Genomic DNA, 57,671 nt, shown 5'->3' on the forward strand with positions numbered 1-57,671 from the left:
TTGGAATTGAAATATCTTTAAGAGTTTCTAATTTATATTTGGGGCTTATAGATAGAATTTGAAATAACATTTTGTTTAGATAAATTATGTTGTTGATTTTATCAAGTACCATAATTCCTTCATTAATAGATGCAAAAATACCATCATATATTTCTATTTTTTTATAAATATCTTGTATGAATTTAAGTTTTTGGTCACTTGATAATTTATTTAATTTAGTCAATGTTTTTTTTAAAAATTTGCTCATTAATCCTCATAATGTAACATTAGATTTTCGATTATTAATTTTTTATTTTGATTGTAAGGATTATATTTCAGTATGTATTTTAAATATTCTAATCTTTGTAAGTATGTGTTTATATCTAAATTTTGGTTTAAAAATTCATTTCTAAGTTGGCTTATAAGTTCTTCTAAAAAGAGACCGAATATGTTGTCGTCTTTTATGAAATTAATTGAACTTAGATTAAATATACTTTGTTTTTCTTGTATGATATTTAAAATTTTTTTAACTTCTTCTTGTAATTTTGTGTGTTCTTCGCTATTAAATGATTTAAAGTATTCTTCTATTGTAAGCTTGTCATTTTTTTTAAAAGTTTCCTGAAAGAGATTAATTTCAAATTCTCTGTTTTCTTTTTTGAATGTGTATATTCTAAGTCTTGATAAAATTGTTTTTGGAATTTTGTTTTTATTTCTTGTAGTTAAAATGAAATAGATCTTTGAAGGTGGTTCTTCTAGTATTTTTAATAATGCATTATAGACATTAAAATTAAGGTTTTCAATTTTATTAATGTAAATTACCTTTATCTTGTTTTTTTCAGATAATACCCAATGTTTAATTGTTCTAACATCCTTAATTGTAATGTTAAAATTTATCTCTTTAATTATTTCTTCAATTTTATTAATAAGTTCTTTTTTTGTTGTGTCATTGTATTGATTGTTATAGTAGACATTATTAATAAAATTGATATTTGTTTCTATTTTTTTTAAATTTTTGTCACTACTAAAGTTGTATTTTGCAAAGATAATATTTTTAACATATTCTAGATATCGATTTATAACTTCGTTTGATGTTGAGCTGAGATAAGCTTTTGCTTCCACTATATTAAGATCTGAGAGAATAATTAAATTAGGATTTGTTAAATTTTTTATGTTTAGAATTTCTTTTGCGAGTGCAATTGCAGTTGTCTTTTTAAAAGAAAATCTTTCTCCCCAAAAAAGCATTGCATTTGGTAAATTTTCTTTTTTGTATTCATTAATTATTGTTTTAGCTATTTCAGGTAATATTTTCATATTTTTACTTCTCTTTGCTATGTTTTTGATATTTTAAATAGGTAATTTATTCCAGGATTGAGATATTCAAGAAAGTTACTTCCTTCTAAGAAATAGCTAGGATTAAATATTTGTTGAGCATGAATTATATATACTACAATTGCTATTATTCCAAAAGCTTCAAGTAAACCAAGTACAAGACCAAGTATTCTGTTGAAAAATAGTAATTTAAGATGACTTATTATTGATTCAATTAATGCTTGTAAAATCAAAAATCCTATGTGTATTACTAGGAAAAATACTAATAGTGCTTGAACATATGATAAATCAAGGATTGGCGATATTAATATCTTGAAATCATTAGTTTTATTGTAAAGTAAAAATATTAAAGTAAAAATTTCGACAAATCCAGTAATTTCTTTAATAAAACCTCGTAAAAATCCTCTGAGTCCTAATGATGTAAAAATTATTATTATTAATATGTCAACTATGCCTGTTATTTTAAAAGGATTGTTTAGCATTTATGTCCTCAAATTCCTTTAATAATAGATTGGCTATTATATTTGATGAATCTTGATTGTGAAATTTTTTTATATTCTGTTTTATTATATTAAATTTTTCTTTATTATCTAAAATTTCTTTTATCAAGTTTATGATTTTAATTTCATTTAAGTCATCCTCATCTATTTTTAAACATGCATTTTGATTTACTAATAAATTTGCATTTTTAACTTGATCTCCTCGTGAGCCCTTTATAAATGGAACAAGTATTGCGCATGCACCAGCATTTGCAAATTCCTTAATGGCCCCAGCTCCGGCTCTGCTTATTATTATATCTGAAAATTTTATTATACTTGCCATTTCTTCTGCATTAAAAAATTGTCTTCTTAGATAATTGTCTTCTCTAGTTGGATCTACATTTTTGCCACATTGGTGAATAAAATAGACATCAATCTTGTTTTTTATATTTATAACTAATTTGTTTAAAATTTCTGCTCCAAGGGAACCCCCAATTATGCTAATTATGGGTTTTTGTGTATTTTGAGTTAAATTCTTGATTATATCTGATTTTGGATTTAGAAATTCTTTTCTTATTGGTGATCCTGTATATAAGACATTTTTATTTTTAAAATATTTTGTGCTTTCTTGAAAGCTTATATGTATTTTGTGTGCAAATTTTGAGTTAATTTTTGTTGCAAGTCCAGGATCAAGATCCATTTCGTGAGTTATACTTTTTACTCCAAGTAAGCTTGCTGCAATAATAGGAGGACTTGATACAAAACCACCAGTTGCATATATGATTTGTGGTTTATATTTTTGTATGATGAGAAAGCTTTTTATTATTCCAAATATTACTTTGAAAAAATCAGTGAAATTTTGTAAAGAGAAATATCTTCTGAGTTTCCCTGATGGAATTGCAATAAATTTGATGTATTCGTATTCTTGAATAAGTTTTTCTTCTATTGAATTTTTTTTCCCCAGCCAAAAAAATTCAATATTTGTATCGTATTCTTTTAATTTGGAAATTATTGCTATTCCTGGAAAGATATGTCCTCCTGTGCCCCCTCCTGTAAAAAAAATCCTTTTCTTAGTGTTTATATACTCTTGCATCTATTGTTTAAATCCCTACATTTTTTATTTTAATTTAATAACATATTTTAATGCAAATATTGTATCTTTTATTTTAGAGAATCGATCATTTATTATACTAAAATAAATAGTTTTTATTATTGCAATATGTTAAAAACTGTTTTTTAAAAAAAATTCAATTTGAATGTCTTTTTTTTTCGAATTATTGTTTAGAGTAGAATGTTTTATTATTGAATGAGTAACTTTAGTTGCTTGTTTTAATGCATATTCTATTTCATATGTTTCAAGATATCCTATTAGCAAGCTTGTAAATAGGTCTCCTGTTCCACTAAAATTTTGTTCTAATTTTTCTAAAAAAAATTCTGAATATTCCTTTGTTTTTGTATTGTAAGCAGCAGTTCCTATGAAATTGTCTTTTTCTATGCTTGTAACTATAATTGTTCCTTTTATTTCAAGCTTTGATGTTGCTTTTATTATTTCATCTTTATTTCTAATTTTTTCAGTTTTTGCTAACATTTTTAGCTCTGTAATATTTGGTGTTATTATATCTGCATGTTTTATTATTTCTCTAAAACCACTTACTATTTTGTAATCAAAAGTAGGATAGAGCATGTTATTGTCTGCAAAAACAGGATCGATTATTATTTTTTCAAATTCAAATAGTTTGAGAGTTTGTTCTATTATTTTATGTTGTTTGTTGTTTCCAAGAAATCCACTATAAAATATATCAAAATTTTCATTTTGATTTTTCCAGGATAATATAAACTTTGTTAATTTATTTGTTAAATCTATTATTTCGAATTCTTTGTAATTTGTTGTTGCAGAGAGAACAGAAGTTACTAGTGGACAAACTTGAATATTAAATGATGATATTACTGGTATGCATATTGTAAGTGATGCTTTACCTATGGTTGAAATATCATGCATGGCTAATACGCGTTTCATAATTTTACTCCTTTTTTATATTTATAATTTTCTATTCTGGAGTTTGCATTAGTTTCAATGGGACTTGCTCCATATTTTAAATACATAAGATATCCAATTCCTGCAATCATTGCTCCGTTGTCTGTACAAAGGTCAATTGGGGGATAGTATGTTTCTATTTCAAGGTTTTTAATTTTTTCTCTTAAATAAAGATTGCTTGCGACTCCTCCAGATATTATTAATTTTTTTATGTTAGTATCCTTTATTGCTCTTTTTATTGGAATTATTAAATTTTCAAAAGCTGCTCTTTGAAAACTGGCAGCAATATTGTTATTTGTTGTTTTGGCATTGTCATTTTTAAATTTTTCAAGTTGATGTATGCATGCTGTTTTGAGTCCCGAATATGAGAAGTCGTATCTATTTTCTTTTTTGTCAAAAATTGTAATTGGAAAATTAAATGCATATTGGTTGCCGTCTATAGCCAATTTTTCTATATTTGGGCCACCAGGAAATCCCATGTTATAATGTTTTGCTATTTTGTCAAATGCTTCTCCACAAGCATCATCAAGTGTCCTTCCAAGTATTGCAATATCATCAAAATTATTTTGTTTGGCAAGTATTGTATGCCCTCCACTTAATACTAATGATAGAAATGGATATTCTATTGTGTGATTTAGCAAAGGTGCATAAAGATGTCCTAAAATATGATCAATACAAATTAGAGGTTTTTTTAAGGCAATGGATAGTCCTTTGGCAAAGTTTACACCAACAATTAAAGAGCCAATAAGCCCAGGTTTAGATGTAACTGCTATTAAATCTATTTCAGATATATTTATTTGAGCACTTGTTATGGCTTGTTGGCAAACATACATAATGAATTCTGTATGTAGTCTTGAGGCAATTTCTGGTACTATTCCGTAATATTTTTTGTGTTCTTTTTGACTAAGTTTAATGTTGCTTAAAATTGTTTTGCCATTTTCTACTATAGCTGCACAACAATCATCACATGAGCTTTCTATTCCAAGTACCTTCATTGTTTTCCTCTCTTTGATAAAGGTTTATTAAATTTTTAAATACAAATTCTTTCTTTAACTCTTCTGATTCTTGTTGAAGTATTTTAAGGGTGTTTTTCGACCAAATATGTCCTATTACCTTGACAATTCCTTTTGTTCTAGCTATTTGTTTTGCTCGCTCAAGTGCTTTAATTACAGATTTTTCATTATCTCTATTATCAAGGAATATATCTCTTTGTTCTACTAAAATCCCAATGTTTTTACCAGTTTGTACAGATATGCTGTCTTTAGTAGTGAGACTGTCAAAGAAATATTTATTTTTTTCTTTAAGTTTTATTAACATGATTTTCATAATATTTTCATTTGAGGTAATGAGACTTCCCATATGATTATTCATTATCTTTGCATTTGGATATGCATTGAATGTTGTTTCAATTTTTGTTCGTATAGTAATTTCATCATCATTTATATTGATATGAAATTTTTCTATTGAATTTTTATGCTTTGATTGCATTGGGAAATGAATCATTATAATTTTGTTTTTATTTTGTAGCTTGTTATAAAATTCCATTGATTTTGGTAAAAAGGGAATAATTGAAAAATTAATGTTTAGATTAATTTTTATAAATTCGTCTAACATAAATTCGTCATATCCAACGTCATCAATTATAAGATAAAATTCTGGTTTTGAATTGTTGAGTTTTAATTTTTGTTTTGTTTTTGTTAAATTTTGTCTTTTAAGTTTTGCCAATTTATCTTTTAACTTTAAATTAATGTTATTGTTATTGGATTTTAGATATGCAAAACTAGAAAACAATATACTTATTGACGCAAAAGATGTAATTATGATAAACAATACTTTAATTTTTAACTTATGTTTTTTAATAAAAACATAAATAGTTTGAATATTCATTCTCAGAAATTCTTATTATATATAAATATGTGACTAAGTCAATATTTATTGATAAAGTTCTTCTCTGAGTTTTTTTAGTACTCTTTTTTCGATCTGTCTTACAGTTTCTGAAGATATTCCAAGTTCCGTAGAAATATCTTTTAATGTGCTTTTTTTATCACTATTGTCCAAATTGTATCTTTTCTTGATTATATATCTTTCTTTTTCATTTAGTTTGGTTTCTAGTATGTAGTTTAGATGCTTTAATGTTGAATTTTGTTCAAGAGTACTCTCAGGATTAAAAGAATTATCTTCATAAAGATTTAGTAGCGTGGAGTTTTCTGAGCCTTCAATCTTTTTATCAAGAGAATATTCTTTTTCAAGATAAGGAATAATCTTTACATATTGAGCAGTTGTCAAGTTAAATCTTTCCATTATGTCTTCTTTTTTGGGTGATTTTTCTTCTTCCATTAGATATTTATTTATTTGAAGTATTAAATTTTCTTTTCTGTATGGCACCTTTACGAGTCTTGTTTTTGTATTTAATGCTCTTTGAAGAGATTGTTTAATCCAAAATGAAGCATAAGTTGAAAATTTGGTGTTTTTACTTGGATCATATTTTTCTGCAGCTCTAATTAAACCTAAATTTCCTTCTTGGATTAGATCTTCTATTTTTAATCCTTTGCCCGCATATCTTTTAATTATCTTGAGAACTAAACGTAAGTTGGCATTTATCATTTGGTTTTTTGCTTTTAGACTTCCTAGTTTTATCTGTTTTGCAAGTTCGATTTCTTCTTCGTGAGTTATAAGTCTATGTTCTCTTACAGATTTTAGATATATATTTAAATCTTCATTGCTAAATATATTCACACTACTTCTCCCATCTTTTAAATTTTGTGTATCAACATCCTTCTCCCTTTTTGATGTGATGCAAAAATCATGCCAACTTAGAAAATAATTGATATTTTTATTAAATATTAATTATTTTCTAAGATTATTTGTTGTTTTAATTTGATTGTAGATTACATCAGCAAGTCTAAAACTTTTGGATTTGGCTATTTGTTTTGCTCTTTCTGAATAAATCATGTCTTCAAAAATTTCTTCTGTTTGTCCTCCATTAATTAAATTATTTTCTTTATTTAAAGAATTTTTCATACTCTTGAGCATTTGATTTACAAATATTGCTTCAAATTCTAGAGCAGCTTCATAAAGTTTATTGTCATTTTTGTTTTGATTTATTTCCTCTACTTTTTCTTTTAATATTTTTATTTGATTTTGTGTCTTTATATATTGTGAATTGATTTTATTTATCATATTTATTCCTCTAAAATTAATTCTCCGTATAGTTTATAAATTTTATTTGCTCTTTTAATTATTTGTATTAATTCTTTGTTATTAAACTTAGTTGAATTATTTGATATAAATTCATTTAATTTCATCTTTTGTATTTCTATTTTTATCTTTTTATTTGTTTTGTTACTAAATAAGTCTTCTTCATTTTTTTCAATTGAGAATACGAGGGGTCCTATTTCTGCATTTGTGCTTGCCATAATTATTTTATTTTGTTCATTGATTAAAACTTTAGGCATAGTTTCTATTTCTATTTTCTCAATTTTACTTAGTAGTCCAATGTCATCAACTTCAATTTCTATAATATTTCCTGATTTTATATTGTTTTTTATGTTATTTTTTGTTAGATTTTGACTTATTAAATTTATTAGAGAATAATCTTTATTTTTTAAAATTATATTGTAAGTTGTATAGGTCTGATTCTCATGTATTGTTGCTCCATTTAATATGTACCCTGTACCTTTTGATTTATCATTGATTATTATTGGTCCTGATGCAGTTGCTAATAACTTTCCTTGTTTGTCTTTAAATTCTGTTTTTAAAAGTATGCCGTTTGTTAAATCTTTTGAATCTAGCATAGATGCTATGTAAACATTATGATTTGCACCTTTAATCATATTTCCATTTATTTTGATTGCTACACTGACTAATGCGATGTTTTTGATTCCTGTTTTGGTTAGATCTATTTCGTTAATACCAATTTTGTTTAAAATTTGATTTAAAATTTCTTTTTCTTTAATTGAATCTCCTTTATCAGTAAGTCCTGCTACTATTCCAATTCCTGTTAATATTTGTGAATTAGCAGGTTGTATTTCAGAAATATTTTTTATTTTTGTTTGTTCATTTATTTGTTTGTCAGCATTATTTTGATTAGAAAAATTTTTAATTTGATTTTCTTGTGCAAATGAGCTTAAATTTAATATAATTAACATTATCAGTTTTTTCATGATTTTGTTCCTTTGTATGGCAATATAGTTTACCTTTATTTTAATATTATTTCAATTGTTTAATCTTAGGTGTTTTATTTGGTTTTCTTTGTTTATATAAAGTGAAATGAAAATGATACTTTTTATATAAGTATATTATTGTTGCTTTTGTATTTGATTTAGCTTAATTTCTTCATTTTTCATTATATTTTGTAAAACAATATATTTATTTTGATTTAATGAATTTAAACTTAAGGTTTCGTTGTTGCTTGTTGTGTTTATTTGGTATTTAAAGTAAACATTATGTTCGTTTAAATTTTGTCCCGTCTTTAAAGTTGTTTTTGCAAATACAATTGGTTCTATGATGTCTATGTACATATTTATTTTGTTATATTTTTTATAGTCTTCAAATTGTTTTGCATAGTAAATTATGATTTTTTGTATAGGTATATTTTTATATGTTGTTTGGTTTGTTATTTTAAATTTTATATTGATTGCTGATTGATTGTGGATATTGATTTCTGATTCATCAAAACTGAATTGTAATATGTAGATATTTTTATTTTTAAGAGTTTTAGTGATATGACTAATCATAGAATATATTATTTGTTTTTTTTTGAAATGTGGACTTACATAAATTTGTGATAAATTATTTCCATTGCATATTTTTGAATATTCCCTTGAAAAAAAATATACTTTGCTGGGAGACATTTTAAAGCAGGTATCATAAGCTTTTATATATAATAAATTTATTGTGAGTAAGTAAAATATAAACTTACTTTTGAGTGTCGTCACTGTCTCTTTAAGTTGTTAGCGATTCCTAGCATATTGTCTGAAGTATGGATTGCTTTTGAGTTTATTTCATAAGCCCTTTGTGCAACTATCATTGTTACCATCTCTTCTGCGATTGCTACATTTGACATTTCAAGCATTCCTTGTTTAAGTTTACCCATTCCATTGCTTCCTGGAATTCCGGATATTTCCTCTCCCGATCCTATTGTTTCTTTGAATATGTTGTTACCAATTGCATTGAGTCCTGAAGGATTTACAAATCTTGTGATTTCTATTTGTCCAAGCTCAATTGGTTCAAGACCTTCGTTAACTTTTACAGATATGATTCCTTCTTGAGAGATTGCAATAGAGTTTTTGATGTATTCTTCAGGAAATGATATTTCTGGTAACAATATGTATCCTTGGCTTGTTACTAAATTTCCATTTGCATCTATTTTAAATGAACCATCTCTGGTATATCCATAAGTGCCATCTGATAAGAGAACCTTATAAAATCCATCACCTTCAATTGCGACATCAGTATTTAAATTGGTAACTTGTAGATTGCCTTGTTCAAATAATCTGTGTGTTGCTGATACTTTTGTTCCATGTCCAACTTGATTTCCCAGAGGGGTTACTGTGTCTTCAGTTGCAGGTGTTCCTGCTCTTCTTTGTGTTTGGTATATTAAATCTTCAAATTCAGCTCTTATTTTTTTAAATCCGATAGTGTTTACGTTTGAGAGATTATTAGCAATTGTGTCTACATTATATTGTTGTGCTTTCATTCCGCTAGCTGATGTCCAGAGTGCTCTCATCATATATTTACTCCTTTAGAACTTTCCAATTTCGTTGATTAATTTGCCAAGAAGTGCATCTTCAGTTTGTATTGTTTTTTGATTTGCTTCATAAACTCTGTTAACCGTAATCATTGAAACCATTTCATTAATTGCATTTACATTTGAACATTCTAAAACCCCTGATTCAATTTTAGGTCTTAAATTTATAGGAATATTTTTAGCTTTTCCAGATATTTCTGTGCTATACCATAGTGAACTTCCTTGTTTTTTTAAAAATCTTGTTTTTTCAAAATTGACAATTTTTAAATTGTCTAGTAGTTCATAATTTTCCCATGAATTTTCACTTTCACTTACAAGCCTTTTGGGATTGCTTTCGAATGTTGCATTGTGAAATATCTGCCCTTGGTCTGTTATTTTGAAATTATTATCTTTTATGTGTATGTGTCCTTTTTCTCCAATAACAGGGTATCCATCTTTTGTAATAAGTATGCCTTCTCGTCCAAGTGTAAAAGAGCCATTTCTTGTATATCTTTCTCCTTCAGGTGTTTGTACAACAAAAAAGCCTTCTTCGGTTAATGCTAAGTCAAGAGGATTGCCAGTTATCTTTAGTGGTCCTTGTTCAAAGGATGTGTATATTTCGTTTTCTTCAACTCCTGTTCCAAGCTTTCCAACAATAGGTGCTGTTTCTAGATATCCTTTAGGAAATTTATAAAGGCCATCATCATTAGTCCGTCTAATTAGCATTTCAGGAAAAGCTTTTTGAACAGATAAATCTTTTTTATATCCTGTAAGGTCAATATTTGCTAAGTTGTTGGCTATAACTTCTAATCTATGTCTTTGTGCTATCATTCCACTAGCAGCTGTATAAATTCCTCTTACCATATAAATCCTTATTACTTCTTTTTATAATTATAAATATGTTATCATAAAAGTCAATATTTTTAATTTCAAGAATATTTTCTTTTATGATATCTGTTTGTTTTTATTTGGGTATGACCCAAATAAATTGAAATATTAATTTGTTGTTAAATGATTGAGTTTGTATAATTATGTATATAAGGTATCTTTTGCAAAAGATATAAAATAAATGTATAATTCTTTTTTATTATGAGGTGTTTAAAGTATTTTTTTGATGTTAATTTTAGGAGTTTGTATGAGTAGAAATATATTAAAAATTGTTTTTTTATTCTGGTTTGTGTTTTTTTTATTTGCAGAATCTGAGAATAAAGAAAAGGATGGTAGTGAGGTTTTGGGATATTGGGTTGGCTATGATGATAAGACCAATGTTAAAAATTCTGTGATTTATGTTTATAAGTATAATGATAAGGTTTATGGTAGGATTTTAAATGTAATTAAAGATGGCAAAATACATGATATTAATAACCCTTCTGGGTATAAGGTTGTAGGTTTTGAACATTTAAGTACTGAAGGACTTGATTTTATGTGGGGTCTTCAGTATTTTAAATCTTCTGAAAAATGGGATAAGGGTAAAATTATTGATCCTAATAATGGCAAAATTTATAGTTCTGAGATGAGAGTAGATCCAAAAACTGGAAATCTTATTACTAAGGGTAAAGTGTGGATTTTTGGTAGAAGTAAAGTTTGGACACGAGCTAAAGAAGATGAAATTCCTAATTTGGATGTAGATGGGATAGTGCCAAATCCTCCTGTTGTAGAAGAATAAATATTTGATATTAATGGAAAATTTGATGATAGATAAAATGGGATATTATGATAAATTTATCATGAAAGTGCCTAACTTTCCAAAAGAGGGTATACTTTTTTATGATATTACAAATGTTTTGCTTCAAACAGAAGCTTATAAGTCTTTAATGGAAGATGCACATGCCTTTTATTCGTCAAAAAAAATTGATTGCATTGCTGCTATTGAATCAAGAGGGTATTTAATAGGTGCTCCTTTGGCTTTAAAGATGAATTTGCCTCTTTTGTTGATTCGTAAAGGAGGGAAGCTTCCACGTCAAGTCTTACGAGAGGAGTATGAACTTGAGTATGGATTTGGCAGTATTGAAATACATAAGGATGATGTTAAACAACACACAAATATTTTGTTGGTTGATGATATTTTAGCTACTGGAGGTACTCTAAGAGCAGCTGCTGGATTGCTTGAGAGAGCGGGTGGAGTGATATCGGATATATTTTGTTTTATTGAGCTTGTATCAATAAGAGGGAGAGATATTTTGGGAGAGTATAATGTAAATTCTCTTGTTAGATATCCCTAGCAATTTATTTAATAAATAATTTGTATTATTCATGAAATAAATATGAAGTATTAATGAATATGATTTAAATTTAAATAATTGACTTTAAATTTAATTAAAATTATAATGTTTAGCTGAATATTGAGAGGTGATTGTAATGTATGCGTTAGTAGAGATAAAAGGTAAACAATACAAAGCTGTGAAGGGAGAAATGTTAAGAGTAGATAGAATTGTAGCAAATAGTGGTGATAAATTGGACTTCAATAGTGTAATGCTTGTAAAGAAAGATGAAGATGTAAAAATAGGCAAGCCTTATGTTTTAGGTTCTTGTGTAAAATGTACTTATTTAGAAGATAAGAAAGATAAAAAAGTTGTTTCTTATAGATATAGAAGAAGAAAGGAAAGCGAACGAAAGGTTGGGCATCGTCAATCTTATTCTTATATTTTAGTTGATGATATAATTTGTTAATTAGTGATTAATGTTTTGATAAGAACCCATAATGATATAATTATTTATATTTTAGCTAATGGACATGCTAGGAGTAATGGTTATATTAATATAGTTTGTTCCTCTTTTTCTTTTATTTTAAGAACTTTTTTGAGTATTCTTGATTATGAGAGAGAGGATTTTGCTGTGGATCATTCTTTAAAAGGTTATTTAGAATTTCGAGCTTCTTTTGAAGCTTTGAATAAGGAGAGTCTTTTTTATCATAGTAAATTTTTGATACACGGTATAAAGGATTTGTGTTTTGAATATCCTTATGATATTAAATTAATTTTGGAGGAAATTAGTGGCAACAAGTAAAAGTGGTGGTAGTTCTAAGAATGGAAGAGATTCTATATCTAAAAGGCTTGGCGTTAAGAGAAGTGGTGGACAATTTGTAAGAGCGGGGGAAATAATTATAAGGCAAAGAGGTACAAAATTTCATAAAGGTAAGAATTCTGGGATTGGTAGAGATCATACAATATTTGCTTTAAAGGATGGTATAGTAGAATTTAAAACTTCTAAAGGTCGAAAATATATAAATATTATTTAATATCATTACTTATTTAATTTTATTACAATTGAGGTTGATTTGCATCTATTTAAAGATTCTTTAAATGTGACTGTCTCTTCAGGGAATGGGGGTGCAGGATGTGTCTCTTTTTTGCGTGAAAAATTTAAGGCTAAAGGAGGTCCTGATGGAGGTGATGGAGGAAGGGGTGGAGATGTAATTTTTAAAGTTAAGTCAAACCTTAAAACTTTGTCTCTTTATAGAAATGGCCAAAAACTTAGTGCTAGTAATGGAAAATCTGGAATGGGTTTAAAGAAAAGTGGAGCTGCTGGGTCAGATTTGATTATTTTTGTTCCTCCAAATACTTGCATTTATGATACTGATGCTAATTATATGTTATTTGAGCTTAAAAATTTTGATGATGAAGTTGTTGTTTTGAAAGGTGGAAGAGGTGGTCTTGGAAATGCAAATTTTAAAAGTTCTACAAAACGAACACCAAGATTTGCTCAACCAGGAGAGTCTGGGCTTACTTTAAATTTACGCCTTGAATTGTCATTAATAGCTGATATTGGACTTGTTGGGCTTCCTAATGCAGGTAAATCTTCTCTTATCTCTAAAGTAACTGCTTCACGATCAAAAGTTGCAAATTATCCTTTTACAACTAAAATTCCACATTTTGGTGTTTTGAGAGTTTCTTATAATGATTTGATTATTGCTGATGTACCTGGAATAATTGAGGGTGCAAGTCAAGGTATAGGTCTTGGTTTTGAATTTTTAAGACATATTTCTAAGACTCAAATTTTAGTTTTTTTGATAGATGTTTCTAGTAATGATTTTATGAATGCTTATGATATTCTTATTAATGAACTTAGAGCATATGATATTGAACTTTTAAGGAAAAAGCGCATAATTGTTGCTAGTAAACTTGATTTAGAGGGTGCAACTGAAAATTTTAATCAGTTGAAAAGGGTTTTGGATGAAGAGAGGGTGTTAGGAATTTCTATTTATAATAATATCGGAATAGATGAACTTATTAGTGAATTTTTTGCTTTAGCAGAAATTTGAAGGTATTTATCTTGTCTTTTTTATAAAATATAGATCAGTATTATGCAGATTTTAGTTTCTTTGATTGATGAATTAAATTTATAATAGGGGAGATTGATGAGAATAGCAATATTGGGTGGTACTTATAATCCTGTTCATATTGGACATATGTTTTTGGCAAAAGAAATAGAACATTTTTTAAATGTTGATAAAATCTTATTTATTCCTACTCATAAACCTGTTCATAAATGTGTTGAGGATATTAGTGTTCAAGATAGAGTAACAATGCTTAAATTGGCAGTACAATATGAAGATAATATGTTTGTTGATGAATGTGATGTGATACATGGTGGGGTAACTTATACTATTGATACTATTGCTTGTATTAGAAATAAATATGCTAATGATGATATATATTTGATCATTGGAGATGATCTTTTTGAAACTTTTGATTCATGGAAAAATCCGGAAAAAATAATTGAATCTGTTAATCTTGTGGTTGTTCATAGAATTTATAGCAAGAGATTGAGTAGTCGATTTAGACATATTTATGTTGATAATAGGGTATTTCCTATTTCGTCTTCAGAGATTAGAAATAGAATTGAACGAGGATTACCTGTGGATTATTTGCTTCCTTTTGATGTTTTGAGATATATTAAAAGTAATAATTTGTATGTTAAAGGTAGATAGTTGAGGAGAGAATTATTTTTTTTAGTTCTAATCATTTTGATAATTCTTGGTATTGTAATTTTCTTTGTTGATATTTCTAAAAGAGAGCAAATATATTTTGAACTAAATACCAAAAGCAATATTAGCTTTTTATTCCTTGTAGAAGATGATAATGAAAATCTTTTAAGTATGCAAGAAGTTTTTATTAATATAAAGACAGGAAATGTTGGATTTTTGGATATTCCTATTTATACAGGTTATGAAGATTTTAAAGGAAATATTTCGTGGTTTGAGGCTTTGTATAAAAAAAATAATTTTACTGAATTTTTATTTAAAGTATCTAAACAATTGAATCATGAACCTGATTATTATATTCGTTTTAAAAAGGATAATTTTGTGAGGTTTGTTGATTATCTTGGTGGAGTTCGATTTCTTGTTAAAAATCCTGTTAAGGTATATAACTTGGTACACTCTATATTAATACCTTCTGGTAATTCTGTTTTTGATGGTGATAAAGTTTATGATTATTTAAGCTATTTCAGAGATATTGCTTCTTATGATGAACGATTTGAATTTTATAAAGAATTTTTTAAAAAAATTTTAATACAATTTTCTGATTTTCAAAAAGAATATGATTATTTTTCTAAAATGTATGTTATGTTAGATACTAATCTTTCTGAAACTGTATTTAAGTATATTCTTGCCAATTATAAAATAAATGATGAGAAGCTTATTTTTGTTAATATTAAGGGTCAAGAAGAAACATTTAAAGATGATGATGATAATTTAATAAAAGTTATTTTTCCTTATTATGGGGGAGCAGTTCTTAAGGAATCAATAGAAAATTTGAATAGGATTTTAATAGATGGAACTAAAACCGAGGATGTAATTAAAATTATTATTTTAAATGGCACGCAAACTGCTGGACTTGCAAGGAATGTAGCAGATATTTTTAAATCTTTAAAATTTAAGGTTATAAGATTTGGGAATGCAGATAAGCATAATTATTCTCATACTGTGATTATAAATAATTCTGATAATTTGGAGATTGCTATTAAGGCTGGAGATGTTATTAGGGCAAGAAATATCAAGCCAATCTCTGAGTTTAATATGGATATTTTGGGGCTTGATATCTCTGATATGAGTCCTGATGTTGTGATAATTTTGGGAGATGATTTTGATGGAAGATATGTTAAGAGTCGATGATATTAAGAAGTTATGTAAAATTATATCTGATTTTGGTGGTATTGACGTTTTAGGTATTAATGTTAGTTCTGTTTGCAATTGGGCTGATTTTTTTATTATTGTTTCATTTTCATCATTTAAACATATGGAAGTTTTGTATACTGAAAAATTAATAACTTTTTTTAATGAGAGAAATTTAAATTGTTGTCTTCAAGGTAAAGGTTTCCTTTTTGATTGGACGGTTATTTCTTGTGGGGGTCTAGTTATACATTTAATGAGTAAAAATTCTAGAGAATATTATGAACTTGAAAAAATATGGGATAAGGGAGAAGTTATTTATTCTTAAGAGTTATTAATTAAAAAAAATAAAAATATCACAAGAATTATTTACAAAAAATTAAAAATATTCTAGATTTAAAACATGTATTTTAGGGAGGCCTAGAAGTGAATATTACAAATGTAAGAATTAGGAGAGTTGATAATAAAGATTCCAGTTCGAAGCTATTAGCATATGTTACAGTTACTTTTGATGATTGCTTAGTTTTACATAATATCAGAGTTATTAGGGGGCAAAAAGGCGTGTTTATTGTTATGCCTAATAGGAGAACTAAAGTTGGAGAGTATAAAGATATTGTGCATCCTATTAATCAAAGTTTTAGAGAGATTTTGCAAAGTGCTATTTTTAAAGAATATGTCAAAGAAAACCCTGCAAATTTTGAACTTGAATTAGTCTAGATAATATTATTGACAAAGTTTATTGTATTTTGTATCCTTTTGACTTGTGGATAATTAGTTGTTAAGTATTTGGGACGTGGACAAGTGGTAAGTCACCTGGTTTTGGTCCAGGCATTCGAGGGTTCGAATCCTTCCGTCCCAGTATTTATATTAGGAGTTTTGTTGTGTATAGTAGTAGGATTTTAAGGTATGAGGGTCGCTCTAGGTTTGGTTCATCATGTGCTCGTATTTTACGAGCAAAGTCCGAAATACCAGCTGTTGTTTATGGTAAAGAAAGTGATGTTTTGCATATAAAGATCAATAGTAATGAATTTGATAAAAAATTTGCTAAATTTACAGATAATACTGTTTTGCTTTTAAATGATGGTATGGTTGAAAAATGTGTTTTCATTAAAGATGTTAGTGAAAATCTTACAAAGAAATTTATTTATCATATTGATTTTTATGAAGTTGATAGAACTAAGGAAATTGAAAGGGATATATCAATTAAATTTGTAGGAGCTTCTGTTGGTGTTAAGGAAGGTGGTACCTTAAGTGTACTTCGTAATATAGTTAAAGTTAAGGCTCTTCCTTTGAATTTACCCGAGTTTGTTGAGGTAGATTTAACTCCTGTTAAAAAGGGAGATCAAATAACTTTGAAAGATATTGTGCTTTCTGATAATGTAAAACTTTCTGAGACAGATGAAAATTTGGTGGTTTTATTTGTAAAATAAAAAATATGAATTTATTAATAGTTGGCCTAGGTAATCCTGGGTCTAATTTTTTGCATACTAGACATAATGTTGGTTTTGGATTTATAGATAAGTTAGTTATGAAAAATGCTCTTTCGTTAAGAAAATCCAAAAACTATGAATATTCAGATTTTAATGTTGATTCTAGGCGAATCGTTTTAATTAAACCTTTAACTTATATGAATTTGAGTGGTAATATTTTTCCTTTTGTTTTTTCTAAATTTTATATGAAAATAAATAATTTATTAGTTGTAGTTGATAATGTTGATTTACCTTTGGGAAAGTGTAGACTTAGAAAGGTAGGGGGTGCTTCTACTCATAATGGGCTTCGTTCTATTTCTGAGAGTCTTGGAAGTACTAAGTATAGTAGGCTCTACATTGGGGTTGGAAATAATACTGCTTTTGGTCTTAAAGATTTTGTTCTTTCAAAATTTAATGATAGTGAACTTGTTCGTGTTAAAAATGTATTTAATTTTTTAAGTGAAGAAATATTGGGTATAGATGAGTTTAGTTTTGAACGTAAAATTGCAACTATTAATTCTAGTAGTTTTTGATGGTTTGGGATAATATAATAACAAGAATAGAAGATTTTTATAAAAAAAATTTATTAATTAAAGGGAAAGTAATTGTTGCCTTTTCTGGGGGTCCAGATTCTACTGTTTTGTTATTAAATTTAAAGGAATATTTAAATAATAATATTGTTGCTCTTTATTTTGCGCATTATATAAGATCAGAGATTGAACAAAATTTAGAAATAGAACATGTTAAGAAATTTTGTGATTTGCATGATATTGTTTGTCAGATAAAGAGGTGTGATGTTGATATAAAAATAAAAGCGAAGCAATCGGGTATTTCTATTGAAGAATTGGCTAGAAAATATCGATATAATGCTTTATTAGAAGCTCTTAATGAAAATAATGCTAGTTATGTTGCTCTTGCTCATAATAAAAATGATCAATTTGAGACTTTAATAATGAGATTTTTTCAAGGTTCATTTTTGGATGGCTTTGTTGGTATTCCAGTTATTAATAATTTCATTATTAGGCCTTTGCTTGAGGTGTCAAGAGAAGAGATTGAAAGATTTTTGTCTATTAATAATATTGTTTATTCTATTGATAGTACTAATCATGAAGATTTGTATTTAAGAAATAAAGTTAGAAATAATCTTGTTCCTGTTATTAAAAAAATTTTTAAAGGATATGAAAAAGGGTTAAGGAGAATAGCTGATTTTTCAAAGGAACTTACAAACTATTTTGATAGAGAAGATTTTCTTCCCTTTGTTAAAGGTAATTATTATTATTCTTTTGATGCTATGGTTTTTTTTAATTTGCCAAAATATTTGGTTTTTAGAAGTGTTTTTAAAATTTTAAATTTAGAAAAAATTGTGTCAAATTTGTCATATGGATCTTTAGGTGAGATTTTTAGGGTAAGTCTTAATAATAAAAGGAGTAGTATTTTACTTAAGAATGATGATTTTTTTTTGGAGAAACGTAGAGATAAGGTTAATCTTATTTTTAGGAAGTCTGAGGAAATGCGTAGACCTTTTGATTTTTTCTTAAGAGTTAATGAATATCATAGTTTATCTTTAGGTAAGATTTTGTTAGAATGTTTGGAGTGTGAAGATGATTCTATACTAACATTGAGATGTTGTTCTTATGAGTTTAGGCATAAATTTTTTAAAAGAAAGTTGCAATCAAAGAAGTTCTTTTCTAAGTTTGTAAGATATAATCCACTTTATTTAATGTTGTTAGTATTAAATGATAAGATAATTGGAATTATTGATTTAAATACTTTAAACTTAATGTGGAGTGATAAGAATATTCTTAAAAAAATTAGTATATCTTTATTCGGAGGATTTTTAAAGGAATGAATATTAACAATAATAATTTGAATAATAATGGTAAATCTAATAATAAAAAGAAAAATAAGAATTGGATTTTGGGTCTTGTTGTTGTTTTCTTAGTTTTAGCAATATTCATGTCTTATTTTATGCGTGGTGGAGAGAATTATAAAAACGTTCCTTATAGTACATTTCAGACTTATTTAGATAGTGGTTTGATTGAATCAGTTGTGATTATTGATAAGAGTCAAATTCAGTTTATTGTCAAAAATTCTAATTTAGGAAAGTCTTATTTCTCTACTAGTATTCCTTATTTTGATATTAATTTACTTGCGGAGCTTAAAGCCAAGCGAGTAGAAGTGAGTTCTGGAAAGAGTCAATCGTCTTTAATTGGCGTTTTACTTCAAACTTTACCTTGGATATTATTTTTTGTTTTCTTTTTCTTTATTTTTCGTCAAACTCAAGGTGGGAGTGGAAAGGTTTTTTCATTTGGAAAAAGCAATGCTCAAAAATATGAAGCAGGAAAGAATAAAGTTACTTTTAAAGACGTTGCTGGGCAAGAAGAAGCAAAACAAGAACTTGGTGAAGTAGTTGAATTTCTTAAATACCCTAAAAAATTTGAAAAAATTGGTGCCAGAATTCCTAAAGGTGTTCTTTTGGTTGGATCGCCTGGAACAGGAAAGACTTTGCTTGCTAAGGCTGTTGCAGGGGAAGCAGGAGTAAATTTTTTCCATATGTCGGGTTCTGATTTTGTTGAGATGTTTGTAGGGGTTGGTGCAAGTCGTGTTAGAGATCTTTTTGATAATGCAAGAAAAAATGCTCCTTGTATAATTTTTATTGATGAGCTTGATGCTGTTGGGAGAAGTCGTGGAGCTGGACTTGGTGGTGGTCATGATGAGAGAGAACAGACTCTTAATCAGTTATTAGTTGAGATGGATGGTTTTGGGACATATACTAATGTAATAGTGATGGCAGCTACAAATAGACCTGATGTTCTTGATTCTGCTTTGTTGAGACCAGGTAGATTTGATAGGCAAGTAGCAGTTACTTTGCCTGATATTAAGGAGAGAGAAGCAATATTAAATATACATGCTCAGAAGACTAAGCTTGCAAAAGAAATCGACTTAAGAGTGATAGCAAGAGCTACCCCTGGTGTTAGTGGTGCTGATCTTGCAAATTTAATTAATGAAGGTGCTTTGATTGCTGCTAGAAATAATCAATCTGAAATTTTTATGCATGATTTGGAAGAAGCTCGGGATAAAATACTTATGGGAGTTGCTAAAAAATCTATGACTATTACTGATAGGCAAAAGCTTGAAACAGCTTATCATGAAGCTGGGCATGCTTTGCTTCATTATTATCTTGAACATGCTGATCCTTTACATAAAGTTACTATTATTCCTAGGGGTAGAGCTCTTGGTGTTGCCTTTTCTCTTCCTAAAGAAGATAGACTTTCAATAAATAAGAATCAAATTCTTGATAAAATTAAAATATGTTATGGTGGTTATGCTAGTGAACAGATTAATTTAGGTTTTACTACAGCTGGTGTTCAGAATGATTTAATGCAAGCTACTAATTTGGCAAAGAAAATGGTTACAGAATGGGGTATGGGAGAGGATGTAGGTCCTATATTTTTGGTAGATGATGAAGCTCCAATTTTTCTTCCAAAAGAATTTTCTAAATCAAAAGCATATTCTGAAAATACTGCTGATAGAGTAGATAGGGAAGTTAAGAGAATTCTTGAAGGATGTTTAAAAGAAGCATCAGATATTTTAATGAAGCATAAGGATCAGTTAATAAAACTTGCGGAGGCCTTGATTGCAAAAGAAACTTTAACAGATAATGAGGTGAGGGAACTTTTAGGTTTTGAATTAATTGAGAGTGATTATGAACTAAGTTTAAAGCAATCTAAGCAAGAAGAGACAATTGATAGATAAAACAAGTTTTTAAGGAGTCTTTGTGGTTGTCTTAAAAATTGTATTGTTGTTTTTAATTTTTGTAAATTTAAGTGCCAATTTAAATAAGAGAGACGAAGATATATCTAAGATTCTTTTGATTGAGTCTAAAAGTTTTAATGGTACTCAAAGAGGACTTGATATGCTTTATGGTTCTCTTGAATTTAATTTAAAAAATTCCGATTCTCTTTATGAGCTGTCATTGAGGAATGATATTTCATTGTTAGATAGGATTTATTTATTAAAATCAGCCATAGAGATTAATAATTTTTCACTTGTAAAACCTTTGGATTTATACTGTCAATATTTTTCATTAATTTTGGATCAAAATGAGGATATTGATAAGAACAAAGAAATTATTGATATTTATGATAAGTTGGATGGTGATTTAAAAAATGATAAAGACTTGATTTATATGAGACTTGAGGCGTCCAGTAGACTTGGGGATTTTAGTGGTACTTTTGATAAAGTATTAAAAAGTGCTTTTTCTGTGTATAGTGATGATATAAGGTTTTTTAAGTGGTTTTTAAAGGAAGATAAATTTTTTGCAAGTCTTTTTACTAAGCTTAAGTTAAAGGAAGATTCTTTTTTTGAAAATGAAAATATTGATTTTATTTTTAAAAATACAACATTAAATGAACCTAATGCTGTTGCTTTGTTTACTTTTCTTAAGAATAAAAGCAAACAAATAAATGGTGTTCAGAGTATGTATTTGCTTAAATATCGTCTTTTAACACCTGATGAGGCCTATGGTTTTTTTAAAGAAGATCCGCCAAGTACGTTGCGTAACTATAAAATGTTTTATGATCTTTTGGGTGATCCTAATATACGAGAAGAATTTTTAAATTATTATAAAAACTTGTCTGGTGTATATTTTGTAGATGATAAGAATAATGTTGCAGTATTTAAAAATGGTGTTTTAGTAAATTTTTTTTCCAAAATATTGAATTATACTTCAAATTTAAATTTAGATGAGAAATATCTGAATAAGGTTTATTTCAAAAATAAAATTCCTATTCGTTATGAAAATGTTTTGTTTGGTTATAATGTTTATTATTCTGTTTATCCTTATGTTAGTATGATTGAGGTTCAGTACCCAAATAAAAAAGCCGTTTATATTTTTTCTTTGGATTCTTTTCGTTATGAAATTTTTGATAATTTTAGTTATAGTTTTGATTATGTAGGTATTAATAATTTTTTAATAGCCGATGTTCCAGAAATTTTTGTTCCTAATATGTTGAATTTGAGTCCAAAGCGAGTTTCTTCTTTTGATATTCGACAAGCTTTGATATCTAAAAAGATTTTTAATGAGAATGATGTTGTTGAAGTTAGAAATTATTCTTTTGGAGAATTAACTTCAGTTTATAGAAAAATTAATGACTCTAAGAAGTTTAATTATATTGAAATTTATGATAAAGGAGTTTTTAAAGCTAAAAGAGTTATTTTAGATGATTCTTTGGATATCTATCGTAACATTAAGTAGCTTTTAAAAATTATTGATGCATAGAAAAATTTTTATTGTCATTATGTTAATTTTTTCATGCAACACAATAAGAGATATAGATGACAAACAAATTTATTATGTTCCATCTGAAAGTATAAGTAAGCATATTGAGGACAATAATTTTGAATTTGCTCTTTCAAGTTATTATAATCTAAAAAATAATGGTTTTGAAATGGAGCAGAGTATTTTGGATTTAAGAGATAAAGCTTTATCTGGAATTCAAAATGAATATTTAAATTTTTGCAAATCTAAAGATTATGAGAGAGCATTATTTAAGCTTGAAACTTTAAATTTGTTTGGTATTATGCTTAATGAAAGCAAAGAACAATTAATTTTAAAACATCTTGAGAGTTTGAGGCACAAGGATCCCATGCTTGCAAGTTTTTTTGCAAAATATTATTTGTTTGATAATAATTTTGATTTTTTGCGAAATTTTGTTATTCATGAGAAATCTCCTTCAAAAAATGTTTTGCTCGACACATCTGTGTTAACAGTTTGGGTAGATATGGGCACTAAGATTTTAAATGGTAATAGAGTACCAAATATTGCTCTAGGGTCTTCTTTTGTTATTGATAATCTTAAGGGATATGCTTTGACCAATTATCATGTAATTAGTTCTCAGGTTAATAGTGATTATAATGGAGTTTCCAATCTTTATGTTAAACTTCCAAGAGGCAAGGGTGAAAAGCTTCCAGCAGAAGTTATTTCTTATTCAAAGGAGATGGATCTTGCATTAATTAAGGTTTCTTTTAAATTAGAGCATCAATTTAATTTGGATTATTCTTCAAATATTAATATTGGAGACAGGATTTATGCTATGGGTTCTCCTTTGGGATTTGAGAAGACTATTACTTCAGGAATAATTTCTGGTAAGAATAGAAACCTGTTGTCTGTGGGTGATTCTTATCAAATTGATGCTGCCATTAATCAGGGAAATTCTGGTGGACCTGTCATCAATGAGAATGGAGGTTTTGTTGGCCTTACATTTGCTGGATTTGTATATTCTCAAGGTCTTAATTTTGTAATACCTTCAAAATGGGTTTTAAAGGTATTGCCCTTTATGTATAGAGGTGGTGTTTTAAAAAATAATTGGTTAGGTTTTACTTTTTCAGAAAGTTTAAATAATTTGGAAATATCATATGTAGTTCCTAATTCGCCCGCAGATATTGGTGGACTTAGAAGTGGAGATTCTATTTTAAGTGTTAATTCTTTGAAATTTGATAGTTTAAGAGAATTGCAATATTATATCTTGCAAAAAAAGTCTATGGTAAGTGTTAAATATAAAAGGAATAATAAGGAATACGAGAGTTATTTATATCCACAAGCTCGACCCGAAAATATTGTTGAGAGTATCATTAATAGAGATTCTTTTAAAAATGTGGTGGGAGCTTTTTTAGGTTTAAATTTAAGTTTTGTTGCTGGAAAAGAGTATAGGGTTGTAAAGGTTTTTGCAAATGGTCTTGGTGATGAATTGAATTTTAGGACTAATGATGAAATTTTTATTTATGATTTTAAATATATTAAGGATAAGAGAGTATTTGTATTATTACTTTATGTTAAAAGATTGTTTTCTGGATATTTAGGAGCTCCTTTGCAGCTTATTATTCCTTTTGATTCTATTATATTTGTATAAATAAATTGAACTATGTTTTGGAGAGTTGATTTTTATGGGCTTTTATTTAAATTTAGTTAATGGCGATACTCGTTCTAAGCTTGATAATATTGTTTCTATTAGTCATTTTAATTTTAAAGACGATTTAAATCTAATGCTTATTATTGGTCCTATGGGTAGTGGTAAGACAGAATATGCTGCTAAAATTTATAAAGATTCTCTTATTGTTAAAAATAAATCTTCTGAAATTTTAACTTCTATCACAAGGGGTCTTAGAAATAGAGCCAATGTATTTTTTATTAGAAATATTCTTGATAAAAAAAGATTTAAGAATTATCCTGAGAATGTTATTCCTTATAGAGGCGGTGGGAGCGATAAGATTGATGGTGTTGATTTTGCTAGTGATTCTTTTGATGTAGGACAATTGATAGATAAAAATCCTGAATATGGAACTTTTATTATTGATGAGACTTGTTTTTATGATGAGCGGTTGGTATTTATTGTAAATAAAATAGCTTTAGATTTGAATGTATTATTTATACTTCCTACTTTACTTTATAATTTTAGAAAGGAAATATTTAATAACACGGCTAGACTTTTAATAGAGTATGCAGATAAAATTTGTAGTCTTGGGGCTTATTGTGAACATATTAATTGTATGGATGAATCTTTTTTAACATACAGATATTATTTTTATGAAGGTAAAGAAATAGCCGCACCTTATTTTGATCCTTTATTAATTGTTGGCGGTGATGAGATTGTTGAATCTGCTATTTATCCAAATTATGCTACAAGATGTTCTAAACATCATTATCTTGTTGGGAGAGAATATTTTTTTACTATTCTTAAACCTTTTGCATTATTGTATATTCAGGGTGATAAAAAATTTCTAGAGAGAGAAATTGTTGATTTAAAGAGTAATATTGTAAATTCAAATTTTCAAAAGTCTCTTTTAATTGAGGTTGGAGAAAAATATGATATTACTATTTTAGAAAATGTGTTAAAATTGCCTTTTTTGGCGGAAAGAGCCTTGATTACACTTTCGTTTGAGTATAATATCTTAAGTAAAGAAGATTTTAAGGAAATTGTTGATAGATTTTCACTTAGTAAAGATTATATTCAAAAAGTCATTGTTTCAAGAGAGTATAAGGGGATTTTTTAAAATAATATTAATAGAAATTTGGTCTTTTTTGAAAAAACTCTTTTGTTTTTTCAATGCGTGTTAATTCTCGGTTGATTATGTCATAGTAGTTAAGTTCTTTTATTTCAATTCTATAATATTCATCTTCCCAATTTGTTATTCCATTACCTTGTATCTTGATAAATTTGTATTTTTCTAATTGTTTATGGTATGTTAAAGCTTTTTTGTAATAAGAAGCGGCCATTTTATAAAAAATTATAGCTTGATTTAGGTTTTTAAGAATACCATCCTTTTTGGTAGTTTTATAGAAATATACATTTCTTGTGTCAAATAAATTACCTAAATATAGATGTTGCTTAACAAGAAGTAAATTTACATGCATTTTAAAGAGCAGCTTATATTTATTCCATGCTTCTTTTGTTTTTATTTGCGATAGAGAGTAATTTGGATTTCCAAACGGATATTTTAATGCGTTTTGTAGAAAAAAAATATTCCTTTTATAATTGTCTGGTTTTTTTTTCATATTTTCATTGAAAATGACATACCATTGTTCGGCATAGAAAAATTTTGATGATGCATTGACGTTAATTATGAGTAAAATTGAAAGTATTATTAAGTATAATACAAAAAAGTTATTATGAAACATGTTTTGTATCCTTCCCTTTATTATATTAGATGTTAAAATTTTATTAAATCAAAAATTTTCCTTGCACTTACTTCAAGATCGTGTTCATTTGAGTTTTCAATATATACAATATCAATTAATTGATCAAAAATTTGAAACATTTCCATATATCTAGAATTTATTTCTTTGAATTTAGCTTCTTCAAATTCAAAAAGATCCGCTTGTATTCTATTTTTTTGAATACGTTTAAATGCTATATTGGGGTCTGTTTTTATAAAAAAAAGTTTTTCAGGTAATGGAAAATCTTTATTTAGTTTATACCCTAATTCTCCTTGATATGCTATAGATGAAAATAAATATCTATCGCTTATTACTTTTGTGTGATTCTTATTTAGTATTGCTATTATTCCATTTTGTACATTATATAAATGTTCATATCTATCTGCAACATATAAATGTGCTAATGATACTTTTCGTAAGGGATTTTTAAAGTTGGTCAGTTGTTTTCTGATGAGTTTACCAATTATTCCTGTTGATGGTTCTTTTGTAAAATGGTATTTAATTTTATTATTACAGATTTTTTGTAATTTTTGGATTATACTTGTTTTGCCGCTTCCATCAATTCCTTCTATACAATAAAAATTTTTTAGGATCTTAGTCACAAAAATTATCTCCTTAGATATTTTAGTAATGAGATGCTTACTTTAAGTATTATATAATATATATTAATAGATCTATGAATTTGTTTTTTATAAGGAATAAAGTTACTCTATCTTTTATTTGCTCGATTTTAGTTTTTATATTTATTCTTATTATTTTTGTTTTGTTTGTTCAATTTCAAGTTTATTCTGCTAGGTTTTTTATTATGAATTATCTTGAGGCAAAATTGGGTTTTAAGATTAAATATAATAAAATAGATCCTTATTTTTTATCTTCAATCAAAATAGACAATTTGGAGTTGAGTTTAAACGAACAAGATAAAGTCTTGATGCATACTGTTAAGGTTAATTTAGATTTATTTAACTTATTGTTAGGAAATGAAAATATTGTTTTAGATATTTTTGTTAAGGGTAGTACTTTAAATTTTGATTTAAATGATTTTAAGAGCTTTAAATCAAAAAGTTCAATTCCTATGAAATTAGAGTTAAATGATGAAAAAGCTAGTCGTGTAATAATTGGAAAGATGTTTGGTTCCTTTGAAAGTCTTCATATGCATTTAGAAGATATTAATATTAATTTTAAATTAAGTTCTGGTAGATTTTTGAGATTTCAAATTAATAATTTTGTATTAAAGACCATTGATGATGATTTTTTATTTAATTTTGTTGTTAATTTTGGTCTTCCTGAAGTTTTATATCCTGATGTTAATAGTGAAAATATTGGTAATTCAGTCTTTTATTTTGAAGGTAAATTTAAAAAAGATCTTGAAAATGGGTATATTAACTTTAGTTTTTTAGAATTTTATACAGATTACTTTACTTTTCTTGAACAAGGATTTCAAATAAATTATTCAAAGGGTAATATTGAAATTTTTAATATTATAAGAGAAAATTTGGATTTTAATTTAAAATATGACTTTAATAAAAATTTTTTAAGATTGGATGCTTTGTTTTTTGATATAAATCTTTTAGAGTGGATAAAGCTTAATGATTATTTGAAAAATTACAATAGTTATCTTGATACAAGTTTGAATGGTCAATTTGCATTTTCTTATGATTTTAAAGATAAAGATTTAAGGTATGCATTTTTATTAAACTCATCTTTGAGTGATAATATTGCAGATAAGGAAATTCAGGGTGTTAAAATACAAGTTAAAGGTAATGAAGAAATTGCAGATATACAGAATGCTTTCATAAAACTTAAGAGAGGGTTTGTTGGGTATAAGGGTTATTATTCTTTAAAAAATTTAATGCCGATAGGAAAGCTTGATTTTAAATCAGCCAAAATATTTAATTTAAATGATATTAATGGGCATTTGAATTTTAGTAAAGAAAAACAGTATTTTTGTGTAAAGTCTAAAGATTTTAGAATTGGTAGACTGAAAATTCGAGATTTAAATTTAAAGACGGATTTTGATTCAAAGAATATCCATGTTGATTATTTGTTAAATTTTGTTAACAATAATTCTATCCTTTCCTTAAAGGGTGATTTTAATAGGGAAAATTTCAATCTTAATCTAGGTATTAAAGAGTTTCCTGTACTTTTCTTTAAAGATATTTTTCCAGAAATTTTTATGAGTAAAGTTATTCCTGAGTATTTTTTGTCGGGTAAATATTTAAATTTGAATTCAGATTTTAACTTAAATATTGTTGATTATACTAAGAGTAAATTAAATGATCTTAAGTTTACTTTATTTTCAAAATTGAATAATTTTAGTTTAATGTTTGATGCTAGTGGAGAAGGGAATGCTTATAAAGTAAAATATTTTAATTATAATAGTGGTGATTATAATGTAAATTCTAGTTTTTTGGTACATTTGTTTGATGATACTTTAAAGATAGATACTAAGTTTAAATATTTAAATAGGAATTATCCTGTTTATTTTGAATTTAATTTTAAAGATAGATATGCCAATTTAAAACTTTCACCCAAGGCACAAATCAATTTAACTTATTCCGATTTAATTATAGCTTGTTTTTTTGATATTAATGATTTTCGTTTTTATAATGGCGATTCTGAAATTTTGTTAAATATAAATTCTTATGGTGATTATCAAAGAGTGACAGATGATTTGAGTATTATGCTCTCTAAATTTAGGTTAGATAAAATTTCTATTAATCCTAATTTTAATTTTAATTTTAGTTTTGAGGGTTTATATAAAGATAAAAAAGTTAGTCTTTCGAATGTTAAGTTTGTGAATAAAAATTCAAATTTACAAGGTCAAGGATATTTAAATTTAAATAATAAGCTTAATGGTAATTTAAATTTGTTTTCAACTTTAAGTTCTGAACGTTATTTTTTAGGAATTGATACTAATGAGGATGGCAGTTATTTTGTTGGTAGATTTCAGGGGTTTAATTTTGATAATTTGAAATTCTTATCATTTTTAAGTGGTAAGCTTAATGGTAATTTTATACTTAATTTTAAAGATAGTGATTTGTTTAAATATTCTCTTAATGCTTATCTTGAAACAGATGGTCTCTCTTTGGTAGGTATTCCTACATATTTTTCTTTAAATTTGGGATTGGTTGATAATAATCTTAATGTTTATAATATAAAGGCCATTCAAAATAAAAGAGAAGTTTTAACAGGTAATTTTAGATATGATTTTAAAAATTCTATTGGGCTTTCTAATTTAAATGTTAATAGTGATCTTTTCTCTTCAAAAGTGAATGCAAGTTTTCAAATGTTGGAAAATTCAGCCGAAGAAGAATTTGGAATTGTAAGGAGTGAAATTGATGGAGAGATTGCATTAAGAGAATTAATGTATAAAGACAAAAATCTTTCTGAACTTACAATTGAATTTGAAAATAATTCTGAAAGATTGATGATTTCATCAATTGAATATGATTTGATTAGTTATTTATATGAATATGCTAATGGCAATTTTAATTTGATATTAAATGATTATTTACCCCTTAGTTTTATTGCAACAGGAAATATTTTGAAGGATAAAATTACAAGTAATATAGGGAATATTAAATTTAATTCAAAATTAATTACAGAAGATTTATTATCGTCACAATTTCTTTTTAATATTAAGGAACATTTTGTTCTCTATGATCTTGATTTAGTTGGTGAATTAGCGCTTGATGGTGATTTATATAATCCAAATCTTAATGGAAAATTTCAGGTTTTAAATGGTTCTATGAGTACTGAATATTTAAAATCATTTAGACAATATGGTCAGAGTAGAATTTTAGAGTTAATTAATGTACCAGTTTCTATTAAGGATAATAGTGTTATTATTGAGAATAAATTTAATTTGGATTATTACTCCGCTATTGATGTTGTTGCTCATTTAAATCTTAATTTTTTAAGTGATAGTATTGTTGATTATTATAAAATAGATATTAATGTTTCTGGTAATTCTGGGGTACCTATCAAATTTGATAAAGTGACTATAAATTTTGTTGGACATGCTTCGGGTGATTTCTTTATTGAAGGTAATTCTGAAGAGATTATGTTTAAGGGGGATTTAAATGTCTCTAATGCGTGGTTTTATTTGCTTGAAAATTCAATTGTTGATTTATTAATAGATCCTTATAAAAAATCAAAGAATGTTGGAGTGTTTAATCCTGATTCTAAGGGTTTAGATATTGTGACGGATCTTAAGATTAATTTTGATAATAATGTTGCTTTTCATTGGCCAGATAATAAGATTTCTTTTTTAAATGCTGTTATTGTAAAAGGAAATACGCTTGAAGTTAAATCAGATACTAAAACAGATGATTTTATTCTTAAGGGTGATTTAAATATTGCAAGTGGTTCTTTTAATTATAATGGCAAACAATTTGTGTTTCGGGGTGTATCGTATATATCTTTTAATGAGAATAAAAATAAATTTGATCCTTGGGTAAAAGCTGAAGCTACAAATATTATTAAAGATGGTGGTGAGAATTTATTTATAACTATGACTATAGATAGTCCTTTAAGTTTATGGGATTTTAGGTTTTCATCTTATCCTGTACGAACAGAACAAGAGATTAAATATCTCTTGTCAAATGCAATAATTGGAGGAGGTAAACATGGATTACAATCAGCAGGTGTAAATACGCTTGAAATGGCACTTGGACTAGTTGGAGATATCCTTATTGATTTGATTGTACAACCTATTGAAGATTATATGCGTTCTGTATTAAAATTAGACCTACTGAGTATAAAAACGGATATACTAAGGAATGCTATTGGTACTTTGAGAAATTCTCCTACGTTTGTAGGTGTTCTTGATAAAACAAATGTTACAGTGGGTAAATATATTCTTGATGGTGTTTTTGCCAAAGCAGGATTTGGATTTTTAATGGAAGAAGTAACACCATTTTCTCAAAATTTAAATTTTAGTATTAATCTTGGTCTTGAACTTGATTCTCCGTTTTTCTTTATTGATTATACTTTTGATTATAATTTTATGAAGCATGGTTATGGTTTCGGGAGCCAGGTATCTATTTTTTGGAAATTTAAATATTGAGGGGTTTGAAGTGCAGTTATTTAGAACCTTTATTTTTATAGTTTGTTTTTTATTAGTATTTAATCTGTCTTATTCTCAAGATGGTTATAAGGGTAAGATTATAAAAAATATTGACTTTATTGGGCTTAAAAATATAAGCGAAGATGATCTTAAAAGTATTTTAAATGTTTATTTGGGTCAGTATTATTCTGATGAACTTTTTGATAAATTACAAGTTGATCTTTATGCTCTTGATTATTTTGATGGACTTATTCGCCCTGAGTTTAAACTTGATGATGATAAACTTGTAATTGTATTTTTTGTAAAAGAAAAATCGTTAATAAAAAGTGTTACTTTTGTTGATGATAGTGGAATTTTTTGGAATAGTGAATTACGTGAAAAGTCGAATGTTAAGGTAAAAGAAGCTTTAAATCTTTCAAAAATCAAAACAAGTGTTATTAAATTTGAAGAAATGTATCAAGATGCTGGGTATTTTGATGTTGCTGTTACATATGATATTAAAGAAGAGAATAGTTTGGTAAATATTGTATTTAAAATTAATGCAGGACCTAAATATATTGTTAAAGAGGTTTCTTTTGAAGGCAATTTGAATTTTAAGAGTCGTATTCTTAGGAAGTATCTTGTATCAAAACCAGCATCTTTATTCTTTGATGGTAAGTATTTAAAATCAAATATTGATAAAGATAAAATGCGGCTTGAATCTTATTATAAAAATAATGGATACATTAATGCGAAAGTTGTAAATAATATTGTAGATATACGTGTTCCTAGTGATTCTAAAAAATTAGAGAGAGAAGTTTACTTAAAATATTTTATTTCAGAGGGTGATATTTTTAAATTTGGTAAATTTGAAATTATTGGAAATTTGGTTTTTAAATCGGAAGAATTATTATCTTTAGTTACTTTTAAAGAAGGAGATATTTTCGATGAGTCAAAATTTGAACAAGATTTTGCAAAGATTAGAGAGAAGTATTATTCTGATGGTTATATCTTTACAGAGATTATTCCTTCTCAAACTATAAGAGATGATTTTGTAGATTATTCTATTAAAATATTAGAAAAAGATAAGGCACATATTGAGTCTATTACTGTTTCAGGTAATAACAAAACAGATTCTCATGTAATACTTAGAGAAATACCATTAATTGAGGGAGATGTTTTCAGTTTGGAGAGGCTTCGTATGGGAATGCTTAATTTGCAAAGGCTTGGTTATTTTGGAAATGTGATACCTGATGTTGTTCCAAGTAATATTGAGGGCTTAATGAAAATAAATTTTGTTGTTGAAGAGAGAGAGACAGCAAGTTTGAGATTTGGTATGAATTTTGGTGGTATTACTAATTCTTGGTTTCCATTTTCGCTTTTTGGACAGTGGGAACAATCTAATTTTTTAGGTAAAGGATATTCTCTTTCAGTAAGGCTTAATCTTGCTTTTTCTGAACAAAGTATTCGGTTGATGTTTGAAGATAATTGGTTTATGCAAACTAGATGGACTATTGGGGGGTTTTTTGATTTGTCACATTCTGTGAATACCGCTTATCAAGATATTAATGGTCCTATATTTATAGGTAAAAAAGAGGTTCCAGATCCTTTTGTAAGTTGGGAAGCATATAATAATGCTAAAAATTTTTCTGATTTTAATATTATGAATTATTCTTTGACCAAGTTTAGTATTAGTGGATTTACTGGCTATGCTTTTTCTAATTATCTTGGAAAGCAGTCATTTATTGGAACTATTCAGACAGCTTTAAAATATGTATATTATGATGATAATGTTAATAGACCTTCAAATTATTATTTGAGAGATAATTATAATACTATTAGATTTGAAAATTCTTTGGGAATTAGTGTTGCGTGGGATACGAGAAATTCTCAGTCTTTATCTAATAATGGTTTTTTATTTAAACAACAATTTGATTTTTTTGGTGGATTTTTATTTGGACAAAGTCATTTTTCAAAATCCACAACAACTTTTGAGAGATATTTTTCTCTGTTAGGTTATCAAGATGTTTTTAGTCCGTTTATCGATTTAATCTTGACTTTTAGAAGTATTTATTCAAATATTTTGCCACCACTTGGAAATGGTTTTGAAATAGAGATACAGCCGCATCATCTTTTGGTTATTAGTGAAAATTTTATGGTTGCTAGGGGATGGGGAACTTTGAGTAATATTTATAGTTCTTTTGTAAATACTATTCAGTTATCAATGCCTTTAATTAAAAATATTGTGGTTTGGGATATTTTATTTTTAGATATGGCTTCTTATGCTCTTGAAGGACAAAAAAATGCTTTATTTGTGCCTTTTAGTAATTTTATTTTTAGTTGGGGATCTGGGATTAGATTTGTTTTACCTCAAATACCTTTGTCCTTTATGATGGCTTATCCATTTTATTTTGATAATGGGAGTATTAATAGATATTATAATTATTTGGGAGGATTTCGATTTTTCTTAGCTATTGATATGAGATACTGATATAATTTAGGTAATTTTATAGGGAGGTTTTATGGCTTTCATTGTATTTTTATTTACATGTTTTTTTCCGTTAAATCTTTTGTCACTTAATGTTACAAAGATTGGTATTGTGGATTTTGAGAAAGTTGTAATTGGGTTTTTAAGTCCTCAATTAAAGTCTAACCTTGAACAGTTGAAAAATCATTATCAAGAGCGAATTGATACTTTGAATTCTGAGATTAAAGATTTAAGGAAAATGTATGATGATTCTATGGAGATACATGATTTAGATAATGCTAAATTATATGGTAATCAGTATAATTTAAAGATTGATGAACTTAAAAAACTTAAAAATTTGGCGAAAAGTAATTTTGAACAACAAAAACAAATTAATATAAACAGCTTAAATAATGATGGAATACTTTGGAGTAAGATACTTAAGAGTATTCAACACGTTGCAGAAACCAGTGGTATTTCTTTGGTTATGAAAAAGGATAATCCTTATATTCTTTATTATAATAGTACAGTTGATATAACGGATGATGTTGTTAAGTATTTAAATGAACAATAGTGTATTGTTATAATATGTTTTTGTTTAATTTTAATTGCTATTTTCTTTTTTAAGTCTTCTAATTAGAGTACAAAATTCTTTTTTGTTGTCTCTATTTAGGCTTGAAAGTAAAATATGTGATTTTAGCATAGATTTAAATATTGTGTTTTTATGTGTGTTAAAACAAAAATATTCTTGCATATCACTTTTATGTAATTTTTCTTTTCTATTTTCTATTTTTAATATTTTTTCAAGACCAAGCGATCTTAAGTTTTGAAGTGCTTCTTTACTAGAATTTATTATTTTGAAATTTTTTTTATGCTCATTGCTTTTATTGTCAATATATAGCAATACTCCCATAAAAGTTGAATCTAAATATTGAGTTTCAGATAAATCTATATATAAATTATTTATTTTATCATTGTTATTAATAAATGTATTTTTAATGAATGTTTTAAAATTAACAGAATATAATGCTGTGAATCTGTTAATTAGCTTTATGAAAATAGAATCGCCTTTACACACGTAAAAGACATTGCTTTGAGAAGTATCTTTTTCCATTTTTCATTCTTTTGATATTTTTAAGTATATTGTAAAGTTTTAATAATATCAATTATAATTTTAGTGTTATCTATATGAAAAAAGATATTACGCCGATGATGAGGCAGTATTTAGATATTAAAGACAAATATAAAGATTCTATTCTATTTTTTAGAGTAGGTAGTTTTTATGAGATGTTTTTTGATGATGCTATAGAAGGAAGTAAGCTTTTAGGTTTAACTTTGACTAAAAGAGAAAATGTCCCTATGTGTGGGGTGCCTTGTCATACAAGCAGAGAATATATTAAAAAATTAATTTTGCTTGATAGGAAGGTTGCAATTTGTGAACAAGGATTGCAAACTGAGCCTAAGGGTCCATTAGAAAGAGAAGTTGTTGAAGTTATAAGTCCTGGTGTTGTGATTGATGAGGATTTTTTACAAGATGATGTTAATAATTATTTAGTAGCTATTAGTGATTATAAGGATTATTGTTCATTTTCTTATATAGATTTATCAACATCTAAGCTAGGAATTATTTTTTATAAAGGAAATTTTTTAGAAAAGTTAAGACGTGATATTGAAAAATATTCTCCAAAGGAAATAATAGTTTCTGATGATTTTTACTATGAATATTTAGAAAAGCTTGTTCTTGATCGATTTTTAGTTAATAAAGTTCCTAGTTGGCATTTAGATAAGGATATTGCTATTAAATCATTGAAAGAACATTTTAATGTTGTTAGTTTAAGTGTTCTTGGTTTTATAGAGAGTGAGCCTTATTACATTTCATCTTTTTTAATAATAGATTACATAAAGAACAATTTAAAAAATTTATTGATTAATATTGATACGATTAATATTAATAATGATTCTGATTATATGTTTCTTGATGATGTTACTCAGATAAATCTTGAACTTGTAAAAAATAATAATGATTTGACAGTTTGCTATTCTCTTTATTCAGTGTTGAATGATTGTAAGACACCAATGGGAAAGAGACTTTTAAGAGAGTATATATTAAATCCTCTTTTGGATATTGGTGCAATTAATAATAGATTATTTCATGTAGACTTTTTAAGTAATAATGTTAATTTAAGCATGCAATTGAGAAATATTCTTAGTGATGTTTGGGATATTGAGAGAATAATATCAAGACTTCAGATGAGAAAATATGTAAAAAAAGATTTTTTGTTTATTAAAGAAACTTTGTTGGCATTTTTTTCAGTGAAAGAATTACTTAATGAACATTCTTTTAATTATTGGATATTTGATGTTAATGATGAAACCAGCATAATGGAAGTTTATTCTTTAATTGATAGTTCTATTTCAAATGAACAAGATGAACTTATAAAACATGGGTATAATGTTAAGATTGATCGTTTAAGAGAAATTAAAAATAATGCAAGTAAGTATATTGATGATTATCTTAATTTTGAGAGAGATTTTAATAAAATTAATAGTCTTAAGATCAAGAAAACTAACATTAAAGGTTTGTTTTTTGAGGTTACAAAAAGTTATTATGGACAAGTTCCATCTCACTTTATAGAGAGTCAGAATTTAAATTCTGCTAAGAGATACAAAACCAACAAACTTATTGAACTTGAGCGAGATATTAATGATGCTGAAGATAATTTGTTAGCTTTTGAGCAGGAAATTTTTGATGAGATAGCTTTAAGAGTTGTTAAATATAGTGTCATTATTAAAAAAATTGCTGAGTTTTTTGCGTATATCGATGTAATTGCAAATTTTGCATATTTGGCTAGAAAAAATGAATATGTAAGACCTATTTTGACAAATAATAAAGAAATTATTCTTGAGTGTGCTAGACATCCTGTTGTTGAGCATTATATGAGAGGCGTTGGATCTTTTACTAAAAATTCTGTCAAAATTAATAGTGAGAAATATTTTTGTTTGATTACTGGCCCTAATATGGCAGGAAAATCAACTTATTTGCGTCAGACTGCGTTAATTGTTTTAATGAGTCATATTGGATCTTTCGTGCCTGCTAGTAAGGCGATAATAGGGGTTACAGATAAGATTTTTTGTAGAATAGGTGCAAGTGACAATATTGCTAAAGGTGAATCTACGTTTTTAGTAGAAATGAATGAGACGGCTAATATTTTAAGGAATGCAACTCAAAATAGTTTAATTATTATGGATGAAGTTGGTAGAGGTACTAGTACTAATGATGGACTTGCTATTGCCTATTCAATTGTTGAATATATTTTAAAGCATATTAAGGCTAGGAGTTTATTTGCAACTCATTTTCATGAACTATCAGCTATTAATCATGATTCTTTTGTGAATCTTTCAATGAAAATAGAGCAACAAGGGGATGAACTTATTTTTTTAAGGGAGGTCGAAGAGAAACCCTCTCTTAATTCTTATGGGATTTATGTTGCTCAAATAGCTGGCATACCTTTAGAAGTTGTAAAAAGAGCTAATATTATTCTTAAGAGTTTGGCTAGTCGAGAACATTTTTGTATATCTAATTTTACTACTATGACTTCTGTTATTGATGAGAAATTACCAGAAAAAAGTTTAAATTATCAGTCTGAACATAAGTCTGAACTTAATGCTTATTTTGAACTTCAGAATTTTATCTCTCAAATAAATATTAATAGTATTACTCCTTTTCAAGCAATGAATCTGTTAAATGAAATAATATTAAGAATTAAAACTTAAGATCGTGTCAATGTGGAATTGGACTGTTTTAAAAAGTATATTTTTTCCTTTTTGTTCTTGTTGTCATAGAAATTATGTTTATTTAAATTCCCTTTGCAAGCAGTGCGTTACTTTGTTTCATTTTGATATTAAGTTGAGAGATGATATTTGGTATTTTTTTGAATATAAAGATGAATATAAAAAATTAATTCTTGCTTATAAGAGTGATGGACAAAAATTACTTGGTAAATTTTTTGCAAATATAATTTTTCAATTTTTAATGAATATTGATTTTGATTTGGTTGTGAGTGTTCCTTGTAGTTTTAAAAGAAATTTTTTTTATGATTTTGATCATATGGAATATATTGGTAATTTATTATCTAAGAGAGGGGTAAATTATATCAATATTTTTAAACGAGGTTTGGGTAGGAGTCAAAAGTTATTACGTGGAAATTTGAGATATACTAATTTAGAGAATAAGATTACGTTAAGATCTAAATATAAATATATGAAATTTAAAAGAATCGTGCTTATTGATGATATTGTGACAACCGGAACATCTATGACGTTTTGTGAGAATATTCTCATAAAGAATGGGTTTTATAATGTGATAAAACTGTCAATTGCTAGAGTTTAGTTGATGATTAGTGTATTGACATTTGTTGACATTAATGTTACATTTGACTTGGATTGATTATTTTATTTAATAAGGTTCTTTTAAAAAGAGCCTTATTCTTTTTAGGAATGTGATTGGTTAAAATTTCTGATAATAGTGAAATTTATAATTTAATAAAGGATGTAACCTATCTATTAGGAATCTCAATTATAGAAATTAATACTTTTAGAAGAAGAGATGAATTTAAAATACAGATAGTTCTTTATAAGAGTGATAATTTCGGTGTTGATATGCTTTGTGATTTACATAAAATGATTTTATTGAAATTGGAAGCGGTTCTTAAATATAATGTTAGTTTAGAAATCTCTACGCCTGGAATAAATAGAAAAATTAAGAGTGATAGAGAGTTTAAGATTTTTGAGGGTAAAAAAATCAAATTGATGTTAAATAATGATTTTGAAGAAGGTTTTATCTTAAGAGCAGAGAGGGATGGTTTTATTTTTAAAACGGAGTATAAAGAAGTAAAAATTCTTTATAGCAATGTTAAGAAGGCTAAATTGTCTTAAAGGAGTCTTGGATATGATAAAGGGTACTGGTCAAATGATTGCCAATATTGCTAGTGAGCGGGGAATGAGTATAGATGCTATTAGGAAGACGGTTAGAGAATCGGTAATAATAGCTTATAAGAAATATTTTGGAACAAGTGATAATGCTTTAATTAAGTTTGATGATAATACTGGGGACTTAATAGTTTATTCTAAGAAGAAGGTTGTGGATGAAGTTAAAAATAATGTGATGGAGATATTAGTAGATGATGCTAAAACATTTGAACTTGTAGATAATGAATATGTTTATGTTGAAATTAATCCTAAAATTTTTGATAGACTGTCAATTCAGGTTGCTAAACAAAGAACTAAGAGTGATTTGCAGGGAATTGAGGATAATGAACTTTATTTAGAATTTAAGCACAAATTACATAAAATTGTTATTGGTTATGTTCAACAAAATCGAAATGGAGATCTTTATGTTAATCTTGGTAGTACAGATGGTGTTATTCCTAAGAAATATCAGTCTCCAAGAGAAGTTTATAGTCTTAATGATAAAGTTCGAGTTCTTGTTTATAGTGTTAAAAAAGGAAGGAATGGGATAGAGGTAATTTTGTCAAGAACCCATCCTAAATTTATTGAGGAATTACTTGCTCTTGAAATTCCTGAGATTGAAGAGGGAATTATTAAGATACATAAAATAGTAAGGGACCCAGGTTATAGAACTAAAGTAGCTGTTTATTCTGAGAAAGAAGAAGTCGATTCTGTGGGTCCTTGTATTGGACAAAAGGGTGTTAGAATTCAGTCAATAATTAAAGAACTTGAAGGAGAAAAAATAGATATTATTCCTTATTCTAAAGATATTAAGGAGTTTATTAAAGATTCTTTAACTCCAGCTAAGATAGATAATGTGTATATTATTGATGAAGATTTGCATAAGGCATTAGTTGTTGTAAGTGATGAGCAACTTTCGCTTGCAATAGGTAAAATGGGACAAAATGTTAGACTTGCAAATAGGCTTCTTGATTGGGCAATTGATGTTAAAACTAGTAGTCAATTTGCTGAAATGAAGGCAAGTGGAGAGTTTAAGCAAGATACTTTTGAAATGTTTGACAAAATTATTCAGGATAATGTTCAGGAAGATGAATTTGAAGAGATAAACAAAATTAGTGAACTTAAAGTTCTTGATGATGATATTGTTGCCAAATTGATTCAAAGAGATCTTGATGATATTGATAATTTTTTAAATGCCAGTGAAGATAAGCTTTTTGAGTTAGGAATAACTTATGAAAAGCAAGAAGAGATAAATAAAATATTAAAAGAAGGAATGGTAATAATTTCTAATGACGATGAATCTGTTGAGGGTGTGAAAGATGAGGAAGATTTACTTTGTCCTGAGTGTGGTACTGTTATTAATGAAAATATGACTTTTTGTCCGGGTTGTAAGATAGGGCTTAGTTTTGAATTTGAAGAGGAGTAATAGTTTGTCAGAAAATATTGATGATGATCGCAGTGAAGATGAAAAAAAAATTAAGGTTGTTAAATTACGAAAGAAGGTGGTAAAGGTTGTAACTCATACTGATAAAAACTTGAATAGGTCTAGAGATGATTCTTTTAAACCTTCAAATTCATGGAATAATCAATCTTCTGGTAGGGGGTATTCGTATGATAATAGGGATAGGGGTGTGCGATCTTCTTCTTTTCATACAGATAACAGGGGTAATTCTGGTACAGTGCAACAAGGCAATAAGGGATATGCTCATAGAAACTATTCTTACAATAGGGATAATAATAGTAGAGATAATAGAGGGCATTCTTATTCTAGAGGGGGAGGGGTAAAATCTTCTTCTTTTCATACGGATAATAAAGATAGTTCTGGGGCACCTCAACAAGGTCATAGAAGGTATTCTAATAGAAATTCTACTTATAATAGAGATAATAGAGAAAATTCTTATTCTAGAGGGGGTGGGATAAAATCTTCTTCTTTTCATACAGATAATAAAGATAGTTCTGGGGCACCTCAACAAGGTAATAGGGTATATTCTAATAGAAACTATACTCATAGTAGAGATAATAGTAATAGTAGTAATAATAGTTCCCAGTCATTTAGAAGAGTGATTAGAACTAAGGTTGTCTCTAGTGTAACTATGTCACCTCCTTCTGATTCTGATAATAAGGGTCTTCTTAATAGAAAACTTGGCGAGAAAAAGAAACAACAACAAGAGAGCCAAAAAGTTTATAAAAGGAAGAAAGAGGAGATTGAGAGCAAAACAATAGAACAGAAAGTCTTTGAACAACTTCAGAAAAAGAAGAAAGAAAATTTAGCAAATCCAATTCCTAAGTCAATTGATATTATGGGTAGTATTACTGTTGCTGAACTTGCAAGAAAAATGAATTTAAAATCTTCAGATTTAATTGCTAAATTGATGACCTTAGGTGTAATGGCTACTATTAATGAAAAGATTGATTCTGATACTGCTACTATTTTGGTTGAAGAATATGGTTCAAGAGTTAATGTTGTTTCAATTTATGATGAAACAGTGATAGAGGCAGAGGAAGATGATGAGAGTAAGGAAGTTACAAAACCACCTGTCATTACAATAATGGGACATGTTGATCATGGAAAGACTAGACTTTTATCAGTGTTGCAGAATATTGATATCAATCAAACTGAATTTGGTGGGATTACGCAACATATTGGGGCTTATACTATTAATTACAATGAGCATGAAATAACTTTTCTAGATACTCCAGGACATGAGGCTTTTACAATGATGAGGAGCAGGGGAGCACAAGTTACTGATATTGTTGTTCTTGTTGTCTCTGCTGTTGATGGGGTAATGCCACAGACTGTTGAGGCTATTAATCATGCAAAAGATGCAAATGTACCTATCATAGTCGCAGTTAATAAAATTGATTTACCAGATTCAAATCTAGATAAGGTTAAGCATCAACTTTCAGAGTATGATTTGATACCTGAAGATTGGGGTGGGAATACAATTTTTGTTGCAATATCAGCTCTTAAAAATATTGGTATTACAGAACTTCTTGATATGATTATTTTGCAAGCTGAAGTAATGTCATTAAAAGCAAATCCAACCAAAAGGGCGATTGGTAGAGTTCTTGATGCTAAGATTGATATGGGTAGAGGAGTGGTTTGTTCTGTTATAATTGAGGATGGAACTCTTTCTATAGGAGATTCTTTTGTTGGAGGAGTATATCATGGTAAAGTTAGGGCATTAATTAATGAAAGAGGAGTATCTGTTAGGAGTATTGGTCCTGCAAAAGCAATTAGTGTTTTAGGTTTTTCATCAATTCCACAAGCCGGTGATCCATTTCAAGTTACAAAAACCGAAAAAGAAGCCAAATTAATTAGTTCTAAAAGGCAAGATCTTAAGAGATATGAAGATGCTAAAAATGTGAAAAAAGTTACCATGTCAAATCTTTATGATTCAATTAAGGATGGGGAATTAAGAGAACTTAAGATAATTTTAAAAGCAGATGTTCAAGGTTCTGTTGAAGCTTTAAAACATTCTCTTGAAAAATTGACTAATAATGAAATTAGAGTAAAAGTTATTCATTCTTCGGTAGGTGCAATAACAGAGACCGATATTAGTTTTGCAGCAGCAAGTGAGGCAGTTATTATTGGTTTTCATGTGCGGCCTACAGCAAAAGCACAATTTTTGGCTGATCAAGAAAAAGTTGAAATTAGAAAGTATAATATAATTTATGATGCAATTAATGATATTAAATCAGTTCTTGAAGGTATGTTAGAACCAGATATTGAACAGCAGTTTATTGGATTTGCTGAAGTTCGTGCTGTTATTAATATTCCTAAGGTTGGGGTAGTGGCTGGATGTTATGTGTCGCAAGGGTGCATAAAGCGTGATGCTGTAACTAATATCATGAGGGATGGATATCAAGTACATTCTGGTAAAATTTCCTCACTAAGAAGATTTAAAGAGGATGTTAAGGAAGTTGGTGCTCAATATGAATGTGGTATTATGATTGATAATTATTCTAATATTAAAGAAGGTGATGTCATTGAGGCATTTGAGGTTAAGAAAGTAAAAAGACGTTTTGAGTCTTAAGAATTTTTTGTGTTTATGTATGGAAAAAGCAATAAGAAAATCAAAACTTGAGAGTTTATTAATTCAAGAGATTGGTAATTTGATAGTAACAAGATCAATTAAAGATCCTAGAGTGCATGAATTTTTAACTGTTGTAAGGGTTGAGATTGCAAATGATTTAATTAATACAAAGGTATTTGTTGGATCTATTAAAGAAGGTGTGTCTCTTGATAATGCTATTAAAGCATTGAATAATGCTAAGGGTTTTATTCAAAAAAAACTTGTTAAGCGTATTAAGGTTAGAAATACTCCTAAATTGAATTTTATAAGAGATGATACTATTTCTAAGGCTTTTTATGTTAATAAAATAATTGAAAATCTAAATTTTAGTGAAGAATAGTAAAAATTTAATGGATGGGATTATTTTATTAAATAAACTAGTTGGGATAACTTCTTATGAAGCTCTTTATCCTATAAAAAAATATTTCTCTACAAGTCGAATTGGACATACAGGTATTCTTGATAAATTTGCAAGTGGTCTTTTAGTTGTTTTAGTTGGTAAATATACTAAACTTTCAGGTTATATTACATCTTTAGATAAAGAGTATATATCAGAATTTGAATTTGGTATTGAGACTGATACACTTGATCCTAATGGTAAAATAATAAATTCAACAGATTATGTTCCCAGTTTAAATGAGGTAGTTCTTGGTGTTGAGTCTTTAATAGGTGAAATTTTTCAAGTGCCACCTCAGTTTTCTTCAATTCATGTTAAAGGTCAAAGAGCTTACAAGCTTGCTCTTAGTGGACAGTCTTTTCATTTGCAGGCTAGGAGGATAAATATATATGATATTGAAATTTTAGATTATAATATTGATTCTCGTATTTTAAAATTAAAGATCAAATGTTCTAAGGGTACCTATGTTAGAAGTATAGCAAGAGATTTGGGGCATGCTTTAGGATCATGTGCTTATGTAAAGAGCCTTAAGAGAACCCAAATTGGTGATTTTAAATTAGATGATGCTTATTGTTTTGACAAGCTTAATGATGACTCTTTACTTGGTATAGAATCTTTAAATTTTTTTGAGAAAATTTATGTTGATAATAATATGATTAGACTTATACAAAATGGTATTTATATAAATATTGCTATTAATGATGGCGAATTTAAAATTTTGAAGTCTAAGAATGAAAAAACATTAGCAATAATTTGTGGCATTGGTTTAAATAAATATAGGTATGTTATTATTTTTTAATATTTGATTTATAAATAATAATTGTTGATTTTATTGTTTGATTGCAAGATTATTGGTCTTTATTGCAATATTTTAGATAAGAAAGATTGCAATAAAGTTTTTATAATGGATTATTCTTTAGCGTTATTATTGATAATGAACTTAATTAGGTTAGATTTATGTAATTTTTAGCAAAAAAGTCTTTAGACTGTTTTTGTTATTTGAGTGAAAAAATATTATAATTGACTGATGAAGATTTTAATTATAGCAATATGGTCTATTATAGGCTTTGCTATGATGGTATAGGAGCCGTTTTTATGATTAGTAAAGAACAGAAACAAAAAATAATTACAGAATTTGGAAAAAATTCAAATGATACAGGTTCAGTTGAAGTGCAAATAGCGTTAATTACAGATAGAATAAGATATTTAACAGAGCATTTGAAAAATAATAAGAAAGATCATAGCTCTAAGAGAGGTTTATTAAAGTTAGTTGGGCAGAGAAGAAGTTTATTGAGATATTATCAAAAAAAGAATTTGGAAGCTTATAGAACCTTAATATCTAAACTTGGACTTAGAAAGTAATAAGGGGTAGGTTTTGAGAAAAATTTTAAAATTGAAAATAGGCAGAGAAGATTTAATTTTAGAAACAGGTTTGTTAGCTAAACAGGCAAATGGAGCGGTTCTTGCTACTTATGGTGGTTCTACTGTTCTTGCTACAGTCTGTTGTTCAGATTCAATTCGAGAAAATTTAGATTTTGTTCCTTTATCTGTTGAATATAATGAAAAATATTATGCTGCTGGAAAAATTCCTGGAGGTTTTATTAAAAGGGAGGGTAAGCCAAAAGATAAAGAAGTGCTTGTTTCTAGATTGATAGATAGACCTATGAGACCACTTTTTGATAAAAGATTTGGTAGGGAAATTCAGGTTGTTCCAACAACTTTGTCTACAGATCAAATGAATCCTCCTGATATTGTTGGAATGAATGCTGCTTTTACGGCTGTTTTTTTGTCAGATATTCCTTTTAATGGTCCTATTGCAGCAGTGAGGATAGCTTATTTAAATGATGAATTTATAGTAAATCCTTCTTTTGATGAAATACAAGATTCTGTTTTAGATATTGTTGTTGCGGGAAGTTTAGATGGCATTACAATGGTTGAGGGTGGTGCTAATGAAGTTAGTGAAGAAATTTTGCTTGATGCTATAGATAAGGCGTATGCTTATATTAAGCAAATTTGTGATTTACAAAAGGAATTTATATATTTAATAGGTGAGAGGGAAAAGTTACCACTTGCTTATGAGGAAAAGGTTTTTGAATTTAAGGATGATCTTAGAAGTTTAATTTATTCTGAACTTAGAGATGCGTGTTTTGTAAGGGGAAAACTTAATAGAGATAAAGCTATAAAGTTAGTTAAACAGAAAGCCTATGAACATTTTTCTTCTCTAGAGCAGATCAATGATGAGAATGAAGTTCTTTTTTATAAGGCGTGTGATGATTTTGAGCAGGAAATTGTTAGAAAATCAATCTTAGAGGATAATCTTAGAACTGATGGCCGTACTCCTACACAAATAAGAGATATTGTTGCTGAAGTTGATCTTTTAAAGCGAACCCATGGTTCTGCTCTTTTTACAAGAGGTGAAACCCAGGCATTGGCTGTTACAACATTAGGTACAAGTATTGATGAGCAAGTAATGGATGATATTGATGGTGATAAGCGTCTTAATTTTATGCTTCATTATAATTTTCCTCCGTTTTCTGTTGGAGAGACAGGTAGACTTATGACAGGAAGACGTGAAATTGGACATGGTCATTTAGCTCAAAGATCCCTTGAGGCTATGTTACCTAAAAAAGATGATTTTCCATATACCATTAGAGTAGTATCTGAAGTATTAGAATCAAATGGTTCTTCATCAATGGCAACCGTGTGTTCTGGAAGTATGTCTTTAATGGCTGCTGGAGTTCCTGTTAAAGAACAAGTTGCAGGGATAGCTATGGGACTTATTAGTAATGATGATAAGTATGTTATTTTGAGTGACATTCTTGGAGAAGAAGATCATTTAGGTGATATGGATTTTAAAGTTGCAGGAACCAAAAATGGGATTACTGGTTTTCAGATGGACATTAAAATTTCAAATGTTACAAAACAATTGATGAGAGATGCTCTTGAGCAGGCACGAATTGGAAGGATGCATATTTTATCTATTATGGATTCTGTTATTTCAAGTTCAAGAGATGATATATCTGTTAATGCGCCTAAAATTATTCAATTGCAAATTGATATTGATAAAATTTCTCTTGTTATTGGCTCTACTGGTAAGACAGTTAAATCGATTACAGATGAATTTGAAGTTAGAGTTCAAATTGAACAAGATGGTAGAATTACTCTTTTTGGAACTGATAATTTAAAGATGCAAAAAGCTAAGGCAAAGATAGAGAGTATTGTTAGGGAACCTAAGGTTGGTGAAATTTATGATGGAATTGTGAAAAAAATTAACAGTTTTGGAGCTTTCATTGAACTTACTCCTACTAAGGAAGGGTTTTTGAGTAATAGGTCAAGATCTAGAGATGATAGATATGGTGATATTAGGCATTCTAGGTATAGTAATAGACACTCTAGATATGGGAGAGATAGTAGAAGCAGCTTTGGTATGCGTTTTCCAAGATTAGAAGAAGGACAGATAGTTAAAGTTAGAATATCTGATATTGATAAATTTGGAAAAATTGAACTTGAATTAGCTAGAGATTAATAGGATATTATGGTATTTGTAAATTACATAAACATTATTTTTAAATATAAGCTTATTTTTTTAAGTTTGTTTTTATTTTTGTCGTGTCTTACTAATGAAAATATTGAAATTTCTCTTGAGAAGGGAAGTGTTGAAATTTCTTTTGATTTTATGGTTGATAATCAAGACTCGAATATTGATGACTTAAAGATTGAGGAGAGGAATTATTTATTGGGACTTAGAGATAATGAATCTTTCTTTTTAAGTGATGCTTTTTTAAAAGAAGAGAGTCCTTATTTTAAAAGTGCTAGAGAAAGTTATGCTAAACAAGATTTTGGTACAACCAGTTACTATTTGAATAAAATAGTAACTGATGAGAAAAATTATTCTAAAGAGTTAGTTGCAAAGGCAAATTTGTTTTTTGGATATTTAAATTATGGTATGGGAATTTATGATCTAGCTGAATATAATTTTGATAATTTTTTAAAAAATTATAAATATTCTCATGCGGGTCTTAGAGTTGCTGAACTTAAATATTTTGTTAAGGATAGAGTGGGTGCAATATCTGCATTAAAAGAAGTTGATCAAACTTCTCTTAACTCGGATTATGATCTTGGAATTTATAACTTTTTAAATAATAAGTTTGGAATAAATTATTTAAATTTAGAGACTTTGGGATTTTTAGATAATAGTATTTTTGATATGTTTGTTTTTGGAAGTAATGTTTTTGTTGCAAATATATTTGGTGGTCTTTTACGATATGATATTAAAAATAATGAATATAAAGTTTATATTAAAGATAAGAAAAGTATTTTTTTAAATGGTCTTAAAGGTTTTACAGAGCATAGAGGTTCTATATATATTGGCGGTAATAATGTTCTTTATTATATTGATGATTTGGAAGGGCCTGTTAAACAAGTTGAAAAACCTTTACAAATTAATTTAGGTAGTATACAGGTTTTACTGGGTGCTAAAGATGGTATTTTTGTTGGGACTCTAGATTCTGGATTATGGTTTTATTCTGATAGAGGTGAGTGGACTGATATTAAACTTAATTCTAATAGGATTTCATCATTATATTTAGATGAGGAGAGAAATTTGTTATTTGTTGGAACAATGAATAACTCTATTTATAGCGTTGATCTAAACGATTTTAATAATGTTAAGCATTTAAATTTTTTTAGTAAAGTGGAGAGTGAAAAAAATATTAATTTTATAAAAAAGTATAATAATTATTATTATATTGGAACTTATGGTGGTGGACTTTTTAGACTTAATTTAGATAATCATACTTATATAAGATATGATATTAATAATGATTTTAGTATTGGATATTTTCTTGATATGGAAATTAGGGATAAGAAACTATTATTTGCAACTTTTGAGCATGGTTTATTAATTTATGATACGATGAGTGATAGTTGGGATTATTTAGGTCCTGGTGATGGGCTTATTAGTTTAAATTTAATCAAGATTTTAAATTTTGATGATTATGTTATACTTGGGACTTTAAATAATGGTTTGGTTTTTATAAATGAGAGTATTAAAAAACAATTATGAATCTTATATAATTACTGAATTTTGCAAGTATTTTTTTATTACTTTTTTGTTTTTTCTGTTTGTATTTTTCATAAATCAAATACTTTTTTTTATGAGAATACTTCTTCAAAACTATGTGCCATTTTTTAAAGCTTTTATTTTTGTTATATACTCGCTTCCTATGGTAGTTGCTCTATCTCCACCTTTTGCAGCATTGCTTTCTGTGATACTTACCATTTATAGATTTAAACTTAATAATGAAATTTTGGCTTTTAGATCAATTGGAATATCTATTACTAATTTATTGACTCCTTTTTTAAAATTGGGAGTAATTATTGCATTAATTTCTTTTATTCTCAATGATTTTTTGCTTCCTCTTGGATCTATTGGTAGATTGAAAATTTTTAATGATATTAAAGAAGAAATACCTCATTTAATATTGAAACCTTATTCAAGTAAGCAGTATGGAGATTTGATATTTGTATCGGGGGAGAAATCCGAAACAGGTTATAAGAATGTGACTTTTTTTGATAATACTAGACTTAAAGGTTATGACAGAATATTTATGGCAAGAGAACTCAATATTCAAAAGGAAAATCATCAAGTATATTTTATTTTAAATAATGTTTTGTCAATTGCTTTAACAGAAGACGAAAAGGGATTTTATGATTATTTTTATGCTGATCGTATGAAATATTCAATTGATCAAGTTACTTTTAGTGATGGTTGGGTGTTAACTTATGTGCCTCCATCTCAGATGAGTATGAGAGATGTTTTTAAACTTGTTGTCAGGCAAAGTAAATTAGTTGAAGAATTAAATGCAAAAAATTATTTGGAAGAAGATCTTTTAAATATGAATTTTGCAAATATTTATTTAAATTATTTATATGATAAGAATAACATTTTTGATGAGAATTCTATTCTTGAAAATTTAAATTATGTTTATAATTTGAGTGTAAATTATGCTCCTTATGAAGATCTTATTGCCAATAGAAGTTATGCTTTTTTTTATTTAGAATTTTATCAAAAGATTAGTTTGCCATTATCTGTTTTATTTTTTATTTTTTTAGCTTTTGGTATGGGTATGTATTCAAATAAAAAATATTCTATTATTCTTGAACTTGTTATTTCAATTCTTATTTGTGTTTTTTATTGGGCGATGTTTATGGGTGGCAAGGTGTATACAGTTCAACATGCCCCAAACCCTATTCTTGTTATTATTTTGCCGAATATTCTTTTAATTGTTGCAGGCTTAATACTATTTTTGAGACTTCTAAAGAGATGAAAGTAGATAAAATTTTTATAAATAACATATTACTGACTTTTTTATTTATGAATTTTCTTTTTGTAATCTTAATTGTGCTTTTTGATTTATTAACAAATCTCTTAAATTATCTTGAACATAATCTTAGTATTGATGATATTATTTATATTTATTATCTTTATTTGCCTAAGTGTTTTTCAGATGGTGTAGCTTTATCTTTTCTTTTTGCTGTCTCTAATCTTCTTGGTAATCTTTCAATGAGAAATGAAATTATAGGTCTCTTTAGTTGTGGTATTTCGATTGCTAGGATATTGAGATCAATAATTATGCTTAGTGTTTTTGTTTCAGTGATACTCTTTTTTTTTGATAATTATTTAGTTGTAGATACTGTTGCAGAAAGAGATGCATTTCTTAAAAATAATGTTGGTAATCAAGGTGCAAATGATAGAAATATAATTATTAAGGATTTTGCAAGAGAAATTTATAATATTAAACATTTTGATGTTGAAACTCATATTATTACTAATTTGATGATTATTTTGAAAGATCAAGATGATAATTTTAAGAAAAGATATGATATAAGTAAAGCTGAGTGGGTTGATTCTAAGTGGATGCTTTATGGTGTTAGAGAATTTTATAAAGTAGAATTGGATGTTATAGAAAAATTTTATGAAGTTCTTGATGGCGAGAATATTGTGAATTTAGAGCCAGGATATATTAAAATAATTATGCTTTCTTCAAAAACATTGAATTTTTCAAAGCTTGTTGCTTGGATTGGAGATTTAATAAGAGAAAATTTAAATTATTCTGATGCGTTATTTGATTTATTGAATAGAATATTTTTTTCATTTAGATTAATATTACTAAGTTTTACTGTGAGTTTTGTAAGTCTTTTTTTGAAGAAAAATATTTTTATATGGAGTTTATTAAATAGTATTGCATTTGCAGTTGTATATGTGATTTCAATTATGGTCTTTAATTTTTTAGCAGATCTTGGTTATTTATCCATATTTATTGCAAGTTCATTACCTACTATTTTGTTTATTATTATTAATTTTGTTGTTTATAATCTTATATGTAAATAATAGGGTTTAAGAATTTTATGTTTAGTATTATCAAAAATGATAAAAATTCTAATGCAAGGCTTGGTATACTTGAACTTCCTCATGGGAATGTTTCAACACCATGTTTTATGCCGGTTGGTACTTTGGGTGTCATGAAGGCTTTAAAGCATGATGTGCTTGAAAAATTAGGGTGTAATTTAATGCTTGCAAATACTTATCACTTGTATTTAAGACCTGGTATTGATGTAATAAAAAAATATGGAAATTTGCATAATTTTACAACTTGGAATAAAAATTTTTTGACAGATTCTGGAGGTTTTCAAGTTTTTTCTTTATCTAATTTTAGAAAAATTGAAGATGAAGGGGTAGATTTTAAATCTCATATTGATGGTTCTAGACACTATTTTACGCCTGAGAGTGTATTTAGTATGCAAGAGACTTTTGAGAGTGATATTATTATGGCTCTTGATATTTGTAGTCCTTATGGTATTGATTATGATGAGGCAAGTTTGTATACAAATATTACAACTTCTTGGGCTCGTCGTACATTGTGTGCTTATAAAAATAGAAAAGAGGGATATGAGGGTCTTTTATTTTTAATAACACAAGGTAATTTTTTTAAAGATCTAAGGAAAAGAAGCACTGAATCAATTTTGGAATTAAATAGTCCTGGTATTGCAATTGGTGGTATATCTGTTGGGGAACCAAGAGATATATATTTAGAAATTCTTGAATATAATTCTTCACTAATACCTAAAGATAAACCAAAGTACGTAATGGGTATTGGGACTCCTCATTATATATTAGATGCAATATATAATGGGATTGATATTTTTGATTGTGTTAATCCTACAAGAATTGCTAGACATGGTTCACTTTTGACTGATAATGGGATACTTCGTATTAATCGAGCTGAATTTCGTTTTGATACTTGTTCTGTTGAGAAAGAATGTTCTTGTACTTTATGTACGAGATATTCAAGGGGATATTTAAGGCATTTATTTAAGTCAGAAGAAGCACTTGGAGTGATGTTAGCTAGTGAGCACAACATTAATTATATGTTTAGACTGATTCACAAGGCTAGAAATGCAATTATGAACGATAATTTTACAAAATTTAGAAAGCTTTATTTGGATAAGTATGATGAAGGTAATTTGAATGAATAGAGATGTTATTTCAACAGTTATTGTGATGATTGCAATTTTTTTTTCTCGTGTAATGGGTTTTATTAAGATAAAAGTGTTTTCTTATTATTTTGGGGCAAATATTGAAGCAGATATTTTTAATTATGTTTTTAATATTCCCAATAATTTGAGAAAGATTATCTCTGAAGGTGCTATGACTTCAGCTTTTATGCCTGAATTTACTCATGAAAAGCATAAATCTAATAGGCATGCTATTGTTTTTTTTAGACGGGTGATCACTTTTAATATTATAACTATTAGTTTTATTATTTGTGTTATGATTTTTTTTTCTAAACAAATTATGTATTTAGTATCTTCTTACAGAGATAGTAATTTGGATTTAGCTAGTTATATATTTAATTATTTAATACTCTATATATTGCTAATAAGTTTGTCATCCATATTTGCATCGGTTTTAAATTCTTATAAAGTTTTTTTTATACCGTCTTTTGCTCCTGTTATGCTTTCTTGTAGCATTATATTAAGTATATATTTGTTTTATAGCCAATATGGTATATATAGTGCTGTTATTGGGGTTATTGTTGGTGGAATTTTACAGTTTTTAATTCAGATGATAAATTGTATTTGTATTGGTCTTATATATAGACCAATATTGAACTTTAATGATTCTTCATTTTTAATCTTTTTAAAGAGATGGTCACATATGATTTTGTCAGCCTTATTTGCAATTATTACTCAGCAAGTTTCATTTGCTCTAGCATCAACCTTGGATATTGGAAGTGTTTCTGTTTTAAGTAATGCAATTGTTTATTATCAGCTTCCTGTGGGGATTTTTTATGTCTCGATTGCTACAGTTATTTTTCCTAAGATGTCTGAATATGCTTCTTTGGGTGATAAAGAACGTTTAAATGCAATTTTTAATCAGGGAATTAATATGTTAATTTTTCTTTTAGTTCCAATGTCGTTTTTAATGTATGTTTGGGCTGCTCCTATTTTAAATTTATTACTTACGGGTGGTAAATTTTCTGTATATGATACTCAAAGGACCGTTAGTGTGCTGCAATATTTTTTATTAGGATTATTATTTTCCTCAATTTTTGGACTATTTCAAAAATATTATTTTGCAATACGTAATTCCAAAATACCATTATATTTTAATCTTATTTTTTCTGTTATTGATATTATTATTTCAGTTTTTGGTATTAAGTATTATCAAACGATAAATGTTTTGCCTATTGCACAATCAGTTTCTTTTATTATATGCATTGTTATTTTTTATTTTATTGGGTCGAGGCATGACATAAATCTTGAACTTCATAGCATTATATTAGTTCTTATTAAGTCGTTTATTTCTATTATTCCTTTATATTTATTTTATTTTTTTTTAAAAAATTTGAAGTGGGATATAGGATTTAGTTTTAATAATTTTTACTTATTAAGTGTTATAGGCATAGTTAACATTATTATTTTGATATTATGTTATTATTTGCTTGGTGTTATTAGGGTTTTTAAATTTATTAGTAGGGATATTACATGATATATTTACGGTTTATTCTTTTATTTTATATTGTTATTAATGTTTTTTCTGTGAATAAGCCACCATCATTGTCAAGTGGGTCTTTGTTACCTTTAAGGCCTGAAACTAAAATAAATGAAGATAAAATAAAATATGATCTAGATAGTGATTCATCTAAAAATTCTAATTCTAGAGATATTGACTTGAATATAAAGAAGGTAAATGATGTTATTTCCTATGGACTTGATGTTCAAGTTATTGAAATTATTGATAGTCTTAAAAAATCAGGGGATGGGGAATACAATGCTTTACTTGAAAAGAGATTACAAAAAACTTTTAATATTGATCTTAAACGGGCAATTCTTGATTTATTTTTGTCACTTCAGTATTCAGGTGGTATTGGTGCTTCAAATGATATTCTTAATAATTATGAAAGTAATAGATATCCTAATGATTTGATTAATTTGGCGATTTTATACCTTAAGAAATTAGGTGATAAGAATGACTTAAAGAAAACTCTTATTGATATTCTTGAAAATAAAGAAGGAAATATTGTGGCTATTGCTGCTTATTATCTTGGTGAACTTTCTTCCCCTGAGTATTCTAGGGAGATGATGAATGTTTATGATAAGTATTCTAATAATGATGGTGTTAAATCAGCAATACTGATTGCTCTTGGTAAATCTAATGTTATTGATTATGCAGACAGATTTTATGAAATTTCTATTGATAGTTATGAAAATCCATCCATTAAGGCTTCAGCTATTAAAGCATTATCATATCTTGCTCCTGAGAAAATAACAGAGAATGCCCATCTATATCTTCAAAATAATAATAATAATCACAATATTAAGCTTGCTATTATAGAGGCACTTTCAAGAGATGTGTCTTTAAAATCAAAAGATATTTTGCATGATTTTTTAAGAGATTCTGATGCAAATATTAGGATTCGTGCTGTTGAGGCTATTAAGGATCATAATGATATTGATTCAAAAGAGGTGTTAATTTATAAAATCAAAAGTGATCCTTCTTCAAAAGTTAGAGAAGCTTCTGGTAAAGCTTTAGTGGATATGGGTTCTGGTTATGAGGCTATACAAAAAATAGTGTTTGATTTTTCTGTTGAGAGTAACTTTAAGTTTATTGTTTTTAGTTATCTTCTAGATAAAGATATATATTCTGCTCGTTCTCTTGCGTTAGAGCTTTTGAATAAAGAAAATATTGATAAACCTTCAAAATTTCTTGTAAATATTGCTATGTTATTTTCATCTAAGAAGGGTAATTTTGATGATTTTTATTCTAAAATTATTAAGAGTCAAAATATTAATTTGATGAATCTTGCAATTAAGGGTGCTGTTTATAATAAATCAGCATTACTTTCAGATAGACTTAAAGAAATTAAAAAAACAACTAATTCAGAATATTTAAAAAAGCTTTTAGTAAATTATTGATATAAAATTTTTAAGATTTCTATTGCTGTTTCTTTTTTTGACATTTCTGGAAATTTTTTAACTTGATCTTTATTTATTATGTAAATTTTATTTACATTTGATCCAAAATATTTTAAGTCATTTGCAATAATATAGTCTAAATTTTTTGTTTCTAATTTTTCTCTGGCTTTTTTTATTAGAATTTCATCTTTTTGAGCGCAAAATCCGATGACAATTTGGTTTTTAGTTTTGTTTTTTCCTATGTGTTCAATTATGTCTAAGTTTTTGACCAATTTAATATTAAGTTCTTCCATATTATTTTTTTCAATTTTAGTTTTATAAATTTTATCAGGTCTAAAGTCTGCGACAGCTGCGGCACCAATTATTATGTCAAATTTTTTGTATATGTTTATTGTTTCTTTGTACATTTCTGCTGCTGTTTTTATTCTAATAACGTTTATTCCATAAGGTGTTTCTTCATTACTTGGTCCTGTAATGATTGTAACATTGGCTCCAAGATTTTGTGCTTCAATACCTATATTGAAACCCATTTGTCCTGTTGATTTATTGGAAAAATAACGAATAGGATCTAATGCTTCTTCGGTTCTTGAAGCAGTTATTAATATTCTTTTGTTTTTTAATGGTAATTTTGTCATGAGTGAATTTGATATGATACTTAAAATATCATTTTCATTTTTAAGGCGTCCAATAGCATTTAAAGAACATGCCAAAAAACCTTTATCGGGTTCAATAAATTTGTAATTGTATTTTTGTAATTTTTTAATGTTTTCTTGTAAGATGGGATTTTGATACATTATGTTGTTCATTGCTATTGCGAAGTAAGTTGGTGCTTTACTTGCGGATAATACTATACTTAAAATATCATCAGCAATTCCAGCTGCAATTTTAGAAATAAAATTATATGTTGCTGGAATAATTAAGATTAAATCAGCCCATCTTGCTAAGTTTATGTGTTCTACTTCTTCATGATTGGTATTCCACAGGTTTGTAATAACTTTGCTTTTAGAAAGAGTTTCGAGTGTTAGGGGTGTAATGAATTTAGTTGAATTTTCTGTCATTATAACCTTAACGTTATATCCCATTTTAATGAGATTTGAGATAATATAAGCTGATTTATAAGCTGCGATTCCCCCGCATACTCCTACTAATATGTTTTTGTGTTTTTTCATATTTATTTTATAAAATATTATATAATTGTATTTAATATTTTTAAAAGGATTTTTTATTGATAAATAAAGTATTTTTTGCAAGTGTCATATATTTATTTTTGTTTGTCTGGTGGTGTATTGCATTTTGTTTATCTTATTTTTTTATTTCTATATTTAATATTCCTATTTGGTTTTTATTATCATGTATTTTTTTTCCTATTCTTAGTTTTTTATTGGTGTGTATTTTTGTAATTGTTTTTAGAAATGACTAAGGCATGTGTTTTATTTTTTGTTTTTTTAGTTTTATATTGTTTGTATGGTTTTTTGTTTCGAGGGAAAAAAGAGGAAAAAGTATTTTTACGTGATTACTTTCTTGCAAATCGAGGTTTAAATTTTTTTGTAATGGCCTTGGTTGTTGCATCTAGTTATGTTAGTGCTAGCAGTTTTATTTCAGGCCCTTCGGCTGTTTATAGATATGGATTGTCTTTTATATTCTTAGCAGTTATTCAAATTCCTACAAGTTTAATTGCATTTGTTATTGTTGGGGAGAAATTAAATTTGGATGCTAAAAAAATTAATGCTATAAACATTATTGATTACATTGGGTATAGATATTTTAGTCGTTCTTTAGTTGTAATTAGTAGTGTTATATTAATTTTTTTTTCTTTGTTTTTAATTTCGGCTCAACTTATGGGAGGAGCTAAACTTTTAGAGGTTTTTTTTCAAATTAATTATATTGATGCTCTTATTTACTTTGCTCTCTTTGTTTTTTTATATGTGTGTTTTGGTGGATTTAAGATGATAGCATATATGGATTTGATACAGGGAATTTTAATGGTCATATCATCTGTGTTATTATTTACAAAATTAATTGATTTGGGCGATGGAATTGGCAATATTTTTAAGATGGCTCAGTTAGGACTTAGAGAGAATTTATTATTACCATCAAATTTGGATTTAAAAATAGGCTATATAATTTCTTTTTGGATATTAATAGGAGTTGGGGTGTTGGGATTGCCACAATTTGTTAATAATTTTATAGCCTTTAAAGATGTAAAAACAATTAGACATTCTCTTCCTATTGTTACTTTTGTGATAGGATTTTTAATTGTTATTATGCATTTAATAGGTTTTTTTTCACTTGTTATTTTTCCTAACTTAGCGGCAAATGATAAGGTTATTTTGGATATAGCATTAAAAGTATTAAATCCCAATGTATTTATATTTTTTTTTGTAGGACTTGTATCAGCTATAATGTCTACAATAGATTCAGGACTTCTTTTAATGTCTTCTACTTTAGTTAAGGTAATACTGTTATTAAATAGCAAGCGTGGAAATAAAATAGGAGTTAAAAGAATTACCATTATTTCTAATGTTTGTTTTATGTCAATAATAGTTTGGTTATCTTTAACCCCACCTGATTTTTTGTTTTTTATAAATATTTTTGCGATTGGAGCTTTAGAAGTTTCATTTTTTTCTATTATTATTTTTGGTCTTTATTTTAATTTTGTAAGTAAGATATCAGCTTTTATTTCTCAGTTTACAGGGCTTTTGAGTTATTTGTTGATAATTTTTTGTGATAAAACAAGTATATATTATGTTCATCCTATTGTTCCTTCATTTTTTATTTCTATATGTTCATTTTTGATAGTTAATTTTATTTGTAAAAAATGTAGTAAAATTTAGTTGTATGTTGTTTGGGGATGTTAAGAGCGTTGGGAAGTATGATGTTATTAATGTTTTAAATAATGACGATGGTAAAAGACTTGATGTAGTTTTAATAAAATTTTTAAAACTTCCTAAATCAAAGGTAATAAAGCATATTAGAAATGGTGATATTCGTTTAAATAATCTAAAGGTTTCTTTTTCACAACGGGTTTTAAAGGATGATAAAATTTATTTGTATAGGCCTTTACTTCAAGGTTTAAATTTAAATGGTGTTGTAATTAAAGATAAAACCGATATATTAAGAGATGTAGAGAGCAGAGTAGTCTATGAGGATAAGGATTTACTTGTAATTAATAAAAGAAAAGGGGTTTTAGTTCATGGAGATAGGTATTCACTTGATGTTTTGATTAATGCTTATCTTTTAGATGAAAATCTTGCATCTCTTAGTTTTAAGCCTTCTGCTGTACATAGGTTGGATAGAAATACTTCAGGTCTTATTGTTTTTGCAAAAAATATAGATTCTGCAAGGATTTTAAGTAAGGCATTTAGTAGTGGTATTGTTACCAAAAGGT

General features: G+C 27.3%; 54 protein-coding genes and 1 tRNA gene (2 of these 55 only partly in view). 38 read left to right on the plus strand and 17 right to left on the minus strand.

Translation table 11 applies throughout. The features are described 5' to 3' along the window. The 13 genes from U880_RS0104885 to flgF all read right to left on the minus strand — a co-directional run. Window positions 1-247: the 5' portion of a two-component system sensor histidine kinase NtrB gene (locus U880_RS0104885; protein ID WP_024655012.1), read on the minus strand. The gene continues 914 nt to the left of window position 1, outside the view; the window shows 247 of its 1,161 coding nt (coding positions 1-247); its start codon is at window positions 245-247; its stop codon lies beyond the left edge, outside the window. After that, on the minus strand, window positions 247-1,290 hold the full coding sequence (locus U880_RS0104890) for a DNA polymerase III subunit gamma/tau (RefSeq protein WP_024655013.1): 1,044 nt from the start codon (window positions 1,288-1,290) through the stop codon (window positions 247-249). The genes U880_RS0104885 and U880_RS0104890 overlap by 1 nt, the downstream gene beginning before the upstream one ends. A 17-nt stretch (window positions 1,291-1,307) precedes the next feature. After that, window positions 1,308-1,790 (minus strand): CvpA family protein, encoded by a 483-nt coding sequence (locus U880_RS0104895; RefSeq protein WP_024655014.1) that lies wholly within the window; start codon window positions 1,788-1,790, stop codon window positions 1,308-1,310. Continuing rightward, window positions 1,771-2,868: an undecaprenyldiphospho-muramoylpentapeptide beta-N-acetylglucosaminyltransferase gene (gene murG / locus U880_RS0104900; RefSeq protein WP_024655015.1), complete on the minus strand. Its 1,098-nt coding sequence runs from the start codon at window positions 2,866-2,868 to the stop codon at window positions 1,771-1,773. Before murG ends, U880_RS0104895 begins: the two co-directional genes overlap by 20 nt. A 141-nt stretch (window positions 2,869-3,009) precedes the next feature. Beyond that, window positions 3,010-3,804 (minus strand): PfkB family carbohydrate kinase, encoded by a 795-nt coding sequence (locus U880_RS0104905; protein ID WP_024655016.1) that lies wholly within the window; start codon window positions 3,802-3,804, stop codon window positions 3,010-3,012. Beyond that, the gene (gene tsaD, locus U880_RS0104910; RefSeq protein ID WP_024655017.1) at window positions 3,801-4,817 is read right to left on the minus strand and encodes a tRNA (adenosine(37)-N6)-threonylcarbamoyltransferase complex transferase subunit TsaD; all 1,017 of its coding nucleotides are present in this window, start codon (window positions 4,815-4,817) and stop codon (window positions 3,801-3,803) included. The genes U880_RS0104905 and tsaD overlap by 4 nt, the downstream gene beginning before the upstream one ends. Then, window positions 4,786-5,709 (minus strand): divergent polysaccharide deacetylase family protein, encoded by a 924-nt coding sequence (locus tag U880_RS0104915; RefSeq protein ID WP_038359250.1) that lies wholly within the window; start codon window positions 5,707-5,709, stop codon window positions 4,786-4,788. The genes tsaD and U880_RS0104915 overlap by 32 nt, the downstream gene beginning before the upstream one ends. 45 nt (window positions 5,710-5,754) lie before the next feature. Continuing rightward, window positions 5,755-6,558: a sigma-70 family RNA polymerase sigma factor gene (locus U880_RS0104920; protein WP_012538507.1), complete on the minus strand. Its 804-nt coding sequence runs from the start codon at window positions 6,556-6,558 to the stop codon at window positions 5,755-5,757. A gap of 111 nt (window positions 6,559-6,669) precedes the next feature. Further along, complete coding sequence (locus U880_RS0104925; RefSeq protein WP_024655019.1) at window positions 6,670-7,002, minus strand: rod-binding protein; 333 nt, start codon at window positions 7,000-7,002, stop codon at window positions 6,670-6,672. Between the two features lie 2 nt (window positions 7,003-7,004). Beyond that, the gene (locus tag U880_RS0104930; protein WP_024655020.1) at window positions 7,005-7,985 is read right to left on the minus strand and encodes a flagellar basal body P-ring protein FlgI; all 981 of its coding nucleotides are present in this window, start codon (window positions 7,983-7,985) and stop codon (window positions 7,005-7,007) included. Window positions 7,986-8,120: 135 nt separating this feature from the next. Further along, complete coding sequence (locus U880_RS0104935) at window positions 8,121-8,759, minus strand: hypothetical protein (protein ID WP_084543207.1); 639 nt, start codon at window positions 8,757-8,759, stop codon at window positions 8,121-8,123. Next, on the minus strand, window positions 8,756-9,553 hold the full coding sequence (gene flgG, locus U880_RS0104940) for a flagellar basal-body rod protein FlgG (RefSeq protein ID WP_024655022.1): 798 nt from the start codon (window positions 9,551-9,553) through the stop codon (window positions 8,756-8,758). Before flgG ends, U880_RS0104935 begins: the two co-directional genes overlap by 4 nt. A 12-nt stretch (window positions 9,554-9,565) precedes the next feature. Beyond that, window positions 9,566-10,414: a flagellar basal-body rod protein FlgF gene (gene flgF / locus U880_RS0104945; RefSeq protein ID WP_024655023.1), complete on the minus strand. Its 849-nt coding sequence runs from the start codon at window positions 10,412-10,414 to the stop codon at window positions 9,566-9,568. 271 nt (window positions 10,415-10,685) lie between these two features. On the opposite strand from flgF, the gene U880_RS0104950 reads away from it, so the two are divergent. From U880_RS0104950 to U880_RS0105035, 18 genes are all read left to right on the plus strand, one after another. After that, complete coding sequence (locus U880_RS0104950; RefSeq protein ID WP_024655024.1) at window positions 10,686-11,216, plus strand: DUF2147 domain-containing protein; 531 nt, start codon at window positions 10,686-10,688, stop codon at window positions 11,214-11,216. A gap of 25 nt (window positions 11,217-11,241) precedes the next feature. Next, window positions 11,242-11,772 carry an adenine phosphoribosyltransferase gene (locus U880_RS0104955; protein WP_024655025.1) on the plus strand — a complete coding sequence of 177 codons (531 nt, stop codon included), beginning with the start codon at window positions 11,242-11,244 and terminating at the stop codon, window positions 11,770-11,772. 136 nt (window positions 11,773-11,908) lie between these two features. Then, window positions 11,909-12,220, plus strand: coding sequence for a 50S ribosomal protein L21 (rplU, locus tag U880_RS0104960; protein WP_024655026.1), 312 nt, complete (start codon window positions 11,909-11,911; stop codon window positions 12,218-12,220). A 3-nt stretch (window positions 12,221-12,223) separates the two neighbouring features. Continuing rightward, complete coding sequence (locus U880_RS0104965; RefSeq protein WP_024655027.1) at window positions 12,224-12,556, plus strand: ribosomal-processing cysteine protease Prp; 333 nt, start codon at window positions 12,224-12,226, stop codon at window positions 12,554-12,556. Continuing rightward, window positions 12,543-12,788, plus strand: coding sequence for a 50S ribosomal protein L27 (gene rpmA / locus U880_RS0104970; protein WP_024655028.1), 246 nt, complete (start codon window positions 12,543-12,545; stop codon window positions 12,786-12,788). Before U880_RS0104965 ends, rpmA begins: the two co-directional genes overlap by 14 nt. 39 nt (window positions 12,789-12,827) lie before the next feature. Continuing rightward, window positions 12,828-13,811: a GTPase ObgE gene (gene obgE / locus U880_RS0104975; protein WP_024655029.1), complete on the plus strand. Its 984-nt coding sequence runs from the start codon at window positions 12,828-12,830 to the stop codon at window positions 13,809-13,811. Between the two features lie 96 nt (window positions 13,812-13,907). Beyond that, window positions 13,908-14,480, plus strand: a complete 573-nt coding sequence (gene nadD / locus U880_RS0104980; RefSeq protein ID WP_024655030.1) for a nicotinate (nicotinamide) nucleotide adenylyltransferase — start codon at window positions 13,908-13,910, stop codon at window positions 14,478-14,480. Then, window positions 14,481-15,665, plus strand: a complete 1,185-nt coding sequence (locus U880_RS0104985) for an LCP family protein (protein WP_024655031.1) — start codon at window positions 14,481-14,483, stop codon at window positions 15,663-15,665. Beyond that, window positions 15,640-15,990: a ribosome silencing factor gene (gene rsfS, locus U880_RS0104990; protein WP_024655032.1), complete on the plus strand. Its 351-nt coding sequence runs from the start codon at window positions 15,640-15,642 to the stop codon at window positions 15,988-15,990. Before U880_RS0104985 ends, rsfS begins: the two co-directional genes overlap by 26 nt. A 98-nt stretch (window positions 15,991-16,088) precedes the next feature. Beyond that, entirely contained in the window at window positions 16,089-16,379 is a 291-nt protein-coding gene (spoVG, locus tag U880_RS0104995; RefSeq protein ID WP_012539163.1) for a septation regulator SpoVG, read from the plus strand. A gap of 70 nt (window positions 16,380-16,449) precedes the next feature. Then, a tRNA-Gln gene (locus tag U880_RS0105000) sits at window positions 16,450-16,521 on the plus strand. A gap of 22 nt (window positions 16,522-16,543) precedes the next feature. Then, window positions 16,544-17,092 carry a 50S ribosomal protein L25/general stress protein Ctc gene (locus U880_RS0105005; protein ID WP_024655033.1) on the plus strand — a complete coding sequence of 183 codons (549 nt, stop codon included), beginning with the start codon at window positions 16,544-16,546 and terminating at the stop codon, window positions 17,090-17,092. 5 nt (window positions 17,093-17,097) lie between these two features. Continuing rightward, window positions 17,098-17,664 (plus strand): aminoacyl-tRNA hydrolase, encoded by a 567-nt coding sequence (gene pth, locus U880_RS0105010; RefSeq protein ID WP_024655034.1) that lies wholly within the window; start codon window positions 17,098-17,100, stop codon window positions 17,662-17,664. After that, entirely contained in the window at window positions 17,664-18,980 is a 1,317-nt protein-coding gene (tilS, locus tag U880_RS0105015; protein ID WP_038359254.1) for a tRNA lysidine(34) synthetase TilS, read from the plus strand. The genes pth and tilS overlap by 1 nt, the downstream gene beginning before the upstream one ends. Next, a complete protein-coding gene (gene ftsH / locus U880_RS0105020) occupies window positions 18,977-20,887 on the plus strand; it encodes an ATP-dependent zinc metalloprotease FtsH (RefSeq protein WP_024655036.1) in 1,911 nt (636 codons plus the stop codon). Before tilS ends, ftsH begins: the two co-directional genes overlap by 4 nt. A gap of 22 nt (window positions 20,888-20,909) precedes the next feature. Beyond that, window positions 20,910-22,388 (plus strand): hypothetical protein, encoded by a 1,479-nt coding sequence (locus U880_RS0105025; protein WP_024655037.1) that lies wholly within the window; start codon window positions 20,910-20,912, stop codon window positions 22,386-22,388. 16 nt (window positions 22,389-22,404) lie between these two features. Continuing rightward, on the plus strand, window positions 22,405-24,042 hold the full coding sequence (locus U880_RS0105030; protein WP_235048016.1) for a S1C family serine protease: 1,638 nt from the start codon (window positions 22,405-22,407) through the stop codon (window positions 24,040-24,042). A gap of 34 nt (window positions 24,043-24,076) precedes the next feature. After that, the gene (locus U880_RS0105035; protein WP_024655039.1) at window positions 24,077-25,183 is read left to right on the plus strand and encodes a thymidine kinase; all 1,107 of its coding nucleotides are present in this window, start codon (window positions 24,077-24,079) and stop codon (window positions 25,181-25,183) included. Between the two features lie 7 nt (window positions 25,184-25,190). Here U880_RS0105035 and U880_RS0105040 read toward each other — a convergent pair whose 3' ends face one another. Next, window positions 25,191-25,808, minus strand: coding sequence for a hypothetical protein (locus tag U880_RS0105040; protein ID WP_024655040.1), 618 nt, complete (start codon window positions 25,806-25,808; stop codon window positions 25,191-25,193). A gap of 32 nt (window positions 25,809-25,840) precedes the next feature. Beyond that, the gene (gene tmk / locus U880_RS0105045; RefSeq protein ID WP_024655041.1) at window positions 25,841-26,449 is read right to left on the minus strand and encodes a dTMP kinase; all 609 of its coding nucleotides are present in this window, start codon (window positions 26,447-26,449) and stop codon (window positions 25,841-25,843) included. 74 nt (window positions 26,450-26,523) lie between these two features. Here tmk and U880_RS0105050 point away from each other — a divergent pair, with 74 nt between their 5' ends. The 3 genes from U880_RS0105050 to U880_RS0105060 are packed head-to-tail and all read left to right on the plus strand — an operon-like array spanning window position 26,524 to window position 33,935. Further along, the gene (locus U880_RS0105050; protein ID WP_024655042.1) at window positions 26,524-30,915 is read left to right on the plus strand and encodes a translocation/assembly module TamB domain-containing protein; all 4,392 of its coding nucleotides are present in this window, start codon (window positions 26,524-26,526) and stop codon (window positions 30,913-30,915) included. Continuing rightward, complete coding sequence (gene bamA / locus U880_RS0105055; protein WP_084543209.1) at window positions 30,863-33,385, plus strand: outer membrane protein assembly factor BamA; 2,523 nt, start codon at window positions 30,863-30,865, stop codon at window positions 33,383-33,385. The genes U880_RS0105050 and bamA overlap by 53 nt, the downstream gene beginning before the upstream one ends. A gap of 31 nt (window positions 33,386-33,416) precedes the next feature. Continuing rightward, entirely contained in the window at window positions 33,417-33,935 is a 519-nt protein-coding gene (locus tag U880_RS0105060; RefSeq protein ID WP_024655044.1) for an OmpH family outer membrane protein, read from the plus strand. A 30-nt stretch (window positions 33,936-33,965) separates the two neighbouring features. Here U880_RS0105060 and U880_RS0105065 read toward each other — a convergent pair whose 3' ends face one another. After that, on the minus strand, window positions 33,966-34,475 hold the full coding sequence (locus U880_RS0105065) for an STAS domain-containing protein (RefSeq protein ID WP_024655045.1): 510 nt from the start codon (window positions 34,473-34,475) through the stop codon (window positions 33,966-33,968). 74 nt (window positions 34,476-34,549) lie between these two features. Between U880_RS0105065 and mutS the strand changes: the two genes are divergently transcribed. From mutS to U880_RS0105140, 15 genes are all read left to right on the plus strand, one after another. Continuing rightward, window positions 34,550-37,135 carry a DNA mismatch repair protein MutS gene (gene mutS / locus U880_RS0105070; RefSeq protein ID WP_024655046.1) on the plus strand — a complete coding sequence of 862 codons (2,586 nt, stop codon included), beginning with the start codon at window positions 34,550-34,552 and terminating at the stop codon, window positions 37,133-37,135. Window positions 37,136-37,145: 10 nt separating this feature from the next. Continuing rightward, complete coding sequence (locus tag U880_RS0105075; protein WP_024655047.1) at window positions 37,146-37,751, plus strand: type I phosphoribosyltransferase; 606 nt, start codon at window positions 37,146-37,148, stop codon at window positions 37,749-37,751. A 113-nt stretch (window positions 37,752-37,864) separates the two neighbouring features. Beyond that, window positions 37,865-38,296 carry a ribosome maturation factor RimP gene (rimP, locus tag U880_RS0105080; RefSeq protein ID WP_024655048.1) on the plus strand — a complete coding sequence of 144 codons (432 nt, stop codon included), beginning with the start codon at window positions 37,865-37,867 and terminating at the stop codon, window positions 38,294-38,296. Window positions 38,297-38,309: 13 nt separating this feature from the next. Beyond that, complete coding sequence (gene nusA, locus U880_RS0105085; protein WP_024655049.1) at window positions 38,310-39,755, plus strand: transcription termination factor NusA; 1,446 nt, start codon at window positions 38,310-38,312, stop codon at window positions 39,753-39,755. 4 nt (window positions 39,756-39,759) lie between these two features. Next, on the plus strand, window positions 39,760-42,366 hold the full coding sequence (infB, locus tag U880_RS0105090) for a translation initiation factor IF-2 (protein WP_024655050.1): 2,607 nt from the start codon (window positions 39,760-39,762) through the stop codon (window positions 42,364-42,366). Window positions 42,367-42,385: 19 nt separating this feature from the next. Further along, window positions 42,386-42,745, plus strand: coding sequence for a 30S ribosome-binding factor RbfA (gene rbfA / locus U880_RS0105095; RefSeq protein WP_024655051.1), 360 nt, complete (start codon window positions 42,386-42,388; stop codon window positions 42,743-42,745). 10 nt (window positions 42,746-42,755) lie between these two features. Then, window positions 42,756-43,601: a tRNA pseudouridine(55) synthase TruB gene (truB, locus tag U880_RS0105100; RefSeq protein WP_024655052.1), complete on the plus strand. Its 846-nt coding sequence runs from the start codon at window positions 42,756-42,758 to the stop codon at window positions 43,599-43,601. A gap of 296 nt (window positions 43,602-43,897) precedes the next feature. Further along, window positions 43,898-44,164 carry a 30S ribosomal protein S15 gene (gene rpsO / locus U880_RS0105105; protein WP_014696616.1) on the plus strand — a complete coding sequence of 89 codons (267 nt, stop codon included), beginning with the start codon at window positions 43,898-43,900 and terminating at the stop codon, window positions 44,162-44,164. A gap of 13 nt (window positions 44,165-44,177) precedes the next feature. After that, window positions 44,178-46,328 carry a polyribonucleotide nucleotidyltransferase gene (gene pnp / locus U880_RS0105110; RefSeq protein WP_024655053.1) on the plus strand — a complete coding sequence of 717 codons (2,151 nt, stop codon included), beginning with the start codon at window positions 44,178-44,180 and terminating at the stop codon, window positions 46,326-46,328. Between the two features lie 9 nt (window positions 46,329-46,337). Continuing rightward, window positions 46,338-47,867 (plus strand): hypothetical protein, encoded by a 1,530-nt coding sequence (locus U880_RS0105115; RefSeq protein ID WP_024655054.1) that lies wholly within the window; start codon window positions 46,338-46,340, stop codon window positions 47,865-47,867. After that, on the plus strand, window positions 47,842-49,131 hold the full coding sequence (locus U880_RS0105120) for an LptF/LptG family permease (protein ID WP_024655055.1): 1,290 nt from the start codon (window positions 47,842-47,844) through the stop codon (window positions 49,129-49,131). The genes U880_RS0105115 and U880_RS0105120 overlap by 26 nt, the downstream gene beginning before the upstream one ends. Continuing rightward, entirely contained in the window at window positions 49,128-50,195 is a 1,068-nt protein-coding gene (locus U880_RS0105125; RefSeq protein ID WP_024655056.1) for an LptF/LptG family permease, read from the plus strand. Before U880_RS0105120 ends, U880_RS0105125 begins: the two co-directional genes overlap by 4 nt. A gap of 17 nt (window positions 50,196-50,212) precedes the next feature. Beyond that, window positions 50,213-51,340, plus strand: coding sequence for a tRNA guanosine(34) transglycosylase Tgt (gene tgt, locus U880_RS0105130; protein ID WP_024655057.1), 1,128 nt, complete (start codon window positions 50,213-50,215; stop codon window positions 51,338-51,340). Continuing rightward, window positions 51,333-52,856, plus strand: coding sequence for a murein biosynthesis integral membrane protein MurJ (gene murJ / locus U880_RS0105135; protein ID WP_024655058.1), 1,524 nt, complete (start codon window positions 51,333-51,335; stop codon window positions 52,854-52,856). The genes tgt and murJ overlap by 8 nt, the downstream gene beginning before the upstream one ends. Beyond that, window positions 52,853-54,283, plus strand: a complete 1,431-nt coding sequence (locus tag U880_RS0105140; protein WP_024655059.1) for a HEAT repeat domain-containing protein — start codon at window positions 52,853-52,855, stop codon at window positions 54,281-54,283. Before murJ ends, U880_RS0105140 begins: the two co-directional genes overlap by 4 nt. Here U880_RS0105140 and coaBC read toward each other — a convergent pair. Then, on the minus strand, window positions 54,277-55,452 hold the full coding sequence (coaBC, locus tag U880_RS0105145; protein WP_024655060.1) for a bifunctional phosphopantothenoylcysteine decarboxylase/phosphopantothenate--cysteine ligase CoaBC: 1,176 nt from the start codon (window positions 55,450-55,452) through the stop codon (window positions 54,277-54,279). The genes U880_RS0105140 and coaBC overlap by 7 nt on opposite strands. Before the next feature lie 243 nt (window positions 55,453-55,695). Between coaBC and panF the strand changes: the two genes are divergently transcribed. Together panF and U880_RS0105160 are read left to right on the plus strand one after the other, a co-directional pair. After that, entirely contained in the window at window positions 55,696-57,117 is a 1,422-nt protein-coding gene (gene panF / locus U880_RS0105155; RefSeq protein WP_024655062.1) for a sodium/pantothenate symporter, read from the plus strand. 4 nt (window positions 57,118-57,121) lie between these two features. Next, window positions 57,122-57,671 carry the 5' portion of an RluA family pseudouridine synthase gene (locus tag U880_RS0105160; protein ID WP_024655063.1) on the plus strand. It continues 425 nt past the right edge of the window, so only the first 550 of its 975 coding nucleotides appear in the window; its start codon is at window positions 57,122-57,124; the stop codon falls past the right edge of the window.

The sequence above is a fragment of the Borrelia hispanica CRI genome (genome assembly GCF_000500065.1).
Lineage (GTDB): Bacteria > Spirochaetota > Spirochaetia > Borreliales > Borreliaceae > Borrelia > Borrelia hispanica.

Bases quoted from the DNA above. Each gene is read 5' to 3' on its own strand.
- U880_RS0104890 (WP_024655013.1), bottom strand. From the start codon at position 1,290: ATGAAAATATTACCTGAAATAGCTAAAACAATAATTAATGAATACAAA.
- U880_RS0104895 (WP_024655014.1), bottom strand. From the start codon at position 1,790: ATGCTAAACAATCCTTTTAAAATAACAGGCATAGTTGACATATTAATA.
- U880_RS0104905 (WP_024655016.1), bottom strand. From the start codon at position 3,804: ATGAAACGCGTATTAGCCATGCATGATATTTCAACCATAGGTAAAGCA.
- tsaD (WP_024655017.1), bottom strand. From the start codon at position 4,817: ATGAAGGTACTTGGAATAGAAAGCTCATGTGATGATTGTTGTGCAGCT.
- U880_RS0104915 (WP_038359250.1), bottom strand. From the start codon at position 5,709: ATGAATATTCAAACTATTTATGTTTTTATTAAAAAACATAAGTTAAAA.
- U880_RS0104925 (WP_024655019.1), bottom strand. From the start codon at position 7,002: ATGATAAATAAAATCAATTCACAATATATAAAGACACAAAATCAAATA.
- U880_RS0104930 (WP_024655020.1), bottom strand. From the start codon at position 7,985: ATGAAAAAACTGATAATGTTAATTATATTAAATTTAAGCTCATTTGCA.
- flgG (WP_024655022.1), bottom strand. From the start codon at position 9,553: ATGATGAGAGCACTCTGGACATCAGCTAGCGGAATGAAAGCACAACAA.
- flgF (WP_024655023.1), bottom strand. From the start codon at position 10,414: ATGGTAAGAGGAATTTATACAGCTGCTAGTGGAATGATAGCACAAAGA.
- U880_RS0104950 (WP_024655024.1), top strand. From the start codon at position 10,686: ATGAGTAGAAATATATTAAAAATTGTTTTTTTATTCTGGTTTGTGTTT.
- U880_RS0104955 (WP_024655025.1), top strand. From the start codon at position 11,242: ATGATAGATAAAATGGGATATTATGATAAATTTATCATGAAAGTGCCT.
- rplU (WP_024655026.1), top strand. From the start codon at position 11,909: ATGTATGCGTTAGTAGAGATAAAAGGTAAACAATACAAAGCTGTGAAG.
- nadD (WP_024655030.1), top strand. From the start codon at position 13,908: ATGAGAATAGCAATATTGGGTGGTACTTATAATCCTGTTCATATTGGA.
- rsfS (WP_024655032.1), top strand. From the start codon at position 15,640: ATGGAAGATATGTTAAGAGTCGATGATATTAAGAAGTTATGTAAAATT.
- pth (WP_024655034.1), top strand. From the start codon at position 17,098: ATGAATTTATTAATAGTTGGCCTAGGTAATCCTGGGTCTAATTTTTTG.
- tilS (WP_038359254.1), top strand. From the start codon at position 17,664: ATGGTTTGGGATAATATAATAACAAGAATAGAAGATTTTTATAAAAAA.
- ftsH (WP_024655036.1), top strand. From the start codon at position 18,977: ATGAATATTAACAATAATAATTTGAATAATAATGGTAAATCTAATAAT.
- U880_RS0105030 (WP_235048016.1), top strand. From the start codon at position 22,405: ATGCATAGAAAAATTTTTATTGTCATTATGTTAATTTTTTCATGCAAC.
- U880_RS0105035 (WP_024655039.1), top strand. From the start codon at position 24,077: ATGGGCTTTTATTTAAATTTAGTTAATGGCGATACTCGTTCTAAGCTT.
- U880_RS0105040 (WP_024655040.1), bottom strand. From the start codon at position 25,808: ATGTTTCATAATAACTTTTTTGTATTATACTTAATAATACTTTCAATT.
- U880_RS0105050 (WP_024655042.1), top strand. From the start codon at position 26,524: ATGAATTTGTTTTTTATAAGGAATAAAGTTACTCTATCTTTTATTTGC.
- bamA (WP_084543209.1), top strand. From the start codon at position 30,863: ATGGTTATGGTTTCGGGAGCCAGGTATCTATTTTTTGGAAATTTAAAT.
- U880_RS0105060 (WP_024655044.1), top strand. From the start codon at position 33,417: ATGGCTTTCATTGTATTTTTATTTACATGTTTTTTTCCGTTAAATCTT.
- U880_RS0105065 (WP_024655045.1), bottom strand. From the start codon at position 34,475: ATGGAAAAAGATACTTCTCAAAGCAATGTCTTTTACGTGTGTAAAGGC.
- mutS (WP_024655046.1), top strand. From the start codon at position 34,550: ATGAAAAAAGATATTACGCCGATGATGAGGCAGTATTTAGATATTAAA.
- U880_RS0105075 (WP_024655047.1), top strand. From the start codon at position 37,146: ATGTGGAATTGGACTGTTTTAAAAAGTATATTTTTTCCTTTTTGTTCT.
- nusA (WP_024655049.1), top strand. From the start codon at position 38,310: ATGATAAAGGGTACTGGTCAAATGATTGCCAATATTGCTAGTGAGCGG.
- rbfA (WP_024655051.1), top strand. From the start codon at position 42,386: ATGGAAAAAGCAATAAGAAAATCAAAACTTGAGAGTTTATTAATTCAA.
- truB (WP_024655052.1), top strand. From the start codon at position 42,756: ATGGATGGGATTATTTTATTAAATAAACTAGTTGGGATAACTTCTTAT.
- rpsO (WP_014696616.1), top strand. From the start codon at position 43,898: ATGATTAGTAAAGAACAGAAACAAAAAATAATTACAGAATTTGGAAAA.
- U880_RS0105115 (WP_024655054.1), top strand. From the start codon at position 46,338: ATGGTATTTGTAAATTACATAAACATTATTTTTAAATATAAGCTTATT.
- U880_RS0105120 (WP_024655055.1), top strand. From the start codon at position 47,842: ATGAGAGTATTAAAAAACAATTATGAATCTTATATAATTACTGAATTT.
- U880_RS0105125 (WP_024655056.1), top strand. From the start codon at position 49,128: ATGAAAGTAGATAAAATTTTTATAAATAACATATTACTGACTTTTTTA.
- tgt (WP_024655057.1), top strand. From the start codon at position 50,213: ATGTTTAGTATTATCAAAAATGATAAAAATTCTAATGCAAGGCTTGGT.
- murJ (WP_024655058.1), top strand. From the start codon at position 51,333: ATGAATAGAGATGTTATTTCAACAGTTATTGTGATGATTGCAATTTTT.
- U880_RS0105140 (WP_024655059.1), top strand. From the start codon at position 52,853: ATGATATATTTACGGTTTATTCTTTTATTTTATATTGTTATTAATGTT.
- coaBC (WP_024655060.1), bottom strand. From the start codon at position 55,452: ATGAAAAAACACAAAAACATATTAGTAGGAGTATGCGGGGGAATCGCA.
- panF (WP_024655062.1), top strand. From the start codon at position 55,696: ATGACTAAGGCATGTGTTTTATTTTTTGTTTTTTTAGTTTTATATTGT.